The 55310-nt window shown below is 58.4% G+C and carries 58 protein-coding genes and 1 tRNA gene (1 of these 59 only partly in view); 34 read left to right on the top strand and 25 right to left on the bottom strand.

Annotated features, from left to right (window positions below; all coding sequences use genetic code 11):
* The 7 genes in view from tssF to tssA are tightly spaced (at most 48 nt apart) and all read right to left on the bottom strand, a layout consistent with a single transcriptional unit that may run on beyond the window.
* A protein-coding gene (gene tssF / locus V7747_RS10130) for a type VI secretion system baseplate subunit TssF (protein ID WP_335615918.1) crosses the window boundary here: on the bottom strand, positions 1–985 show its 5' portion. 806 nt of this gene lie to the left of the window's left edge; 985 of the gene's 1791 nt are visible here — the first part of the coding sequence; its start codon is at positions 983–985; the stop codon falls past the left edge of the window.
* Positions 986–1012: 27 nt separating this feature from the next.
* On the bottom strand, positions 1013–1405 hold the full coding sequence (locus V7747_RS10125) for a hypothetical protein (RefSeq protein WP_335615917.1): 393 nt from the start codon (positions 1403–1405) through the stop codon (positions 1013–1015).
* 33 nt (positions 1406–1438) lie between these two features.
* Positions 1439–1960, bottom strand: coding sequence for a PAAR domain-containing protein (locus V7747_RS10120; protein WP_335615916.1), 522 nt, complete (start codon positions 1958–1960; stop codon positions 1439–1441).
* A gap of 48 nt (positions 1961–2008) precedes the next feature.
* Positions 2009–2416 carry a type VI secretion system baseplate subunit TssE gene (gene tssE / locus V7747_RS10115; RefSeq protein ID WP_335615915.1) on the bottom strand — a complete coding sequence of 136 codons (408 nt, stop codon included), beginning with the start codon at positions 2414–2416 and terminating at the stop codon, positions 2009–2011.
* A 6-nt stretch (positions 2417–2422) separates the two neighbouring features.
* Complete coding sequence (gene tssC / locus V7747_RS10110) at positions 2423–3898, bottom strand: type VI secretion system contractile sheath large subunit (protein WP_335615914.1); 1476 nt, start codon at positions 3896–3898, stop codon at positions 2423–2425.
* A 23-nt stretch (positions 3899–3921) separates the two neighbouring features.
* On the bottom strand, positions 3922–4428 hold the full coding sequence (tssB, locus tag V7747_RS10105; RefSeq protein WP_335615913.1) for a type VI secretion system contractile sheath small subunit: 507 nt from the start codon (positions 4426–4428) through the stop codon (positions 3922–3924).
* A gap of 18 nt (positions 4429–4446) precedes the next feature.
* Entirely contained in the window at positions 4447–6000 is a 1554-nt protein-coding gene (gene tssA / locus V7747_RS10100) for a type VI secretion system protein TssA (protein WP_335615912.1), read from the bottom strand.
* 629 nt (positions 6001–6629) lie between these two features.
* Here tssA and V7747_RS10095 point away from each other — a divergent pair.
* The 3 genes from V7747_RS10095 (at position 6630) to V7747_RS10085 (ending at position 8290) form a co-directional block, all read left to right on the top strand.
* Positions 6630–7211 (top strand): DJ-1/PfpI family protein, encoded by a 582-nt coding sequence (locus tag V7747_RS10095; RefSeq protein ID WP_335615911.1) that lies wholly within the window; start codon positions 6630–6632, stop codon positions 7209–7211.
* Positions 7212–7258: 47 nt separating this feature from the next.
* A complete protein-coding gene (locus tag V7747_RS10090) occupies positions 7259–7564 on the top strand; it encodes a ribbon-helix-helix domain-containing protein (protein WP_092283306.1) in 306 nt (101 codons plus the stop codon).
* A gap of 93 nt (positions 7565–7657) precedes the next feature.
* Positions 7658–8290 (top strand): LysE family transporter, encoded by a 633-nt coding sequence (locus V7747_RS10085; RefSeq protein ID WP_335615910.1) that lies wholly within the window; start codon positions 7658–7660, stop codon positions 8288–8290.
* A 1-nt stretch (position 8291) separates the two neighbouring features.
* Here the strand turns inward: V7747_RS10085 and V7747_RS10080 are convergent, their stop codons facing one another.
* Entirely contained in the window at positions 8292–9164 is an 873-nt protein-coding gene (locus tag V7747_RS10080; RefSeq protein WP_335615909.1) for a helix-turn-helix transcriptional regulator, read from the bottom strand.
* Positions 9165–9365: 201 nt separating this feature from the next.
* Between V7747_RS10080 and V7747_RS10075 the strand changes: the two genes are divergently transcribed.
* The 4 genes from V7747_RS10075 (at position 9366) to V7747_RS10060 (ending at position 11157) form a co-directional block, all read left to right on the top strand.
* Complete coding sequence (locus V7747_RS10075; RefSeq protein WP_335615908.1) at positions 9366–10262, top strand: DMT family transporter; 897 nt, start codon at positions 9366–9368, stop codon at positions 10260–10262.
* A gap of 31 nt (positions 10263–10293) precedes the next feature.
* On the top strand, positions 10294–10548 hold the full coding sequence (locus V7747_RS10070; protein WP_335615907.1) for a hypothetical protein: 255 nt from the start codon (positions 10294–10296) through the stop codon (positions 10546–10548).
* A gap of 69 nt (positions 10549–10617) precedes the next feature.
* Entirely contained in the window at positions 10618–10851 is a 234-nt protein-coding gene (locus V7747_RS10065) for a DUF2789 domain-containing protein (protein ID WP_092283316.1), read from the top strand.
* A gap of 114 nt (positions 10852–10965) precedes the next feature.
* Entirely contained in the window at positions 10966–11157 is a 192-nt protein-coding gene (locus V7747_RS10060) for a CsbD family protein (protein WP_335615906.1), read from the top strand.
* A gap of 222 nt (positions 11158–11379) precedes the next feature.
* Here V7747_RS10060 and acnB read toward each other — a convergent pair whose 3' ends face one another.
* Positions 11380–13974 (bottom strand): bifunctional aconitate hydratase 2/2-methylisocitrate dehydratase, encoded by a 2595-nt coding sequence (gene acnB, locus V7747_RS10055; RefSeq protein ID WP_335616072.1) that lies wholly within the window; start codon positions 13972–13974, stop codon positions 11380–11382.
* Between the two features lie 388 nt (positions 13975–14362).
* Here acnB and V7747_RS10050 point away from each other — a divergent pair, with 388 nt between their 5' ends.
* Positions 14363–14815: a DUF1289 domain-containing protein gene (locus tag V7747_RS10050; protein ID WP_335615905.1), complete on the top strand. Its 453-nt coding sequence runs from the start codon at positions 14363–14365 to the stop codon at positions 14813–14815.
* 12 nt (positions 14816–14827) lie between these two features.
* Here the strand turns inward: V7747_RS10050 and V7747_RS10045 are convergent, their stop codons facing one another.
* Positions 14828–15688, bottom strand: coding sequence for a universal stress protein (locus tag V7747_RS10045; protein WP_335615904.1), 861 nt, complete (start codon positions 15686–15688; stop codon positions 14828–14830).
* Between the two features lie 158 nt (positions 15689–15846).
* Here V7747_RS10045 and V7747_RS10040 point away from each other — a divergent pair, with 158 nt between their 5' ends.
* The 3 genes from V7747_RS10040 to V7747_RS10030 all read left to right on the top strand — a co-directional run bounded on the left by V7747_RS10040 (position 15847) and on the right by V7747_RS10030 (position 19015).
* A complete protein-coding gene (locus V7747_RS10040) occupies positions 15847–16446 on the top strand; it encodes a tRNA-(ms[2]io[6]A)-hydroxylase (RefSeq protein WP_335615903.1) in 600 nt (199 codons plus the stop codon).
* Between the two features lie 69 nt (positions 16447–16515).
* Complete coding sequence (locus V7747_RS10035) at positions 16516–17391, top strand: substrate-binding periplasmic protein (RefSeq protein ID WP_335615902.1); 876 nt, start codon at positions 16516–16518, stop codon at positions 17389–17391.
* A 145-nt stretch (positions 17392–17536) separates the two neighbouring features.
* A complete protein-coding gene (locus V7747_RS10030) occupies positions 17537–19015 on the top strand; it encodes an aminotransferase-like domain-containing protein (protein ID WP_335615901.1) in 1479 nt (492 codons plus the stop codon).
* Between the two features lie 85 nt (positions 19016–19100).
* Here V7747_RS10030 and V7747_RS10025 read toward each other — a convergent pair whose 3' ends face one another.
* A complete protein-coding gene (locus V7747_RS10025; protein WP_335615900.1) occupies positions 19101–20048 on the bottom strand; it encodes a LysR family transcriptional regulator in 948 nt (315 codons plus the stop codon).
* A 166-nt stretch (positions 20049–20214) separates the two neighbouring features.
* Between V7747_RS10025 and V7747_RS10020 the strand changes: the two genes are divergently transcribed.
* Positions 20215–21423, top strand: coding sequence for an acyl-CoA dehydrogenase family protein (locus tag V7747_RS10020; protein ID WP_335615899.1), 1209 nt, complete (start codon positions 20215–20217; stop codon positions 21421–21423).
* 176 nt (positions 21424–21599) lie between these two features.
* Here the strand turns inward: V7747_RS10020 and infA are convergent, their stop codons facing one another.
* From infA to aat, 3 genes are all read right to left on the bottom strand, one after another.
* On the bottom strand, positions 21600–21818 hold the full coding sequence (infA, locus tag V7747_RS10015) for a translation initiation factor IF-1 (RefSeq protein WP_080050557.1): 219 nt from the start codon (positions 21816–21818) through the stop codon (positions 21600–21602).
* A gap of 152 nt (positions 21819–21970) precedes the next feature.
* Positions 21971–22681, bottom strand: coding sequence for an arginyltransferase (locus V7747_RS10010; RefSeq protein WP_335615898.1), 711 nt, complete (start codon positions 22679–22681; stop codon positions 21971–21973).
* A gap of 89 nt (positions 22682–22770) precedes the next feature.
* Complete coding sequence (aat, locus tag V7747_RS10005; protein ID WP_335615897.1) at positions 22771–23460, bottom strand: leucyl/phenylalanyl-tRNA--protein transferase; 690 nt, start codon at positions 23458–23460, stop codon at positions 22771–22773.
* 203 nt (positions 23461–23663) lie between these two features.
* Between aat and V7747_RS10000 the strand changes: the two genes are divergently transcribed.
* The 7 genes from V7747_RS10000 to V7747_RS09970 all read left to right on the top strand — a co-directional run bounded on the left by V7747_RS10000 (position 23664) and on the right by V7747_RS09970 (position 31870).
* Positions 23664–26069 (top strand): DNA translocase FtsK, encoded by a 2406-nt coding sequence (locus V7747_RS10000; RefSeq protein ID WP_335615896.1) that lies wholly within the window; start codon positions 23664–23666, stop codon positions 26067–26069.
* 18 nt (positions 26070–26087) lie between these two features.
* Positions 26088–26732 (top strand): outer membrane lipoprotein chaperone LolA, encoded by a 645-nt coding sequence (lolA, locus tag V7747_RS09995; RefSeq protein ID WP_335615895.1) that lies wholly within the window; start codon positions 26088–26090, stop codon positions 26730–26732.
* Positions 26733–26781: 49 nt separating this feature from the next.
* Positions 26782–28071 carry a replication-associated recombination protein A gene (locus tag V7747_RS09990; protein ID WP_335615894.1) on the top strand — a complete coding sequence of 430 codons (1290 nt, stop codon included), beginning with the start codon at positions 26782–26784 and terminating at the stop codon, positions 28069–28071.
* The gene (gene crcB / locus V7747_RS09985) at positions 28064–28435 is read left to right on the top strand and encodes a fluoride efflux transporter CrcB (RefSeq protein ID WP_092283343.1); all 372 of its coding nucleotides are present in this window, start codon (positions 28064–28066) and stop codon (positions 28433–28435) included. Before V7747_RS09990 ends, crcB begins: the two co-directional genes overlap by 8 nt.
* Positions 28436–28480: 45 nt before the next feature.
* Positions 28481–29764 (top strand): serine--tRNA ligase, encoded by a 1284-nt coding sequence (gene serS / locus V7747_RS09980; RefSeq protein WP_335615893.1) that lies wholly within the window; start codon positions 28481–28483, stop codon positions 29762–29764.
* A 92-nt stretch (positions 29765–29856) separates the two neighbouring features.
* A complete protein-coding gene (cysG, locus tag V7747_RS09975) occupies positions 29857–31269 on the top strand; it encodes a siroheme synthase CysG (RefSeq protein WP_335615892.1) in 1413 nt (470 codons plus the stop codon).
* Between the two features lie 115 nt (positions 31270–31384).
* Entirely contained in the window at positions 31385–31870 is a 486-nt protein-coding gene (locus tag V7747_RS09970) for a thioesterase family protein (RefSeq protein ID WP_335615891.1), read from the top strand.
* A gap of 10 nt (positions 31871–31880) precedes the next feature.
* On the opposite strand, the gene V7747_RS09965 is transcribed toward V7747_RS09970, so the two are convergent.
* A complete protein-coding gene (locus V7747_RS09965) occupies positions 31881–32561 on the bottom strand; it encodes a VOC family protein (protein ID WP_335615890.1) in 681 nt (226 codons plus the stop codon).
* 81 nt (positions 32562–32642) lie between these two features.
* Positions 32643–33242 carry a TetR/AcrR family transcriptional regulator gene (locus V7747_RS09960; RefSeq protein ID WP_335615889.1) on the bottom strand — a complete coding sequence of 200 codons (600 nt, stop codon included), beginning with the start codon at positions 33240–33242 and terminating at the stop codon, positions 32643–32645.
* 101 nt (positions 33243–33343) lie between these two features.
* On the opposite strand from V7747_RS09960, the gene V7747_RS09955 reads away from it, so the two are divergent.
* Positions 33344–33781 (top strand): hotdog fold domain-containing protein, encoded by a 438-nt coding sequence (locus V7747_RS09955; protein ID WP_335615888.1) that lies wholly within the window; start codon positions 33344–33346, stop codon positions 33779–33781.
* A 21-nt stretch (positions 33782–33802) separates the two neighbouring features.
* Here the strand turns inward: V7747_RS09955 and V7747_RS09950 are convergent, their stop codons facing one another.
* Both V7747_RS09950 and V7747_RS09945 read right to left on the bottom strand, forming a co-directional pair.
* Positions 33803–35611 carry an arylsulfatase gene (locus V7747_RS09950; protein WP_335615887.1) on the bottom strand — a complete coding sequence of 603 codons (1809 nt, stop codon included), beginning with the start codon at positions 35609–35611 and terminating at the stop codon, positions 33803–33805.
* 162 nt (positions 35612–35773) lie between these two features.
* A complete protein-coding gene (locus tag V7747_RS09945; protein ID WP_335615886.1) occupies positions 35774–36568 on the bottom strand; it encodes an SDR family NAD(P)-dependent oxidoreductase in 795 nt (264 codons plus the stop codon).
* 200 nt (positions 36569–36768) lie between these two features.
* On the opposite strand from V7747_RS09945, the gene V7747_RS09940 reads away from it, so the two are divergent.
* The 12 genes from V7747_RS09940 to V7747_RS09885 all read left to right on the top strand — a co-directional run bounded on the left by V7747_RS09940 (position 36769) and on the right by V7747_RS09885 (position 48804).
* Positions 36769–38112: an esterase/lipase family protein gene (locus tag V7747_RS09940; protein ID WP_335615885.1), complete on the top strand. Its 1344-nt coding sequence runs from the start codon at positions 36769–36771 to the stop codon at positions 38110–38112.
* A 91-nt stretch (positions 38113–38203) separates the two neighbouring features.
* Positions 38204–38914, top strand: coding sequence for a type 1 glutamine amidotransferase (locus V7747_RS09935; protein ID WP_335615884.1), 711 nt, complete (start codon positions 38204–38206; stop codon positions 38912–38914).
* Entirely contained in the window at positions 38911–39465 is a 555-nt protein-coding gene (locus V7747_RS09930) for a lipocalin family protein (RefSeq protein ID WP_335615883.1), read from the top strand. Before V7747_RS09935 ends, V7747_RS09930 begins: the two co-directional genes overlap by 4 nt.
* Before the next feature lie 119 nt (positions 39466–39584).
* Positions 39585–40763, top strand: a complete 1179-nt coding sequence (locus tag V7747_RS09925) for a GGDEF domain-containing protein (protein ID WP_335615882.1) — start codon at positions 39585–39587, stop codon at positions 40761–40763.
* Positions 40764–40803: 40 nt separating this feature from the next.
* On the top strand, positions 40804–41475 hold the full coding sequence (locus V7747_RS09920) for a glutathione S-transferase (protein ID WP_335615881.1): 672 nt from the start codon (positions 40804–40806) through the stop codon (positions 41473–41475).
* Between the two features lie 156 nt (positions 41476–41631).
* Positions 41632–42180: a hypothetical protein gene (locus V7747_RS09915; protein ID WP_335615880.1), complete on the top strand. Its 549-nt coding sequence runs from the start codon at positions 41632–41634 to the stop codon at positions 42178–42180.
* Positions 42180–42485: a winged helix-turn-helix domain-containing protein gene (locus tag V7747_RS09910; RefSeq protein WP_335615879.1), complete on the top strand. Its 306-nt coding sequence runs from the start codon at positions 42180–42182 to the stop codon at positions 42483–42485. Before V7747_RS09915 ends, V7747_RS09910 begins: the two co-directional genes overlap by 1 nt.
* Positions 42486–42533: 48 nt before the next feature.
* On the top strand, positions 42534–43430 hold the full coding sequence (locus tag V7747_RS09905; RefSeq protein WP_335615878.1) for a MotA/TolQ/ExbB proton channel family protein: 897 nt from the start codon (positions 42534–42536) through the stop codon (positions 43428–43430).
* Position 43431: 1 nt separating this feature from the next.
* Positions 43432–43866, top strand: a complete 435-nt coding sequence (gene exbD, locus V7747_RS09900; protein WP_335615877.1) for a TonB system transport protein ExbD — start codon at positions 43432–43434, stop codon at positions 43864–43866.
* Positions 43866–44591: a TonB C-terminal domain-containing protein gene (locus V7747_RS09895; RefSeq protein ID WP_335615876.1), complete on the top strand. Its 726-nt coding sequence runs from the start codon at positions 43866–43868 to the stop codon at positions 44589–44591. The genes exbD and V7747_RS09895 overlap by 1 nt, the downstream gene beginning before the upstream one ends.
* 13 nt (positions 44592–44604) lie before the next feature.
* Complete coding sequence (locus V7747_RS09890) at positions 44605–47214, top strand: ankyrin repeat domain-containing protein (RefSeq protein ID WP_335615875.1); 2610 nt, start codon at positions 44605–44607, stop codon at positions 47212–47214.
* Between the two features lie 90 nt (positions 47215–47304).
* Positions 47305–48804: a phospholipase D family protein gene (locus tag V7747_RS09885; protein ID WP_335615874.1), complete on the top strand. Its 1500-nt coding sequence runs from the start codon at positions 47305–47307 to the stop codon at positions 48802–48804.
* 16 nt (positions 48805–48820) lie between these two features.
* Here V7747_RS09885 and V7747_RS09880 read toward each other — a convergent pair whose 3' ends face one another.
* Positions 48821–49189, bottom strand: coding sequence for a DUF6746 family protein (locus V7747_RS09880; protein ID WP_335615873.1), 369 nt, complete (start codon positions 49187–49189; stop codon positions 48821–48823).
* 124 nt (positions 49190–49313) lie between these two features.
* Entirely contained in the window at positions 49314–50759 is a 1446-nt protein-coding gene (cls, locus tag V7747_RS09875; protein ID WP_335615872.1) for a cardiolipin synthase, read from the bottom strand.
* Positions 50760–50862: 103 nt separating this feature from the next.
* Here cls and V7747_RS09870 point away from each other — a divergent pair, with 103 nt between their 5' ends.
* On the top strand, positions 50863–52815 hold the full coding sequence (locus V7747_RS09870; protein WP_335615871.1) for a CASTOR/POLLUX-related putative ion channel: 1953 nt from the start codon (positions 50863–50865) through the stop codon (positions 52813–52815).
* Positions 52816–52824: 9 nt separating this feature from the next.
* Here V7747_RS09870 and V7747_RS09865 read toward each other — a convergent pair whose 3' ends face one another.
* The 5 genes from V7747_RS09865 to V7747_RS09845 all read right to left on the bottom strand — a co-directional run bounded on the left by V7747_RS09865 (position 52825) and on the right by V7747_RS09845 (position 54969).
* Complete coding sequence (locus tag V7747_RS09865; RefSeq protein WP_335615870.1) at positions 52825–53163, bottom strand: TusE/DsrC/DsvC family sulfur relay protein; 339 nt, start codon at positions 53161–53163, stop codon at positions 52825–52827.
* On the bottom strand, positions 53160–53459 hold the full coding sequence (gene tusB / locus V7747_RS09860) for a sulfurtransferase complex subunit TusB (RefSeq protein ID WP_335615869.1): 300 nt from the start codon (positions 53457–53459) through the stop codon (positions 53160–53162). The genes V7747_RS09865 and tusB overlap by 4 nt, the downstream gene beginning before the upstream one ends.
* A 25-nt stretch (positions 53460–53484) precedes the next feature.
* Positions 53485–53850: a sulfurtransferase complex subunit TusC gene (gene tusC, locus V7747_RS09855; RefSeq protein WP_335615868.1), complete on the bottom strand. Its 366-nt coding sequence runs from the start codon at positions 53848–53850 to the stop codon at positions 53485–53487.
* The gene (gene tusD, locus V7747_RS09850; protein WP_335615867.1) at positions 53840–54229 is read right to left on the bottom strand and encodes a sulfurtransferase complex subunit TusD; all 390 of its coding nucleotides are present in this window, start codon (positions 54227–54229) and stop codon (positions 53840–53842) included. Before tusD ends, tusC begins: the two co-directional genes overlap by 11 nt.
* A gap of 74 nt (positions 54230–54303) precedes the next feature.
* Positions 54304–54969 (bottom strand): Bax inhibitor-1/YccA family protein, encoded by a 666-nt coding sequence (locus V7747_RS09845; protein ID WP_335616071.1) that lies wholly within the window; start codon positions 54967–54969, stop codon positions 54304–54306.
* Positions 54970–55194: 225 nt separating this feature from the next.
* Here V7747_RS09845 and V7747_RS09840 point away from each other — a divergent pair.
* A tRNA-Ser gene (locus V7747_RS09840) sits at positions 55195–55285 on the top strand.
* Positions 55286–55310: the final 25 nt, after the last annotated feature.

Genomic DNA, 55310 nt, shown 5'->3' with positions numbered 1-55310 from the left:
GGTCTTGCCGACCATCCAGGCGGATCGGCACCGCATCGTGCTTGAACAGGTTGACCACCGGGGTGCAGTACAGGCGTACATTGTCCTTGGTCGGGCTAATGCGCTGGCTACCAACCTGACGAATGTCGAAACGCAGGGCAAAGCCGCGGGCGCGTTTCAACAGGTCGGTTGCCAAAGGCTGAAAATGGTCGATGCCTTGCACATCGACGAACAGGAATTTCTCCTGGAAAGCGTAGTACTCCTGCAGGTAGCGATAACCGCGGAAGGTGTTGTTCGGATAAGGAATCAGCGCCTGCGCTTCATCAAATCCAGCGGGCAGAACCTGATTGGCGGCCAGCTGCTTGCGGCCCAGCGGTGAGCCGTAGTCATCTAACAGCGCTTTGCCGTTATGGTCGAGCAATACCAGTTCTACACTGTCGAGGTGGCAGAGCAGGTGCAGGTAGAGCATCTGGCTGATGTAGCCCTCACCGGCCAGGTGCAGGCGCAAACGATCCAGGCGCAGATCACCCAGATTGCCCTCCGCGGTCATCATCAATTTGAGTTCCAGCAGCGCGCCGCCACCCTTGACGGAATAGTCCAGGCTGCTGATATCCAGCGGCATTACCTCGGTATCAAAGGCGGTGCGAAACTGACAGGTCACACCCTTGACCGGTTTGGACTCCACTGGTGTATCGCGCGGCACCTTCTGCACTGGCGAGGGGCGTTTCAGCGGGTCAAATTGCAGCATGCTGAACGCCGGGAGTGGCCGCATGTAGTTGGGCCACAGCAGGTGCATCAGCGAGTGGGTCAACTCCGGCAGCTCGTCATCCAGCTTCTGGCGCAGACGCCCAGTCAGAAAGGCAAAACCTTCCAGCAAGCGCTCGACATCCGGATCGCGCCCGCTTTGTCCGAGAAAAGGCGCCAGCGCCGGATTACGTTCTGCAAAGCGTTTGCCCTGCTGACGCAATGCGGTGAGTTCGCTCTGGTAGTAATGGTTAAATGACATGCAGTGGGCTCATCCTTGGGCGTGCTGTCACGGACACAAACTGCTGTCTCTAATTGTCCATGTCGTAGCGTTTTTGCTTGTATGTGTGCTTGGCGAGTTTTTCAACTGAGCGATAAGAAGCTGTTTGTCGAGTGAGATGGTTTGCTCATGAGCTTTGATATCCAATCGATAAGTATTCGGAATGCTACTTTCTAGCCCCTCACTAAAGCTTATGTATGAAAGGATTTCGACAGCTTCACCTGCAGCTATCTCCTGATTTGGAGTGAAAGCTTTCTTCGCATTTGAATAATCAACTGCGGTTACTCGGATAGCGTGCGAACAGACGTTTTCTAAGTTTGCAGTAAAAAAGTTTTTGGGCTGCGTGCTACAACCTGTCAGCGCCGCAGCTAGTCCTAGAATTAAAGTTTTTTGCTTAGTCATCGAATTGTATCCGTGCTAACCAGATTAGACCTTTTACGTCTTGCTCTGAGGCGACAGACCTAGCCCAGAGTTTTCTGTCTGGCCTTTTTCTAACTCTTTAAAGTCGGGGATAGAGAGAGGCGTCAGTACGCGGTTGCCACCGCGCTTGAGCATTATTTGGTAGTCCAGTTCGCTCTGCGATGTAGGTTCTTCCGGTGAAATTAACGCTGCGCCAGCTACAGCTGCGCCTGCAACTGTTTGATAGGAATGGCCTCCTAAGCCGCTACTTGCAGCTCCGCCGCTGGTGCCAATCAGCACAGTGCTTGAACCTGCAGTAATCGAGTTTCCATGGTTCCCAATGCTCCCTAATACGGCAGCAGGCTTGCCGTTAATCAACACACTAGGCATAACGCCGCCCACCAGACTGCTACCACAGGCGGTGCTGTCACCCATGCGGGCGGCAGGTACGCCGTCGATCAGTACATCGGCCGAGCCGGTTACGACGGGATTGGTGCCATGGCCCTTTTTGGGGCAAGCGCTGGGGTCGCCAAGGCGTGCGGCGGGTTTACCTGACATCTGAAACTCCTTGTCGGTGCCGCGCAGCCTGCGCGGCACTCTCTGTTGTTAGCTGACGGAGGCCTGGCCACGGCCATCAAGGCGCACTGCAAAGCTGACCGCCTGACGCATGCCATCCAGAGTCAGCACGCCTTCGATGGCGAAGGACAGGTTCAGCGGGTCATGGTCACGCGGTAGGGTCAGCACCTTGACCTGGCCGAGCCTGGGCTCGTAGACCTCGATAAAGCGTTCAATCGCTGCGCGGGCCTTCTGCAACGAGTCATGCAATGACAGCCGCATGTCGTTGAGGTCGGGCAGTCCGTAATCCGGCAGCGCTTGCACGCTACCGGCACGGGTGCTGAGCATCTTGCTCAGATGCGCGGCCACTGAGTCGCTGATGGCGGCATCGTTGGGGATGCCGTCACGCAGGGCAGCGCTGCCATCCAGGCGCTCGAACAAGCTGCCGTAAGCCATCACCGGCGCTTACTCCTTGTCCAGTTTGCCGACCAGCGACAGGGTGAAGTCGGCGCCCATGTACTTGAAGTGCGGCCGCACGCTCAGACCCACGCGGTACCAGCCCGGCTCGCCCGGTACATCGCTGACGACGACCTGCGCTGCGCGCAGCGGACGGCGACCACGCACCTCGGCACTGGGGTTGTCCTGGTCGGCCACGTACTGGCGAATCCACTTGTTCAGTTCCAGCTCCAGGTCGGTACGCTCTTTCCACGCGCCAATCTGTTCGCGCTGCAGCACTTTCAGGTAGTGCGCCAGCCGGTTGACGATGAACAGGTAGGGCAGCTGGGTGCCGAGACGGAAGTTGAGTTCGGCCAGCTTGCCTTCTTCGCTGTTGCCGAAGAACTTGCCTTTCTGTGTGGAGTTGGCCGAGAAGAAGGCGGCGTTGTCGCTCCCTTTGCGCATGGTCAGCGCGATAAAGCCTTCGTCTGCCAGCTCGTATTCGCGGCGATCCGAGACCAATACTTCGGTCGGAATCTTGGTTTCGATTTCGCCCATGCTTTCAAAGTGGTGCAGCGGCAGGTCTTCGACCGCACCGCCACTCTGCGGGCCGATGATGTTCGGGCACCAGCGGAACTTGGCAAAGCTGTCGGCCAGGCGGGTGGCGAAGGCGAAGGCGGTGTTACCCCACAGGTAGTGCTCGTGGCTTTCGGCAACGCCTTCTTTGTAAACGAAGCTGCGTACCGGATTTTCGACCGGATCGTACGGGTTGCGCAGCAAGAAGCGTGGCAGGGTCAGGCCGACGTAGCGGGCGTCTTCCTGCTCGCGGAAACTTTGCCATTTGGCAAACTGCGGGCCTTCAAAGTGGTCTTTCAGATCCTTGATGTCGGGCAACCCGGTGAAGCTTTCCAGACCAAAGAACTGCGGGCCGGCAGAGGCAATAAAAGGCGCATGGGCCATGCTGGCAACACTGGAAATGTGCTGCAGGGACTTGATGTCCGGTGCGCTGGGGTTGAAATAATAGTTGGCGATCAGGGCGCCGACCGGCTGACCACCAAACTGGCCGTATTCGGCGGTATAAACGTGTTTGTAGAGGCCGGACTGGACAAGTTCAGGGCTGTCTTCAAAGTCTTCCAGCAGGTCTTCCTTGGAGGCGTTGATGATCTCCAGCTTGATGTTCTCGCGGAAATCGGTGCGGTCCACCAGCAGCTGCAGGCCGCGCCAGGAGGACTCCAGCGCCTGGAATTTCTCGTGATGCAGAATCGCATCCATCTGACGGCTGAGCTTGGCGTCGATCTCGGCGATCATGCGATCAACCAGCGCTTTCTTGACCGGTTCCTGTTCGTTGTGCGGTTTCAGCAGTTCGGCGATGAAGGCCGATACGCCACGCTTGGCGATGTCGTAGGCCTCATCGCCCGGTGTGAGACGAGTTTCGGCGATGATGCGGTCGAGAATACCGGTGTCGGTATTATTCTGGATTTGCTGTGCGGAAGATTGGCTGCTCATGGCGGCGTCCTTGTCGGTTGCGATCAGGTTTCAGGTTGGGTCTGGTCGGTCAGGCCGAGCTCGGCGAGCATACGATCACGTGAATCGTCGTCATTGAGCACGCTCTCAATCGCCTTGCGGAATGCCGGGGCGTTGCCCAGTGGGCCCTTGAGCGCAACCAACGCATCGCGCAGCTCCATCAGCTTCTGCAGTTCGGGTACCTGTTGCACGATGCTGGTGGGGTTGAAGTCTTTCATCGAGTTGATGTGCAGATTGACCGCCATATCTTCACTGGTGGGTTCGTCCTGCAACTGGTTGGGCACCGCGAAGGTGAGGTTCAGCTCCTGTTTGGCGAGCACTTCGTCGAAGCTGCGCTTGTCGATGGCAATGGGTTTGCGTTCTTCAATGGTGCGATCGTCTTCACGCTGGGTGAAATCGCCGAGCACCATCAACTTGAGTGGAAGCTCGATTTCTTCGTGGGCGTCATTGCCGTCGGGGGTGAAGGTGACGTTGACGCGTTCCTTGGGGGCGACTGAGCCGTCTTTGGCCATGCTGTTTCTCCTTAGTGTTTAGGCCCCGAGGGCCTGATCCAGTACCACACCCAGATCGAGGTGGCACAGGCGGTGGTAGATCTCGTCCTTGCGTTCGCGCGTGGTCTGATTCTGCGGCAGCAAATCGCAGCAACTGTGCAGCAGCCGCAACACATCAAGGTTGAGATCCGGTTCCCATTTATCCAAACCCTGAGCCTGAAGCTGTTGATGCAGTGACTCGAGCTGCGCCTTGGCCAACTCGTATTGGCGCGCCTGAAAACACAGGCGAGCCTGGGCCAAGCGCCAGTAGAAAGCGCTACGTTCACTGCGTGCCTGTTTGATCTGCTCGCCCAGCTCCTGCACGGCGGCTTTGAGGCCTAGGTTGCGCAGGGTACTGATGGCGTTTTCCAGTCCCTTGTCCCAGTCAGTCAGTGCGTGTTCAGCGCTGTGCTCAAAGGTAATGCTGGAAGCTTGTGCGGTTGTGCCATGCACCATTACGCGGCTGTTGATCCAGCTCTGCGTGCTGCTGTCGGCGAAGGGGCTGTCGTCAAAGAAGCGGAGTTTCTCAAGGCCCGGCAGGCGCGTGAGTTGCCAGGCAAGTTGGCGCTCTATTTCTTCTGCAGCCTCACTGGCGCCCAATGCGTCGCAGCATTGCCACGCCAGATAATGGCCGTCGAGCCAGAAGGGCGCCCGAGCGATGCTCGCCTCGGCCTCGGTCAACAGCGCTGCATGCTGGCCCTGGCTAAGGCGCTCTCGGTAGGCCGCGATGCGATCGGTGGGCAGGTTTCTCAACCCCGTCTTGTGGTTGGCATCGTGGCTGGGCAGGGCGTCTATCGGCAGCCAAAGCAGGGTGCGCGACAGGCGCAGTGCGCGCAGGTCACAGTGGTTTTCAGAGAGCCACCAGTGACAAAGCGGTCTTGCCTGGTCCTGCAGTGCGCGCAGCGCCTTGTGCGCGTCCTTGGCGTTGGCGATGCTGGCGGGCGGCGGAGTGCTTGCGCTCTTGGTGGCGGTGGTCGCGTTCTGTGTGGTGTCGCTCGCCGCAGATGAGACAGCGGGCGTTGTGGTGGTTGTCTGTTGTGCTGCATTGACCTTGCGGCACAGCGGTTGCAAATCGGGCGCCTGATCCTTCAGCTGCGCCGCCAGAGCGTTGTGCAGGTGCTGCAGTGCGCTGATCAGGGTTTCTGTTTCACTGTTCAAGCGCTGATCGGCCGCACTCTCAAGACGAGAGAGCAGCCAGTTGAGTGCGGCAATGCGGGTACGCTCTTTGCGCGGGTGCAGTTCAGGCCAGTGACGGTCACACAGATCGCCGAGCATTTGCAGGCCGCTGCACAGGCCGGCCGTACCCTTGGTTTCCAGCAGGCTCCAGCACAGCCAGGTTGCTACGCGCAGATCCTTGGACTGACTGGTGAGAATTGCCACGCTGCCCTCGTGCACGGTTTCCCAATCGGGTTGTTCGTTGCCATGCAGCGAGCCAGCCTTGGCGAGCTCGCGCTCCAGGCCTTCGTACTCGCTGTTGTAGCGCACATCCTCACCGCCAAAGCTGGCTTCACTGATGGGGGTGCTGGCAATGGCATTGATAATCTGCAGCTGCATATGGTTGGTTATCACTGTCCGTTGTGTTGTCTGTCTTCGGGCGTATTGCTCGGCGGCAATGTGCAGGAATAAAGCTTTGAACTGCGCAACTTTCTGCGCATATAAAAGTGCGCAGAAAGTTGCGCTACTCTAAATTTATGTTTCACGGTGGCAGTTGATTGTTCAATCTATTGTGCAAGAAACTGCGCATTGCTGGCTGGAAAGGTGGCTATCCTATGCGCGGTAGCTAACACCTTCAAGTGCATAAAGTGTGAACTGGTTTGGCTTGTTGCGAATTGAATTTAAAGTGTGATCTGGTTGTTTTTTTAATATTAAATTCTTTAAATAACAAATAGTTATGTTTGTTTGGTAAAAATTTTTCTTGGTTTTATATTGGCGCCAAAATATTGGTTTATTTTGTTGTGTGGCTGTTCACATTTGGGTTTTATAAAGTTGTTCTCTTAGGGTTGTGAGTTGTTGAAAAGTGCTTTAGCGGTTTTGCTGTTCAGAGAGATCTGTCTCTTTATATGAATGCGCTATGAGTAATCAGGCTGTGTAAAAGGTTCGCTGCGTAATGTAGTAACCCGCTGTTACCAGGCACAGGTCTTTTGGGCGCATGATGTGATTTCACTCACTGCATGGGACTGATCATGAGCAATAAAAAATTGTTGTTGTTGGCAGGCGACTTTGTCGAAGATTACGAGATCATGGTGCCGTTCCAGGCACTGAGCATGCTGGGTTACGAGGTGCACGCGGTGTGCCCCGACAAACAGGCCGGCGATAGCGTAAAAACGGCGATTCACGATTTTGAAGGAGACCAGACCTATACCGAGAAGCCTGGCCACCATTTTGCCCTGACCTACAATTTTGCCGATGTTGACCCCGAGGATTATGTGGGGCTAATCGTGCCGGGTGGGCGTTCGCCAGAGTATTTGCGCCTGAACGAGCGGGTGATCGAGATAGTGCAGGCCTTTGCCACGGCGAAAAAACCCATCGCGGCCGTGTGTCATGGCGCGCAATTGCTGGCTGCCGCGGGTGTGCTTGAGGGACGCGAGTGCAGCGCTTATCCTGCCTGTGGTCCTGATGTGCGTTTGGCGGGCGGTCGTTACATTGATATTGCCGCAGATCAGGCCCATGTTGAGGGTAATCTGGTGACGGCGCCGGCCTGGCCTGCGCACCCGCTCTGGCTGGCTGCCTTCGTCAAATTGCTGGGCGCACGAATCGAGTTGTAAGCTGCTTGGGGTCGCTTTTGACGAGCGACCCCGCTTTGGAGACTGTTATGTGTGAACTCTATGTGAAGGCGGACCCTATTCTGTATGAGTCGCGCTCACGCTCGTTACGCATCCGCGGTGTGGTCACCACGTTGCGGTTGGAGAACCAGTTCTGGCAGATACTGCAGGAGATTGCAGAGGTCGATGGTATGACCACCAATCAACTGATCACCAAGCTGTATGACGAAATCATGGAGTTGCGCGGCGAAGTGGTGAATTTCGCCTCCTTTCTGCGCGTCAGCTGCACGCGCTATCTGGCGCAGCGTGAGGCACAAGTGGTGCCGCTGGCGCTGGTCGGGCGGGCAACGGGCTGAAAAGCTATTTAGCCTGTTAGAATGCTGTTCCAAACACGTCGCCCAAGGGCGGCGTGTTTGCATTCCTGTTTGCTTATTATCTGGAGTAACCCCATGGCGATCGAAACCTGGCTGGCTTTTTTTGTTGCGTGTTGGGTGATCAGCCTTTCGCCTGGTGCGGGGGCCATTGCGTCCATGTCTAGCGGTCTGAACTACGGCTTCGCGCGCGGCTACTGGACGGCGTTTGGGTTGCAGCTGGGGCTACTGCTGCAGATTGCCGTGGTGGCGGCTGGGGTAGGGGCGCTGCTGGCCACCTCTTCGCTGGCGTTTAACCTGATCAAGTGGTTTGGCGTGGCCTATCTGCTTTATCTTGCCTGGCGGCAATGGCATGCGCAGCCGGTGGCCATGGAGGAAGAAGTATTGCTGCGCCCGCTGGGCCAGCCGCTGGTGCTGGTGTTTCGCGGCTTCCTGGTGAATGTTAGCAACCCCAAGGCCGTGGTTTTCATGCTGGCGGTGCTGCCGCAATTTCTCGACCTGGCACAGCCCATGCTGCAGCAGTACGCGGTGATGGCGGTAACCATGATTGCGGTTGATCTGATCGTGATGGCGGGCTACACCGGGCTCGCTGCCAAGGTGTTAAGGCTGCTGCGGTCGCCACAGCAGCAAAGGATCATGAACCGGGCGTTCGCCGGCCTGTTTGCTGGGGCTGCCAGTTTGTTGATGTTGGTACGCCGCGCAGGCGCTTGAGTTAGTGACCGGCGCGCAGCGCTGACGGACTGCAGCCATGCACCTGTCGGAAACGGTTGCTGAAGTGGCTGGGCGAGCTGAAACCACACTGCAGGGCGATGCTGGTTAGCGGCAAGGGGCTGTTGCGCAGTAATTGCATCGCACGTGCCAATCGACGGTTCATCACATACTGGTGAGGGGCTACGCCCTTGCTGTGTTTGAACATGCGCGCAAAATGATACTCACTGAGACTCACTTGGCCAGCCAGATCCTGCAGCAGCAGCGGCTGGTCCAGATGCTCATCTATGTAGTCGGTTACCCGCTTCAGTTGATAGGGGGAGAGGCCGCCACGCACCGCTGGCGCTTGCCACTGCAGGTGAACATAGTGTTTCAGCAGGTGGTTCAAGATCAGCGTGGTGGCGCTGCTTATGGCTAGCCGATCGGCCGGATCCTGCCAGTTGTGGTTGAGCAGAAAATGACGGTACAGCAGGGCAATCTGTGGGTCGTCGGCGAACAATCGCTCATCCAGGGTCAGCTGTGCGGGGCTTCGGTCCCACGTTTGTTCGGCCTGTTGACGCAGGTGCTGATCGGTAAAATACAGATGCATGAAGCTCAGTGGGCCGCGGATATGCCAGGTAGAGGCATAGTCTTTGGGCATCAGGCAGAGCTTGTCGGGTGCTCCGCCGTTGCGCCAGCCATCAGGTGTGCGAAAGTACGACTGAAAACCATCGGCTAGATAGACGCTGAGTGTGTGATGGTTGGCGTTGCCTAGTGCGATCAGGTCGTCATCGTTGTACCAGCGCGCCAAACCAAGGCCGTTGCTCAGTTGAGCGCTGCCTTGCAGCTGGGCCTTGTGCTGCTGGAGATTGGAAAACACCTGATACGACTGAGACATGCGGACTCCTGGCCACTGCTGCAAGGTGGCGTTAATCCGTGATGTTAGCGACAGGTGCTCTGCACGCCAAGTGCAAGCTGCCTGGAAGCGCTCAGGCGCACAACAAAACCGCAAGAATCTGCAAGTGAGGGTGCGCAGGATGCAAGCGCAGAGGGAGTCTGGCACTGGATAATAGATAACACCCACCGCTGCGAGCCAATCATGAATGCCGTGTTGTATATCACCACCGTACTGATCTGGGGTACCACCTGGATCGCCATCTCCATGCAGTCTGGCTCAGTGCCCGTGCTGGTTTCCGTGTTCTACCGGTTCGCGTTGGCGGCCGGGCTGTTGCTTGTGGTTTTGATGCTGTTCGGTCGCTTGCGCCGGCTGGGTCTGCGCGACCACGGTTTTTGTGTGCTGCAAGGCATGTGTGTGTTTGGTTTCAATTTTTGCTGCTTCTATACCGCCAATGCGTATATCAACAGTGGTCTGGAGTCGGTGCTGTTTTCGTTGGCCACGGTATTCAATGCGCTTAACGGCGTAGTGTTCTTTCGTCAGCGTTTGACTCGCCGATTGCTGCTGGCCAACCTGCTGGGATTCATTGGCATTCTCAGTCTTTTCTGGCATGACCTGATGGGAGCCGGGATGAACGCAGATGTGTTGCTGGGGATTGGCTTGAGCCTGCTGGGGACCTACGGTTTTTCGCTGGGCAACATGATCAGTGTGCGCCACCAGGCGCGCGGGCTGGACCTGCTGTCTACCAACGCCTACGCCATGGGCTATGGCGCTTTGGTGATGCTGGTACTAGCACTGGTCAGTGGCGCCTCTTTTAGTATTCTCTGGACGCCAGCCTACATTGGTTCGTTGTTGTACTTGGCGCTGTTTGGCTCGGTCATTGGTTTTGCTGCCTACTTTGCTTTGATCGGTCGCATTGGCGCGGGGCCTGCGGCTTACGCTACGGTCATGTTCCCGCTCATCGCGTTGGGAATGTCGACGCTATTTGAAGAGTATCAATGGACTGGCAGCGCGGTGCTCGGCCTGGTGCTCATTTTGCTGGGCAATGCTGTTATGTTCTACCGGCCGCGCCGGGCCGTGGAGCAGGCGCAGGCAGTCTGAACAAACAGGTCTGGAAAACAGGGAGTGGGGCATGGACTACTTTATTATTGCCGTAGCGGTGCTCGCTGGGGTGGTTTTTCACTGGTGGCTATTTGTGCGCATTCGCCGCTGGGGCGAGCGTGATCTGGCGCTATCCATGGCCGGGGAAGATCCGCTAAAGCGCGCCTATATGCTTGAGAAACTGGCCGAAGCAAAAAGCCGCAAGGTGCCCAAGGCGGAGTTGGAAGGCTGGCTGCACAGCGCGGCCAATGCCTGGGCTGAGCCTGAGCCCGCAGAGAAAGATTGAACTGATCGGTGTGCAGAGACTCTCTTTTACTATGCGAACGTTGTTGTTTGATAGCCAAGGAGAGTCATCATGGAGTTGCCGAACAAAGATTTGACCACGCTCTTCGATCAACTGGGCCTGGATTCGGACCCGGCGAGTATGGATGCCTTTTTTGCCAGCCATGCGTTGGCGCACGACACCAAGCTGAGTGATGCCGATTTCTGGACGCCGTCTCAAGCTGCCTTTCTGCGTGACGAGATTCGTGAAGACGCAGAATGGGCGCCAGTGGTGGACGAGTTGAACGCACGCTTGCATGAGCAGTAAATCAGCGAGCAATACCGACCATTTTTAATGAACTGGCTGGCTTGCCCACAAGGCGAGGTGGCGAGTGATTTCCAACCGTAGTAAGTCCACAGACTTAACAGCAGAGGAATGACCATGACCAGTACCACAGACAAAATCAAAGGCAAATACGACGAAACCGTAGGTAAGACCAAACGCGAGATAGGTCGCGCCACGGATGATGAAGAGCTGCAGGGTGAAGGTGAGCTGCAGAACATCAAGGGCAAGGGCGAAAGCCTGAAAGGCGATGTGAAGGACAAGCTCAAAGATCTGGTTGATAAGAGCTGACCCTGGCGCCACGCGAGGTTAAAGCGCCTAGTTGAACAAAGCCGTCTGCCTTGGCAGGCGGTTTTTTTATGTCTGTTGGCTGAGCGTACAGAGCGTTTGTAGATAACACGCCGTGCTAAGCCACATAAAAAAATCCGATGCCAGCGATGGCATCGGATTTTTCAAGGTTGCTGCGGTTCACTGACGTGCCCCGCGTGACAGCACCTTACTTCGTGTCTGCTATCAGACCTGGGCGACCGGAATGGACGCTGCGGCTTTCTGATAGGACTCGATCTCGTTGAAGTTCATGTAGCGATAGACATCGCTCGCCATGCTGTCGATCTGCGCGGCGTATTCCATGTATTCCTCAACGGTCGGCAGCTTGCCCAGGATGGACGCAACCGATGCCAGCTCGGCAGACGCCAGGAAGACGTCAGCGCCATCGCCCAGACGGTTCGGGAAGTTCCGTGTGGAGGTGGAAACAACAGTCGACTTGGCAGCCACACGTGCCTGGTTACCCATGCACAGCGAGCAGCCCGGCATTTCCATGCGCGCGCCAGCCTTGCCGTAGATACCGTAGTAGCCTTCTTCGGTCAGCTGGTACTGATCCATCTTGGTTGGCGGAGCCAGCCACAGACGGGTCGGCAGGGCGCCCTTGTTCTTCTCGAGCAGCTTGCCGGCAGCGCGGAAGTGGCCGATGTTGGTCATGCAGGAGCCGATGAAGACTTCATCGATCTTCTGACCAGCAACGTCGGACAGCAGGCGCGCGTCATCAGGATCGTTCGGTGCACATAGAACCGGTTCCTTCACGTCAGCCAGATCGATTTCGATCACGGTGGCGTACTCGGCATCGGCATCCGCCTGCATCAGCTTGGGATCGGCCAGCCAGGCTTCCATGGCTTGGGCGCGACGCTCCAGAGTACGTGGGTCCTGGTAGCCGTTGGCAATCATCCAGCGCAGCAGAACGATGTTGGACTTCAGGTACTCGGCAACCGACTCTTCGCTCAGCTTGATGGTACAGCCGGCAGCAGAACGCTCGGCAGAGGCGTCAGACAGTTCGAACGCTTGCTCGGCAGTCAGATGCTCCAGACCTTCGATCTCGAGGATGCGGCCAGAGAAGATGTTCTTCTTGCCTTTCTTCTCGACGGTCAGGTGGCCCTGCTGAATCGCGTAGTAGGGGATCGCATGCACCAGATCACGCAGGGTGATGCCAGGCTGCATCTTGCCTTTGAAGCGCACCAGAACGGATTCGGGCATGTCCAGCGGCATGACGCCAGTGGCCGCAGCGAAGGCAACCAGGCCAGAACCGGCCGGGAAGGAGATGCCCATCGGGAAGCGGGTGTGCGAATCACCACCGGTGCCGACGGTGTCGGGCAGCAGCATGCGGTTCAACCAGCTGTGGATGATGCCGTCACCCGGACGCAGCGCAACGCCACCACGGTTGTGGATGAAGTCGGGCAGGGTGTGGTGAGTGGTCACGTCGATTGGCTTGGGGTAAGCCGCAGTGTGACAGAAAGACTGCATAACCAGATCGGCGGAGAAGCCCAGGCAAGCCAAGTCTTTCAGCTCGTCGCGGGTCATCGGGCCAGTGGTGTCCTGAGAACCCACGGTGGTCATCTTCGGTTCGCAATAGGTGCCGGGGCGGATGCCTTCGACGCCGCAGGCCTTGCCGACCATCTTCTGCGCCAGGGTATAACCCTTGGTGCTTTCAGCGGGCGGTACCGGCTTGCGGAACAGGTCAGAAGGCGACATGCCCAGTTCGGCACGGGCTTTCTCGGTCAGACCGCGACCGATGATCAGCGGAATGCGGCCGCCGGCGCGCACTTCGTCGAGCAGCACCTGGGTCTTCAATTCGAAGGTAGTGATGACTTCGTCGGTACCGTGCTTGCAGACTTTGCCTTCGTACGGATAAACGTCGATCACGTCGCCGGTGTTCATTTCGGAAACGTCAAACTCGATCGGCAGGGCGCCGGCATCTTCCATGGTGTTGTAGAAGATAGGAGCGATCTTGTTACCGAAGCAGAAGCCGCCAGCGCGCTTGTTGGGTACGTACGGGATGTCGTCACCGAAGAACCACAGCACGGAGTTGGTAGCAGACTTACGTGAAGAACCGGTACCCACAACGTCACCAACGTAGGCAACAGGGAAGCCATTGGCCTTGAGCTCTTCGATCTGCTTCAGCGGACCAGTCACGCCTTGCTCGACGGGTTCGATGCCTTCACGGGCCATTTTCAGCATGGCCAGGGCGTGCAACGGAATGTCGGGGCGTGACCAGGCATCCGGTGCGGGAGACAGGTCGTCGGTGTTGGTTTCGCCAGTCACCTTGAACACGCTCAGGCTGATCTTGTCGGCCAGTGTCGGACGATTGGTGAACCACTCGCCAGCAGCCCAAGACTGCATAACGGCTTCGGCATTGGCATTGCCTTTCTTGGCGCGGTCGGCAACGTCGTGGAAGGCATCAAACATCAGCAGTGTGTGCTTGAGTTCCTTGGCGGCAGCGGCGGAGAGCTCGGCATCGTCCAACAACTCAACCAGGGTGGCAATGTTGTAGCCGCCCTGCATGGTGCCCAGCAGCTCAACGGCGCGCAGCTTGGTCAGCAGTGGGGAAGTGGCTTCACCCTTGGCGATGGCAGACAGGAAGCCGGCCTTGACGTAAGCGGCTTCGTCAACGCCCGGCGGGACGCGGTTGGTGAGCAGATCAAGCAGGAACTCTTCTTCGCCAGCCGGCGGGTTCTTTAGCAGATCTACCAAACCGGCAGTTTGTTCGGCGTTCAGCGGCTGAGGCACGATGCCCTGGGCTGCGCGCTCTTCAACGTGTTTGCGATAGGCTTCAAGCACAGTTATTACCCTCATCAGTCTGTTCCGTCCGTGACGGAACGGTCATCCTTTCGGACCCCGGGAAGCACTGAATAAACATCTTGGGTAAAGGGGGCTATTCAGTGCTTCCCTGTGTGCCGACAATAAAGACTGGTTCAGACGCAGGCCCGTACGGTGGGGGCAACCTGGGTAACTGGGTTGGCAGATACGAGACGGGTTGCGGGCTAACGCCTGAGACACAGCCCTAACGGCGGGCTGATTCTACAGTAAGCCGGATGCAAAGTTAAGTTATCCCTGTACTGTCTGGTTAATGAGGCAATGGGTGCGCAGGCGCACTGGGTAAATCCCGGGCGGCTGGTTTAACATGGACGTGTTAGCCCAATCGTCTTGCCCGTCGCCGAGAGTTCGCATGAAAAAATTGCCCGATTACACCTGCACTACGCCCTGCGTTGGCCTGTGCTCTACCGTTTATGGTGATGTGGTGTGTCGCGGCTGCAAGCGTTTCAGCCATGAGATTATCAACTGGAATCGCTATGATGCGTCAGCCAAGGCAGCTGTATGGCAACGGTTGGAACAGTTGCTGGAACAGGTCGTAGCAGCGCGAATTGAAGTTGTCTCGGTACTTGCCTTGCATGCGGCCCTGGAGCGGCTTCAGGTTAAAGTCTCGATGCAGTCCTCGTTGGCGTTAAAGGTATTGCGACTGATACCGCGACTGGAAGAGGGCGGATTGGCGGCCAGCGGTTTGCGTCTGCGTAGCCACTGTGCCGAGCTCACCTTGAAGCAACTGCGTGATGAGCTCGACAGCGCCTACTTCGAGTTGTCCTGTGCTTACCACGAGCGCCGGGTGGGCGCTGCGGGTTAGAGCATTTGCAGGTTATTTTTCCAGCAGCTCTTCCAGGTGCGCCAGGGTGTCATCGGGCTTGAGGACCAGTACGTCGGTATTGAGCTGATCCAGGACCACCTCAGCCGTATTGCCAATCAAGGCGCCGGCGATGCCCTTGCGGCCAATCGTACCTATGACCGTAACACTGGCGCCTATCTTGTTGGCAACAAAGGGAATCAGTGTGTCTGCCGGACCTTCATCTATGTGCAGGTGCTGTGTGTCGATGGCGTACTTCCCGGTGTATTCATCCGAGGCCTCCTGATAGCTCGCAGCGATGCTTTCACGCAGCTGAAAGGTCGGGTCGGCAGAAGACAGCATCGGAGCCGGGTGCGCGCTGATCATATGCAGCTGGCCATCTACCATCTCGGCGATGTCGGCAGCGTGGCTGACAATGGTGTCATGCAGCACGTGGTGCTGATCGTCATGACTACCCAGGTCAATGGCGGCCAGCACGTTGCCCTTGATCCAGCTGTCGCTATTTTTCACCATCAGCACCGGCGCCGGGCAGTAACGCAGCAGCTTCCAGTCCTCGGGCGTCAGCAGCGCCTTGCGTAGTGCGCTGTCGGGCAGGTGCTGTTTGATCACCAGGCCGCAGCCTTCGCGTACCACCGCCCGATTGACGGTGTCGGTCATGTTGTTGTACCAGCTTTGACTGAAACCGCAGGCTATGCCGCTGGTTTTCAACTGATCTGCCAGACCCTGCAACAATGGGGTGTGATCCTGGCGATTTTCGCACACCAGCAAATGCAGTTCCGACTCGATGAAGCCAGCGATGAGCGAGGCACGTTTGAGTGCAACTTGCTCGTTTTGTGTGGGATCAATGACCACGAGAATGCGTTTTACTGCTTGCATGGCGTTCTCCTTGTTCAGCCTGCGGTAGTAACTCTTTATCTGTGTTCAATGTAGCCTTTTTTTGCCGCGCCGACATTGATTCAGGTCTATACACGCGACTGATAAGCCGGCGTAAACAGGTATACTGTGGCGCTTTACCGCTGCCTGAACGAATTGCCATGCTGCCAGATGAACTCATCGCCTTTTTGCCCTGCGCCACCCCCGATGCCTGGGTGGCGCAAGCAGTCGCGCACCCTGAAGAACTGCTGATCGACCATGCCAACTGTGAAAAGAAGGCAGCCTCGACTGCACTCAACCTGATGTTCCGTTACATCGACAAGCCTGACCTGTTACAGAAGATGTCGCGCTTGGCACGCGAGGAGTTGCGTCACTTCGAACAGGTGACTGCGCTCATGCAGCGCCGGGGAGTTACCTATCGCGGCCTGTCTGCCAGCCAGTACGCACAGCGCTTGCGTCAGCACGTGCGTACCGTAGAGCCGGGGCGATTGGTTGACACCCTGATCGTGGGCGCCTTTATCGAGGCGCGCTCCTGCGAACGCTTTGCCAAGCTGGCACCGCATCTGGATGCAGAGCTTGGCGATTTCTATCGCTCGCTGTTGAAGTCAGAGGCGCGGCACTATCAGGATTATCTTAAGCTGGCGCGCACGCACGCTGAGGGTGACATTGAAGACCGTATCGCGTTGTTCCGTGAGCTGGAGCAGCAAGCGATATTGGCTGACGATGCAGAGTTTCGTTTTCACAGCGGGGTAGCGGCCTGATAGGCTGCTAGCTCGACGCCAGGGTGCTGTCTCTGGTACGACCGCCTTTGATTATCCGGGAGTGATTTGATGCATCAGCGCCAACAGCTTGACCTCCGCGCAGCCCCTGTTACTCGCTTGCTACAGCATTTTTTGGCGGCCAGTTTACTGTGTGGGGCCGCCGGCGTGTTCGCGGCCGACAATGTCTGTGAGCGCGTGGTAGTAACGGGCAACCCGGATTATCCACCGCTAATCTGGGCGCCGGAGCAGGGAGATCAGGCGCTTACCGGGGTGGCAGTAGAGATGCTGCAAACGGCTCTGGCCGAGAGCAATATCGAGGTAGAGGTGCTGAACCTGGGGTCACGCCTCAAGGCGTTGGAAGCGGTAGAGCGTGGTCAGGTTGACATCATGGCTGGCCTGTTCATGTCTCGCGAGCGCCTGTCCAGCGTCGATTACGTCTATCCGGCCATTATGGACGTGCCCAGTGTGTTCTTTGTGCGCCGTGGCGCGGCTTTTCCCTATATCGGTTGGCAGGACCTGCGTGGCAAGCGCGGCGCAGCGCAGGAGGGCAGTCGTTTTGGCCTGTCGTTCGATACCTATGCGCAGGACAATTTGGAGCTGCAGCGAGAAAGCACCGGCGAGGCCGCCCTGCGCAAGCTTTTGGCCGGCAAGCTGGATTACGTCGTGCTGGAGCGTTACCAGGGCCTCGCATTGGCGCAGCAGATGCGCGTAGATGATCAGCTTGACACGCTTGAAGGGTCCTTCATCAACGCACCGCTGTACGTCGCCATTTCGCACAACTCGGTGTGCAACTCACCTGACTTGCGTGCCGCGCTGGCTTTGGGCATGCAGGAACTGACACAGCGAGGTGAGAGCCGTCGCCTGCTCGACAAGTATCGCGCCATTTGGGCGGCGCCTTTCATGCCCGCTGCGGAACCAGCGGCAGAAGTGCCGTTGGAAGAGTGAATCGCAGGCTAAACAGTCTTGCTGCTGCTAATCTGTACTGGTCATCTGTATTGCATCTGTCACTGTTGTGGTGCTGATTTTCTCGGTTAGTCTGTAATAGCACCCTTTGCAGGTGCAGGCTATTTATGCCGGGAGGGCAAGTGCAATGACCAGTCTGCTGTATCAGAAAATCGCCAGTCAGTTGGCCGAGGATATCCAAAGCGGCGTGTACCAGCCGGGTGAGCGGGTGCCTTCGGTGCGAAAGCTGAGTACACAGAAGGGTGTGAGTCACGCCACCGTGCTTCAAGCCTATGCCACGCTGGAAGACCAAGGGCTAATACACGCGCGCCCACAGTCCGGTTACTACGTGCACCAGACGCCCGCATTGACCGCGCCCACGCCGCCAATTGCGCGGGTTGAGGCGCCCTACGCGGTAACCCGCAGTAGCATCATTACCGAAATTCTGCTCCAGGCCCGTCGCGAGGGTGTGATGCCTCTGGGCGCCGCGGTGCCGTCCAGCGAGTTTCTGCCGTTGCGCGCGCTGCACCAGCAGATGAGCAAGGTAACCCGCTTTCACAGCCAGAAAGCCTTCAGTTACACCTTTAGTCCGGGTTACGAGCCACTGCGGCGCCAGGTCGCCATTCGTATGCGTGATGCCGGTGCGGTGATCGATCCGGCCAACGTGGTGATCACCAATGGTTGTGTGGAAGCGCTGCAGTTATCCCTGCGGGCGGTTACCAAGCCGGGCGATCTGATCGCCACCGAATCACCCAGTTATTACGGTCTGGTGCAATTGTGCGAGCTGCTTGACCTCAAGGTAGTAGAGATTCCGTCTGATCCGGATACCGGTCTTAGCCTGGAAACCCTGCAGTCGGCGCTGGAGCGGTGGCCAGTCAAGGCGCTGGTGCTGACTGCGCGGGCGGGCAACCCCATGGGCGCGACCATGCCGGAGCATCGCCAGCGCAAGCTGGTTGGGATGATGGCGCAGCGTAATCTGCCAATCATTGAAGACGATATCTACGGCGAGCTGATGTTTGATCATGGCCAGTCCAAGGCGCTCAAGGCCTTCGATTGCTCGGACACGGTCATTTACTGCTCGAGTTTCTCGAAAACCATCTCACCCGGCGTGCGTACCGGCTGGCTGATCACCAAGCGATATCAGGAAACGATCGAAAAGCTGCAGACCTTCACTACACTGTCGGCCTGCAGTGTCAGTCAGATGGCTGTGTCTGCGTACCTTGAAAACGGCGGCTATGACCGCCATCTGCGGCATATTCGCCAGGAATACTGCAAGAACCTCAGTCTGTTTCAGTTGGCGGTGCAGGAGTTTTTTCCCGAAGGTACGAGGATTACTCGCCCCAAGGGCGGGTTTATCCTCTGGATCAGTCTGCCCGGTGGCGTAAATACCCTTACGCTGTTTAACCGCGCGCTGATGCACAACATCAGTATTTGCCCCGGCGTAGTGTTTAGCAATTCTGACCAGTTCAACCATTGTCTGCGGCTCAATTGCGGTATTCCCTGGAATCGCGCTACCGAGCAGGCGGTGATGACGTTGGGTGTGTTGGCCAAGCAGCTGTTGCAGGAAACCTTGCCGCCAGCGGAACAGAAAGAGAAGGAAGTCAGCGAAGGGCGCAAGGCATCCTGATATTTATCAGTAGCTTAGAGGTATTTTTTGGAGTTTAAAGTTAAAAGGCAGCCTAAGGTTAGGCTGCCTTTTTTCTGCTGCGGGGTCAGTGCTGCGCGGCAGCTGCGGCTTCGCGTGCCTTCAGATACTGCCTTTTGAGCTGTTGTGACAGCTCGATAATCTGCTCGCGCATCCAGCGGTTGGCCGGGTCCTGATCGGTGCTTTCATGCCAGAACAGGTGGGTCTCGATGGCTGGCACGTCGTCGATTGGCAGTACGGTCCAATGCAGGTCGTGCCGCTCTGCGAAGCGCTCGTGCACGGTCATGACCATGTCAGTCGACTCCAGCACCAAGGGGGCCATCTGGTAATGCTGCGAGCGCATGACCACGCGGCGCTGAATACCCATTTTACCCAGCGCCAGATCCACGTGACCAAGCCCATTGCGGCGACTGGAGATGTGAATGTGCGACTGAGCCAAGTAGTCATCCAGAGTGATCTTTTCTTTCTTGGCCAGCGGGTGACCCTTGCGCATGACGCAGACGTGGCGATCTTCAAATAGCTTGACGTGGCGCACCTGGGTGTCGGTATTGAGCGGTGCATCAATGGCAAAATCCAGACGACCGGCCGCCAGTTCCTTGGTGGTTTCCCGGCGCTTGATCAAGAAGCTGTCTATATTGATGTTCGGCGCCATGCGGCGAATACGGCCAGCCAGGTGCGGCAGAATCACCGCCTCGGTGAGGTCGGTCATGCTGATGCGGTAGGTTTTGGTGGCCTGTTCCGGCACAAAGCTGCGGCTTTCTTGCACGGACACGCGCAACAACTGCAGGGCGCTGCGTACCGGGGTGATGATGTTCTGCGCCATTGGTGTCGGCACCATACCTTGGGCGGTACGCACAAACAGCGGGTCGTTGAAGGTTTCACGCAAGCGGGCGAGAGCGTTGCTCACGGCGGGTTGGGTGATGCCGACGATTTGCCCGGCGCGGGTAAGATTGGCTTCTGTATAGATTGCGTCAAACACAATGAACAGATTCAGATCGACCTTACTGAGGTTCATCGCAACTTCCTTACTTAAATGGCTCATGACGAGACAAACAGGTCTGCGGATCGGCCAAGTATATATTGCTTATGAATGTTAATACACGACAAAAATAGGTTAGATAAATCGAGCGAGGTCATCTAGCATTTTCCTCGTCGATACCCAACAACCAAAGGCAACCACTATGGATTTCGGATATTCCCCCAAGGTTAAAGATCTGCGAGAGCGTATAGACGCTTTCATGCAGGAGCACGTTTTTCCCGCCGAGCACATTTTTCATCAGCAGGTGAATGAAGGAGATCGCTGGCAGCCTACGGCTATCGTCGAAGAACTCAAAGTCAAGGCGCGTGCCGCCGGCCTGTGGAACCTGTTCCTGCCTGAGTCCGAGCTGGGCGCTGGTTTGACTAACCTCGAATACGCACCGCTTGCGGAGCTGATGGGGCGTTCCGGCCTGGCTTCCGAGGCATTCAACTGCAGTGCGCCGGATACCGGCAATATGGAAACCATCGTCCGCTATGGCAACGAAGAGCAGAAAGAGCGCTGGGTCAAGCCGCTGCTGGCTGGCGAGATTCGTTCCTGCTTTGGTATGACCGAGCCGGGCGTTGCTTCTTCCGACGCTACCAACATGCAGGCGAATGCGCGCCGTGAAGGTGATGAGTGGGTCATCAACGGCCGCAAGTGGTGGACCTCCGGTGCCTGCGATCCGCGTTGCAAGGTTATGATCTTCATGGGTCTGACTAATCCCGATGCGCCGCGTCACCAGCAGCACTCGATGATTCTGGTGCCGATGGATGCGCCTGGTTTGAAGGTTATCCGTCCGCTGCCGGTGTTCGGTTATGACGATGCGCCACACGGCCACGCTGAAGTTGTGCTGGAGAACGTACGCGTTCCCTACGAAAACGTCTTGTTGGGTGAAGGTCGCGGCTTTGAAATTGCTCAAGGTCGCCTTGGGCCAGGCCGTATTCACCACTGCATGCGTTCGATTGGTGCCGCCGAGCGCGCACTGGAGCTGATGTGCAAGCGTTCCGTTGAGCGTGAAGCCTTTGGCAAGCGCCTGGCGCAGCTGGGCGGCAATATCGATCTGATTGCCGAGTCACGTATCGAGATCAACCAAGCTCGCCTGCTGACCCTGAACGCGGCTTACATGATGGACACGGTGGGTAACAAGGTCGCCAAGAGTGAAATCGCCCAGATCAAGGTGGTTGCACCCAACGTGGCGCTGCGCGTGATCGATCGTGCGATTCAGATGCACGGCGGTGCTGGTGTTTCCGAGGATACGCCGCTGGCGCACATGTATGCCATGCAGCGCACTCTGCGTCTGGCTGACGGCCCGGACGAAGTCCACCGTGCTGCCATCGGCAAGCACGAGCTGGGTAAGTACATGGCGCGATAATATCAGCCCGCCGGCCTAAAAAAACCCGCTCCTGGTGAGCGGGTTTTTTGTGTCTGAGTGCCCTGTAGTTACAGTCTTTACAGACGCAGCAACGCCCACCCGAGAGCATCTTCGGATGAGGCGTGGGAGTTGACGTTGCTGAAGCCTGGCGGGGGAGTGCCGGGCCTGGCGACCTGTTAGCGGGCGCGGTAGGTGATGCGACCTTTGGTCAGGTCGTAGGGCGTCAGTTCAACGCGAACCTTGTCACCGGTGAGGATGCGGATGTAGTTTTTACGCATCTTGCCTGAAATGTGGGCAGTCACGACGTGGCCGTTTTCCAGTTCAACGCGGAACATGGTGTTCGGCAGGGTGTCGATGATGGTGCCTTCCATTTCAATACTGTCTTCTTTTGCCATTAAGCAATGACCTCTTGGGTTTGTTCACAGACGGGCGTATTTATATCAATACCCGCAAAAAAGGTGAGCAATTGTGCCTGAAAAAGAGCCCAAGCGCCAAGTTTGACGGACTTTTTTTACAAAAGGTGTGCTGCAGGTTGATTGCTGCCTGCCTAGGTGAGGCGGACCCAGCGCTGATTCACCAGCATTTCTATCGGGCGATACTCGGTCTTGTAGTTCATCTTGCGACAATCCTTGATCCAGTAACCCAGATAGACCGCGTCTAGCTCCAGCTCACGGGTGTGCTCGATCTGCCAGAGAATGGCGTAACGGCCGAGGCTGCGCTTGTGCTGGTCGGGGTCAAAGAAGGTGTAGACCGCCGAGGTACCACGTTGCATCTTGTCGGTGACGGCGACGGCAAGCAAGGTTCCCGCCGTGTCGCGGAAGGTGAAGAAACGACAGAAGTGCCAGTCCTTGACCAGAAACGATGTGAATTGCTCGCGGCTGGGTGGATACATATCGCCGTCGGCATGCCGGGCGATGATGTAACGCCGGTACAGGTCGTAGACTTCGTCATTGGGCAACGGGTCCGTTTCTTCCACCAGGAGATCGCGGTTCTTTTTCAGAATGCGTTTTTGCTGTGAGGAGGGGGTGAACACATCCACCGGGATGCGTGCCGGAATACAGGCGCTGCATTCGCGACAATGCGGCCGGTACAAGTGGTCGCCGCTGCGCCGAAAGCCCATTTCCGATAACTGGCTGTAGGTTTCCAGATCGAGTGGTTGCTGAGGATCAAGAAACAGCGTGGTAGCCTGCTCACGCGGCAGATAGCTGCAGGGGTGCGGGTGGGTTGCGTAAAACTTGAGTTGGGACAGGTCGGTCATGGTCTGATTCCCGGCGGCGTGTTGCCAGTATAGAGCTGGACGAGATCCCGTTCAAAGGGCGCTAGTCAAAATGCGCGGCGGGGTTCTGCTCAGTCAGCGCGCCAGCACGAGTCCTGCTCCGGTGGGCACAGTTGCTGCAGTCGTTGCAGAAAATCGCCGCGTGGCATGCTTCTGGCGCCCAGGCTGAAGAGGTGGTCGGTGGGCATCTGGCAGTCAATCAGTGCAAAGCCGCAGTTCTCCAGGTGCTGAGCCAGCGCGATGAAGGCCAGCTTGGACGCATTGGTGCGTATGCTGAACATGGATTCACCGAAGAAAACGCGCCCCAATGCCAGGCCGTAGAGGCCTCCCACTAGTTGTTTGTCGTCCCAGACCTCAATGGAGTGGGCGTGACCAAGCTCGTGTAGTTGCGTGTAGGCCGCTTGCATGGCTGGGGTGATCCAGGTGCCCTCGGCGTCGCGCCTGGGGGCGGCGCAGGCACTCATGACGGCAGAAAAGTCCTGGTCGCGAGTGACGGTAAAGGGCGTTTGACGCATGAATTTTTGCATGCTGCGCGATATGTGCAGCTCTGCTGGCGCCAGCACGGTGCGCGGGTCGGGGCACCACCAGAGTAAGGGTTGACCGGCCGAGTACCAGGGAAAGATGCCGTTTCGGTAGGCGTTCAACAGGCGCGCGGGGGAAAGATCACCGCCGGCGGCCAGCAAGCCATTGGGCGATTGCATCGCGCGGTTGCCAGGCGGGAACGCGATACTGTCGGCGGTTAGCCAGGTAAGTTGACCCATAGCGGCCTCAGCGGGTTTGATCGTTCAAATGGTTTATCAATATTGCCTTATAAGTTATTGTCCTTCATACAGAAAGACAACCCGATAACTGGAACCCGCAGCACTGATTGCGGTCATGGTTAACGCTATTGTGCTCTGCAATTGTGAAATGCACTGGCAGAGGCCGTACAATAATCGCCTTAATAACGATGGAAGCTCCCGTTTTGAAGGATACCGCAGCCCCGAAGAATCCACTTGCCTGGCGAGAGCAGCTCTCGTTGCGCCTTCGTGAAGGCGCGTTGCTGGCGATGATCGCCCTGTGCCTGTACCTGTGCATGGCGTTGTTCACCTATAGCGCAGGCGATCCCGGGTGGACCCGAAGTGCTGGGCCGGTGACGGTGCAAAATGCTGGCGGCCGGATGGGCGCCTGGATTGCTGATGTGCTGCTGCTCACCCTGGGCTACCTGGCGTTTCTGTTTCCGCTGATTGTCGGGGTCAAGGTATGGCAGATGTTCCAACGCCGCCATCTACCTTTTGTCTGGAATGGGTGGCTGTTTTCATGGCGTCTGATCGGGTTTGTGCTGACGCTTCTAGCCGGTACTGCGCTGGCAGCGCTGCACGGTACGCCGCCAGCGTCCTTTCCTGAAGGGGCAGGGGCCGGAGGGGTGCTTGGTCAACTGCTTAGCGATCTGGCCAAGCCGGTGCTTAACCTGCAGGGCAGCACTTTGCTGTTTCTTACCCTGTTTCTGTTCGGTATTACGGTATTTACCAATCTGTCGTGGTTCAAGGTCATGGACCTGACCGGTCGAATCACCCTAGACCTGTTTGATCTGCTCAAGCGCGCCTGGACTGGCTGGCGCTCGCGTCGCGCCGATGATCGCGTGCGGGACGATGCCCCCGCGCCTCGCGCCAAAGCGCCGGCCGCGCGCCAGGAGCCCGCCTTTAGCGCCGAGGAGCAGCGCCGCGCTGATGCCTCACGCGCACAACGTCAGGAAGCGCAGGCCAAGTACACCGCAGCGCGCGAAAGTCGTGTGCCGCCGGAAATCGTGCCGCTGGATACCAAGCCGCCTGAACCCAGCGTGCGCCTGCAGAAAGAAAAGCAATCGAAGCTGTTTGCCGACACGGTCGAACCGGGGTCGCTGCCGCCGATTTCCCTACTGGATCCGGCCAGCAAGAAAACCAAAGGCTTCTCCGCCGAGTCCTTGGAAGGCATGTCGCGTCTGCTGGAAATCAAGCTGAAGGACTTTGGCGTGGAGGCCGAGGTCGAGAAGGTACAGCCGGGCCCGGTGATCACCCGGTTCGAAATTCAGCCTGCCGCGGGTGTGAAGGTCAGCAAGATCACCAACCTGGCCAAGGATCTGGCACGGTCGCTGGCGGTGATCAGCGTGCGGGTGGTTGAGGTGATCCCCGGCAAGACCACGGTCGGTATCGAGATTCCCAATGAAGATCGCGAGATCGTGCGCCTGTCCGAGGTGCTTGAAACCCGTGAGTTCGATGATGCCCAGTCGCCGGTTACCCTGGCGCTGGGGCACGACATTGGTGGTCATCCGGTGATGGCAGACCTGGCCAAGATGCCGCACTTGCTGGTCGCCGGCACCACCGGCTCGGGTAAGTCGGTGGGGGTGAACGCGATGCTGCTCAGCATTCTGTTCAAATCCACGCCAGATGAAGTCCGTCTGATCATGGTCGACCCCAAGATGCTGGAACTGTCGATCTATGAAGGCATTCCACACCTGTTGGCGCCCGTGGTAACCGACATGAAAGAGGCGGCCAACGCTCTGCGCTGGTGTGTGGCGGAAATGGAGCGGCGCTACAAGATGATGGCGGCGCTCGGCGTGCGCAACCTGGCCGGTTACAACCGCAAGGTCAAGGACGCCGAAAAGGCCGGCGAGCCGCTGCGTGATCCGCTTTACCGCCGCGAGAGCATGGAAGACGAGGCGCCGGAACTTGAGGCGCTGCCGGTGATCGTAGTGGTAATCGATGAATTTGCCGACATGATGATGATCGTCGGCAAGAAGGTCGAGGAGCTGATCGCGCGGATCGCCCAGAAGGCGCGGGCTGCCGGTATCCACCTGATTCTGGCTACCCAGCGCCCCTCGGTGGACGTGATCACCGGTCTGATCAAGGCCAACATTCCTACTCGTATGGCGTTCCAGGTATCCAGTAAGATCGACTCGCGTACGATCCTCGATCAGGGCGGTGCCGAACAGCTGCTGGGCCACGGTGACATGCTGTACATGCCGCCGGGTACCAGCTTGCCGGTACGGGTGCACGGCGCCTTCGTTTCGGATGACGAGGTGCACAGGTTGGTGGAGGAGTGGAAGAAACGCGGTGCCCCGAATTATATTCAAGACATCCTCGATGGCGCCGATGACGGCGCTGGCAGCGGTGGCTTTGAAGGCGGCGGCATGGGCGGTGACGATAGCGAAGAAGACGCGCTGTACGATGAAGCTGTGCGCTTTGTCACCGAGAGTCGTCGGGCGTCCATCTCTGCGGTGCAGCGCAAGCTCAAGATCGGTTATAACCGCGCGGCCCGCATGATTGAATCCATGGAGATGGCTGGCGTGGTGACCTCAATGAATACAAACGGCTCGCGTGAGGTCATTGCACCTCCGCCGGTTCGCGATTAACTGGAGACAATACCCATTATGTTGAAACCCCTGCTGCGTGGCCCGGTTCTGCTGTTGTGCGCCTGGTTGCTGGCTCTGCCTGCACTGGCGGACGATGCGGAACAGAAGAGCGCGGCCAAGCGTTTGAACGAGCTGTTGTCAGCTGCCAACACCATGTCGGCAACGTTCTCGCAAATGACGCTAAGCTCCAATGGCTCCAGCCTGCAGGAAACGACCGGCCAGGTGACCCTGCAGCGTCCGGGTATGTTTCGCTGGCATACCGACGCACCGCTGGAACAGGTATTGATTTCCAACGGTGAGAAAATCTGGTTGTTCGACCCGGATCTGGAGCAGGTGACCATTCAGAAACTGGATCAACGCCTGACTCACACACCGGCGCTGCTGTTGTCTGGGGACGTGAGTACCCTGGCAGAAAACTTCAGCATCAGTTGGAAAGAGGGCAGTGCGGTCGACGACTTTGTGTTGTCACCCAAGGCCAGCGACAGCATGTTCGAAACGCTGCGACTGTCATTCCGTGGCGGCGTGATCAACGACATGCAACTCAACGATCCGATTGGTCAGCGCACCAATATTCTGTTTCAGGGTGTGCAGTTGAACCAGCCGGTTGATGCCGGTCAGTTCAACTTCACCGTGCCTGACTGGGTCGACGTTATCAGTGAGTAACGGCGGCCTGTTCGCACCTCCTGCGCCGCAGCAGCCGCTCGCGGCGCGCATGCGGCCAAAGAATCTTGATGAGTACGCTGGACAGGCTCATATTCTGGGCGCTGGGCGGCCTTTGCGCGTTGCTCTGGAGCAGGGCGCTTTGCATTCGATGATCTTCTGGGGGCCGCCGGGGGTGGGTAAAACCACCCTGGCGCGGCTGATTGCTACCCTGGCCGACGCGCACTTTGAAACCCTCTCTGCAGTGCTTGCCGGGGTCAAGGATATCCGCAATGCGGTCGACTTGGCGCGCCAGCAGTTCAGTCTCAACGGTCGTCAAACCATTTTGTTTGTTGATGAGGTGCACCGATTCAACAAGGCACAGCAGGATGCCTTTCTGCCCTACGTCGAGGACGGCACGCTGCTGTTCATCGGTGCGACTACCGAGAACCCTTCGTTTGAACTCAACAACGCTTTGCTCTCGCGTGCCCGTGTCTACGTGCTCAAATCGCTGGATGACGAAGCTCTTGACGGTCTGTTGGATCGCGCGCTGAGCGACACCGAGCGTGGGCTGGGTCATCACCAGCTGAGTCTTGAGCCACAGGCGCGGCGTATCCTGCTCGACGCTGCCGATGGTGATGCGCGGCGCTTGCTCAACCTGCTGGAAATCGCCGCCGACCTAGCGGAAGAGGGCGGCACTATCGAGGCGGAGCTGGTCAGTGACCTGCTGAACGACAGCCGCCGCCGCTTCGACAAAGGCGGCGAGGCCTTCTACGACCAGATTTCGGCGCTGCACAAATCGGTACGCGGCTCCAACCCGGATGCCTCGCTGTACTGGTTCGCACGCATGATCGATGGCGGCTGCGATCCGCTGTACATTGCCCGGCGCGTGGTGCGCATGGCCAGTGAAGACATCGGCAACGCAGATCCTCGTGCACTCACGCTGGCGTTGAATGCCTGGGATGTGCAGGAGCGCCTGGGCAGCCCCGAAGGTGAGCTGGCGGTGGCGCAGGCCATCAGCTATCTAGCCTGTGCGCCGAAAAGCAACGCTGTGTACAATGCCTTCAATGCGGCCATGCGTGATGTGGCCAGCCAGCCGTCGCACGAGGTGCCACTGCACTTGCGCAACGCGCCGACCAAGCTGATGAAGGAGTTGGGCTACAGCGAAGGCTATCGCTACGCGCATACCGAGCCCGAGGCCTACGCCGCTGGCGAAGACTATTTCCCCGAGGCGCTGGAGCCACGCGAATACTATCAGCCGGTGCCCCGAGGGCTGGAGCTGAAAATTGGCCAGAAGATGCAGCACCTGCGGCAACTCGACAATGCCAGCGTGAAGAAGCGAAGGAAACCAGCGGATGATTAACACGGTAGTGGCGGTAGCCGTTGGCGGTGCCTTGGGGGCGCTGGCGCGCCATGGCGTAGCGCAGTGGTCCTTGCAGCACTGGCCCAAAGCGTTTCCACTGCCGACGCTGATTGTTAATCTGCTGGGTTGCCTGTTGATCGGTATACTTTACGGGCTCTGGTTGCAGCGCCCGGAGTTGTCGCCGCTGTTGCGACAAACCCTGATGGTTGGTTTTCTGGGCGCTTTTACGACCTTCTCGACCTTTTCGCTGGACTCGCTGCGATTGCTGGAGAACGGCGAGGGCGTGTTGGCCATAACCTATATTCTGCTCAGTGTGTGCATCGGTTTGCTTGCCACCTGGGCCGGTCTGTCATTGACGCGCTGAGCGTTGCGCAGACTGCCACCTGACTACTGTTGAAGATGATTATTCATGCTTGATCCGAAACTGGTTCGTACCCAAACCCAACTGATCGCCGAGCGTCTGGCGACCCGCGGTTACATCCTTGATGTCGCGCAGCTTGAATCACTGGAATCACGCCGCAAGGAAGTACAGACGCGCACCGAAACCCTGCAGGCCGAGCGCAATAGTCGCTCCAAGTCGATCGGGCAGGCCAAGGCGCGGGGTGAGGACATTCAGCCACTGTTGGCGGATGTGGATCGCATGGGTAGCGAACTGAGTGACGCCAAGCAGGAGCTGGACAGCATCCAGACCGAATTGGACGCACTCATGGCCGGCATGCCCAACCTGCCGGACGCCGATGTGCCGGTGGGCAAGGACGAAGACGACAACCTTGAAGTGCGTCGCTGGGGTACGCCCCGCGAATTTGATTTTGAGGTCAAGGATCACGTCGCCCTGGGTGAGCAGCATGGTTATCTCGACTTTGAGACCGCCGCCAAACTGTCCGGCGCACGCTTTGCGTTGATGCGCGGTCCCATCGCGCGCCTGCACCGTGCCTTGGCGCAGTTCATGCTCGACCTGCATATCAACGAGCACGGCTACGAAGAGGTTTATACGCCTTATCTGGTGCAGGCAGATGCCTTGCAGGGCACCGGGCAATTGCCCAAGTTCGAGGAAGACCTGTTCAAGATCGTACGCGGTGAAGACCAGCGTGATCTGTACCTGATTCCGACGGCCGAGGTCTCGCTGACCAATATCGTCAGCCAGAGCATCCTGGCGGCAGAACAACTACCGATCAAGTTTACTGCGCACACACCTTGCTTCCGCAGCGAAGCCGGGTCGGCCGGACGCGATACCCGTGGCATGATCCGTCAGCATCAGTTCGACAAAGTTGAAATGGTGCAGGTCGTGCGTCCTGAAGAATCCGCGGCGGCGCTGGAAGCGCTGACCGGTCACGCCGAGGACGTGCTGCAACGTCTGGAGCTGCCGTACCGCACCTTGGCGCTGTGTACTGGCGATATGGGCTTCAGTGCGACCAAGACCTACGATCTTGAGGTCTGGGTACCCAGCCAGGGCAAGTACCGCGAGATATCCTCTTGTTCCAACTGTGGCGATTTCCAGGCGCGTCGTATGCAGGCGCGCTGGCGTAACCCGGAAACCGGCAAGCCGGAGCTGGTGCATACGCTGAATGGCTCTGGCCTGGCGGTTGGTCGCACCCTGGTGGCGATTCTGGAAAACTATCAGCAAGCCGATGGCAGCATCGAGATTCCGACGGCGCTGCGCGGGTATATGGGCGGCATTGAGCGCATCGCTTAAGGTCTGTTACCAGTGGGGGCGCTTGCCACAGGCGCCCCTTTAGATAGAACGCCAGCAGGGCGCCGCGGGCGGTCTGCCTACGAGGTTGCTGCATGGAATACCTACCCCTTTTTCATAATCTGCAAGCGCGCTGCGTGCTCCTGGTGGGCGGTGGCGAGATTGCCTTGCGCAAGGCGCGTCTGCTGAGTGAAGCGGGTGCCGCACTGCGGGTTGTTGCACCGCATATTGAGTCGCCGTTGGCGCAACTGGTAGAAGAGGGCAACGGTAGCTGTCAGCTGCGCGGTTATCAGGCCAGTGATCTGGAGGGCGCGGTACTGGTAATTGCGGCCACCGACGATGAAGCGCTCAATGCCCAGGTGTCGGCCGATGCGCAGGCGCGCAATATACCGGTCAATGCGGTGGATGCGCCGCATCTTTGCACTGTCATCTTCCCGGCCATCGTGGATCGTTCGCCGCTGGTTATTGCGGTCTCCAGCGGTAGTCACGCACCGGTATTGGCGCGGCTCACGCGGGCGCGCATTGAAACCCTGTTTCCTGCTGCTTACGGCCGCTTGGCACAACTGGCCAAGCGATTCCGCCAGCAGGTGAAAGACACCTTTCCTTCAATCAACCAACGCCGTGTGTTCTGGGAGAACATCTTCCAGGGCGATGTGGCCGAGCGCGTATTCTCCGGACGTGATGAGGAGGCCGCCAAGCTGCTGGAGCAGCAGCTGAGCCAGCAGGCGGGTAAACGCTATCAGGGTGAGGTGTATCTGGTGGGGGCCGGTCCGGGTGACCCTGACCTGCTGACCTTTCGTGCCCTGCGGCTGATGCAGCAGGCCGACGTGGTGCTGCATGATCGCTTGGTAGCACCGGCGATTATCGACCTCTGCCGTCGCGACGCAGACCGCATCTATGTGGGCAAGGCGCGCGCTAACCATGCCGTGCCCCAGGAAGAAATCAACCAGTTGCTGGTGCGCCTGGCCAAGGAAGGTAAGCGCGTGCTGCGCTTGAAGGGCGGCGATCCCTTCATTTTTGGCCGCGGGGGCGAAGAAATCGAAGAGCTGGCGGCCAACGGTGTGCCTTTCCAAGTAGTGCCGGGCATTACCGCCGCCAACGGCTGTTCGGCGTACGCGGGCATTCCGTTGACGCACCGTGACCACGCACAATCGGTGCGTTTTGTGACCGGGCACCTCAAGGATGGCTCGACCAATCTCGCTTGGGCCGATCTGGTCGCGCCCGGGCAGACGCTGGTGTTCTATATGGGGCTGGTGGGGCTGCCTGAAATCTGCGCCGGGCTGATTCAACATGGCCGTGCAGCGAGCACGCCGGTAGCGCTGGTGCAGCAAGGCACGACCAGTAACCAGAAGGTGCTGATCGGCACGTTGGCAAGCATGCCTGCGCTGGTCGCCGAGACTGAAGTTACCCCGCCGACACTGGTGATCGTGGGAGAGGTGGTTAGTCTGCACGACAAACTCAAGTGGTTCTCACCCTCAACCGATGTTGTCTCACAGGGTGTGCTCTGACTCAGCGATAGGACTATACGGCCAAACTTCGTACCGCAAGGCCTTCAGGCTGGCGCTGTGGCGGCAAATAGGGCACCGTTTGCTTTCACCCAGATGCTAATGAGACAAAATAACAATGGCTTCACTTGCGCCCCAGGCTACCGACAACGAACTGCCGGCTGAGCTGACCCAGGCGGTAGAAGGCTTTTTCAACCGCATCCCCTTCAATCGGCTGCTGGGCATCGAAATCGATACCCTGCGCAGCGATTGCGTGGCCATGAGCCTGCCCATGCGCCCTGAACTGATCGGCAATTTTACCCAAGGCATCCTGCATGGCGGTGCGATTTCATCCCTGCTGGATGTCTGCGGCGGTGCCATGGCCTTGATCGGCGCCTTTGAGCGCCACGCGCACCTGAGCGTGCAGGAACGCATGATTCGACTCGCCAAGCTGGGTACCATCGATCTGCGCGTCGACTATCTACGCCCTGGGCGCGGCGAGCATTTCGTTTGCACCTCGGTACTGCTGCGCTCGGGCAACAAGGTCGGCGTGGTGCGTTCCGAGCTGCATGCCAACGACGGTACGCTGATCGCGGTTGGTACCGGCACCTATCTCTGTGGCTGAGGCCACTAAACTACACCGCTTTTCCGGTGACTGAGGCTCGCTCCGACAGCTCAATCCAGGTGCCATCGGGATCGCGGATAAAGGCAATGCGCGCGGTGCTGCCCAGCGTTGCTGGTTCGCGGCCGGAGGTCGCGCCGGCCGCGATGGCACTGGCGTAGGTAGCGTCGCAATCAAATACCTGCAGGGTAATGTAACGCAGACCGGTGACGGCCAAGGGCGCTTCCAGATCGGTTGAAACGGCACCTGCAACCAGCAGCAGCCGGGTATCTCCGCAGGAAAGCAGGCCTGGCTCTTCCGATTTCAGGCCCAGCACCTGAGAATAGAACTGCGCGCTGCGGGCAACGTCCTGCACCTTCAGCTGCACCGCCAACCCCTGAATGCCGCGATACCCCGGCGGAATCAGACGAACCGGGTTGCCATCGGGGTCATGCAGCAACTGCGGCGCCTGAACCTTGCTACTGGCCACCAGCAGCTCCTCGATGGGGCCCTGTGAGCCCTTGGGCAGTGGATCGCGGGCATTATTCAGCTTGAGTACGGCGCCATCGGCATTATGCCGATGCTGCAGCACGCCGCCACCAAGCTTGAGGCTGTGATCAAACGCCAGTCCGACCTGTTGCTGCCAGAACTGCAGCTGTGCCTCTGACTGGTTGCTGAAGACGCCGACGTCGTAGAAGGGTTTGGCCAGTTGCATGTAAGGCTCCGTTAGCAGAAAACACCACCTTAACGGGCAAGACGCCCGGCTGACAGTGTCAGCCGAACGCGGAATGATGGGTTATTGCGGTGATTGATCAGGTAGCGCGCGCACCGCGATCCAGGCGGATTCTGCAAGTACCTCGCGGTAATCAGTCAAATGCTTGCTAAGTCGCCCTGCGAGCCAGTTACGCGCCATGTCGTGCGCGGGGCCGACGATGATGGAGGCGAAACAGTCTAGCGGCAGGTCGCGGAAACAGCCTTGATCCCGGTAGGACTGCAAGCGCGTCTGCAGGCGCGCGTAATGCTCGCGATTAGTGGTTTTCAGCTGCTCACCCATTTCGCCTGCCTCGACTCGACCTCTGCTGTGCAGGATAAAGCGAGCCCAGTCGGGGTTTTCGACTACCCAATCAATGTAACTGCTGACCAGAGCGCCGATGCACTCTGATGCACCGGTGGCAGCGGCAAGTTGGGCGTCCAGGCGCTCGGCATAGCGGCGCAGGCCCTCAATGTAGAGCGAAGCCAGAATGCGGTCCTTGTTGCCAAAATGGTGGTACAGGCTGCCGATGCTGGCACCCGATCGCTCACGAATCATCTCGATGGTAGTGGCGTCGGCACCAACGTCGGTGATACAGGCGAGGGCGGCGGTGAGAATGCTGTCTTTGCGGCTGGGTTTGGGCATACTGGCTCAAATTAGAATAATATTCTAGAAAATGATTCTGGTCTGGATATACTAGCGGGGTGATCACGCTTACAGCAAATCCGTTTAACGAGGATTCACCCATGAGTCAGATGCTACAGATGTACACCCAGGTTGGCCCTGAGCAATTCAGTGCCCTGATTGGCCAGACGGCGCCGTATTTCGCCAGTATTGCACCACGCTTTATCGCGTTGCGCCCCGGCTACGCCGAAGTGACCTTCGCCAAGCGCCGTGAGGTGCTTAACCACTTGGGCACGGTGCATGCCATTGCCCTGTGCAACGCGGCAGAACTGGCTGCCGGCACCATGACCGATGTGTCCATCCCTTCAGACTGCCGCTGGATCCCCAAGGGCATGACTGTCGAATACCTGGCCAAGGCTGAGGGTGATGTGGTGGCCATTGCCGACGGTAGTAACCTTGATTGGCAGAGTACCGGCGACCTCATTGTGCCGGTCACTGCTTATGTCGACGAAAAAGCGGTTTTCCGCGCCGCGATAACCATGTACGTCAGCCGCGCCTGAGCGCGGGTGTTGCCAGAGCATTCAGCTCTGGCGACGTCTGATTACCAACCGCACCAGCAGACCAAGAATGACCAGGATGATCAGCGCGATGGCCACCAGGGCGCTGCGATGTTCGGCAATAAAGTTCTCTCGGCCGTTGATCTTTACTTGCTCCCAGGCGCGATAATCGTCCGGCACTTCAACCACGTTGTAGCGCGCCACATAGTCTTCATACGCCGCGTACAGCTGCGCAGCTTTTTCCGGCATATTGGCGGCCAGATTGTGGCGTTCCAGCGGATCGGTGCGAGTATTGAATAGCTGCATGCCCTGGCGCGCGGGGACCGCGCGGGTTTTCGAGGTGACCAGTTTGTAATCGCCCTGCCAGACGGCGATGCCGCCGGCCAGTTCATACACGGTAATGTGATCGGGGTCATGAATGCGGTCAGCCTCGCCGTGCAGGAGCGGCAGCATGCTGGTACCCATGATTTCGTGCACCTGGCGGCCGCGGTACTCACTGGTCGGGGAGGGTACGCCGGCTACGTCCAGTAGCGTGGGGGTGATGTCAGTAACGTAGCCAAAGCTGTTACTGCGCGAACCTGCCTTGATCTGCCCTGGTTGGCTGATGATAAAAGGGACGCGCATGCCGCCGCTGAACGGTGAGCCCTTGTAGGAGTAGAAGGGGGTATTGGAGGCATAAGCCCAGCCGGGGCCGTACTCGCTGTAGCTGCCTCTCGCTCCCAAGGCTTCCTGCTCGGTGTTGTAGCGCAGGCGGTAAAACAGCGGCGCCACCTCGCGCAGCACCGTAGACTCGCCGCCATTGTCGCTCATGAAGATGATCAGCGTGTTGTCGTATTGACCGCTGTCCTTCAGGTACTGGATAACCTTGCCGATGCTTTGATCCATCGCCTCGGCCATACCGGCGAACACGGCCATCTGGCGCGAGCGGTAGGCTTTTTCTTCGTCGCTGAGGCTGTCCCAGTTGATATAGGGCGTGGTGTAGAAAGTACCCCAGTCGTCGGTAACCGCCTGTTCACCGGTGTCAGCAATGAGCCCGGCTTTCAGTTGTCGAGCGTAGCGCTGCTGGCGAATGACATCCCAACCGGCGTCGTAGGTCTCGCGATACCGGTCAATATATTCTTCCGGCACCTGATGGGGCGCGTGAACGGCCTGAAAGGCCAGGTAGCCGAAGAACGGACGGCCTTCATCCTGACCCTCGCGGATATAGCTGATCAGTTTATCGGCGTAGGTGAACGAGGAATAGAAGTCGTCCGGCAGGCTCACCTGCTTGCCGTCTTCGATCCAGGTGGCGCTGCCGCCGGGCAGGTAGTGTTTCTCCTCCCAGTTGTCGGCACCGCTTTCCATCAGCGCGAAGGAGTGCTTGAAGCCACGGGCCATTGGCTGGCTTTCGGCGCGCATGCCGAGGTGCCATTTGCCGGCCATGTAGGTGTTGTAACCGGCGTCCTGCAGCAGCGTCGGCAGGGTGACTACGCTGTCGTTCAGCCAGGTTTCATAGCCGGGCTTGCCTTTCTGGTTGTCGGCCATGATCTCCTTCATGTTGCCCATGCCGACCAGATGGTTGGTGACGCCGGTCATCAGCATGCTGCGGGTGGGCGAGCAGGTGGCAGCCACATGAAAGTTGGTGAACTGCATGCCACTGGCGGCCAACTGATCAATGTTGGGAGTACTGATCTCGCCGCCGTAGGCGCCGGGATCGCTGAAGCCCATGTCATCAGCCACGATCAGCAGAATATTGGGCTGCGGCGCAGCCAGCGCCGGTAATGCCAGCATCGTCAGGCCGGTGAGTAGTGAGCGAAGTGGTCGCCGTGTGATGGCTGGTAGAAGGGAGGGCATGGGGTGATCCTTGCTTTTATGGGCCTGGGCCTGTTGTCTTGCAAGGAGTATAGGAGCCCCGTTGGCGGGATTGAGCGGCCAACCCCGCCAAGCCTTTGTCTTTGCAGGCCAACAGCACGAGTCTGTGACGGGGTTCTGGCGCCGGTTTGTCCGGCGGCGGCCTCAGCCGATGCTGTCGACAATGCCGCCCTCAACCCGCAGTGCCGCACCGGTGGTGGCGGAGGCTTGAGGTGAGCAGGCGTACACCACCATGTTGGCGACTTCTTCGGGATCGGCAATGCGCTGGATGATGGAAGAGGGGCGCTTGGCCTTGACGAAGGCGTCGCCGGCTTCCTGCAATGAGATGCCCTGTTTCTTCGTCATGGGCTCCAGCATCGCGGCTACCCCTTCGGACAGGGTTGGGCCGGGCAGTACCGCATTGACCGTCACCCCGGTACCCGCCAAGCGCTTGGCCAGGCCGCGCGCGACCGAGAGGTTGGCTGACTTGGTAAAACCATAGTGGATCATGTCGGCCGGGATGTTCAGACCGGATTCCGATGAGATGAAAACCACGCGCCCCCAGCCTTGCTCGACCATGGCTGGCACATAAGCGCGAGAAACGCGTACGCCGGACAGCACGTTGACGTCGAAGAATTCCTGCCATTGCTCGTCGCTGGTCTCGAAAAAGTCCTGCTGCGCGTAGATACCCAGATTATTTACCAGAATGTCGGCCTTGGGTTCGGCGGCTTGCAATTGGGCCAGCCCTTCGGCGTTGCTCAAGTCGGCGGCGACGCCTCGCACGCGGGCGTCGGGCAGTGCTTCGCGGATCTGTTTCAGCGCGGCATCGACGCCAGCCTGCTTGCGGCCATTGATGATGACGGTGGCGCCTGAGGCGGCCAACCCCTGGGCGATAGCGAGACCGATACCGCCGGTAGAGCCTGTGACAAGGGCGGTTTTACCGCTTAGATCAATCAGCATGTCGTTTCCTCTGTGTGTGGGCAACCAGGTGCCTACCTTAGTCGTTGCTGCGCCGCGCCCGCAAATGGGGTCTGGCGCCGCTCCGGGTTTGGTGATTCGTTGGCAAGCAGCTATGTTTTTATGACAGGTTTGGCAGGATGCCGTTCACAGCCAGCAGTCGTGATTCATGCCCGCATTTCCTTTCAGGTACGGAGACGACGATGCTGGTCATCATTCATGGTTGGAGTGACAACTACAGTTCCTTTCGAGCGCTGGCAAAGCGCCTTGCTTCCCCGTTACCCGACGGTATCGGGGCGGATGTGGCGGAAATTCATCTGGGTGACTACATCTCGCTGGATGACCAGGTCACCTTTGCTGATCTGGTCGAGGCAATGGACCGTGCCTGGACGGACGCCGACCTGCCGCGCGCGCCGCGCAGTGTCGATGCGGTCGTGCACAGCACCGGTGGCCTGGTCATCCGCGACTGGATGAGCCGCTTTGCCGCAGACAGCGTGCCCATTCACCGCCTCTTGATGCTCGCGCCCGCCAACTTTGGTTCACCCCTGGCACACACGGGGCGCTCGGTGATCGGTCGGGCAGTGAAGGGCTGGAAGGGCACACGGCTGTTTGAAACCGGCGCGCAGATTCTCAAGGGGCTGGAGTTGGCCAGCAGTTACAGCTGGCAACTGGCTGAGCGGGACCTCTTTGTGGCCGACAGCGTATTCGCGCCGTCGCGTGTGCTCTGTACCGTGCTGGTGGGTAATACCGGTTACAGTGGCATCTCTGCGGTGGCGAACAAGCCGGGTACCGACGGCACAGTGCGGGTATCCACGGCCAATCTGGCTGCAGCCCGCATGTTGATCGATTTCAGTCATGAACCCGGCAAGGCGCCACGCATCGATTATCAGGAGGTGGATGACAGCGCCCTGGCGTTTACCGTAGTCGATGGTGAAGATCATGGCAGCATCACCGCCAAGGGACGCGGTACCAATGAATCCATCACCTGGAGTCTGATCTGCGGGGCGCTCATGGTGCCGCAGAGCGGTTTCGAGGCCTGGAGACAGCGGTTGAAAAGTCACTGCGAGCAGATCAGCGCGGTGGCGGCCCAGCGTGCGGGTGACCATTATCAACGCTACCAGAACACTGTCTTCCGGGTGCTCGACAACCATGGTGAGCCGGTTACCGATTATATTATCGAGTTCTACATCAACGACGACCGCACCACCCGCGAGCGCCGTCTCACCAAGGTAATCCAGGAAGAAGTGATCAAGGGCGTGCACGTGTTCTCCGGGGCCAAGACCTACCGCAGTCTGTTAATAAACTGCGATCGGCTTTACGAGCTGTTGCCGCGCGCGGAGGATCGGCTGCGTATCAGCATTACCGCTTACCCGGAGGTCAGTAGTGGCAAGGTCGGTTACCGTACGTATACGGACGATGACATCGGCGCCTTGTCGCTCAGCCTGCAGCAGGTGCGCGATATGTTCCGGCCGCACCGCACCTTGTTGATTACCTTATGCCTGAAGCGTTACCAGCAGGAAGACGTGTTCCGCTTCAAGCCGGTATAGCGGGAACCTTTGCCACAAGGCATTACTCAGAAAACCAGATGCGGCCGCCCAGGGTCGCGGGATATCCAGAGTCACCAGAGGTTGGTATCAGATGCGCGCTCACTATCTGCAACACGCTCCCTTTGAAGGGTTGGGAAAGATTGAACACTGGCTGGAGCGCAATAGCTATGAAATCAGCGCAACGCACCTGTATCGTGATGAACCCTTGCCCGACGCACAGACGCTGCAGCAGATTGATCTGTTGATCATCATGGGCGGCCCAATGAGTGTAAACGATGAAACGCAGCTGCCATGGCTCGCTGCAGAGAAGGCCTTTATCCGCCAGGCGCTCAACGCAGACAGACGCATACTTGGTATCTGTCTGGGGGCACAATTGATTGCCAGTGCTCTGGGTAACTCGGTGCACGCCAACGTCCAGCAGGAAATCGGCTGGTTCCCGGTACAGGGCAATACCCATCACAACGGCGCCGCCTTTCATTTTCCGCAGGAGATCAGCGTGCTGCACTGGCACGGTGAAACCTTTGATCTGCCGCATGGCGCTGTGCCGCTGGCGTCGAGTGCAGCTTGCACTAATCAGGCGTTTCAGTTGGGGCGTTCGGTAATCGGGCTGCAATTTCACCTTGAAGCCACCCGTGAGCTGCTTGCTGACTTCATTCAGGCCGATGGTCAGAACCTGCAGCGCGCCGAGTTTGTGCAGCCCGCCGAGCAGATACAAAGCGTGAGTGAGCCCGTGCTGACCGCGACCACCGAATTACTCGATCACTTGCTGGACTACCTTACTCGCCAGGAGAATGTTGTATGAACCACCTCCAATCCAGCTCAATCGTGCTGACCACGGCCTTGCTCGGTGCCTGTGTTGAGCTCCCCGAGAAAGTGGAGCCCGTGCAGGGGTTTGATGCGCAACGGTATTTGGGAACCTGGTATGAGGTGGCGCGACTGGATCACTCCTTTGAGCGCGGCTTGTCCAATGTGACCGCCCACTACGGCCTGCGGGATGACGGTGGTATCAAGGTCATCAATCGTGGCTGCAACCAGGAGAAGGGCGAGTGGGACGAGGCCGAAGGCAAGGCCTACTTCGTTGGAGATAAGGATGAAGGCTTTCTCAAGGTCTCGTTCTTCGGCCCCTTCTATGGCACCTATGCCGTCTTTGAGCTAGATCAACAGGACTACCAGTACTCCTTTGTATCAGGCCCTGATACTGACTATCTATGGCTGCTGTCCAGAACCCCCGAGGTCAGCGAAAGTGTACGTGCAGACTTCCTGCAACAGGCGGCAGACCGGGGTTTCGCGACCGAGGAGTTGATCTGGGTGGAGCAGGGCAAGGCGTCTTGTCAGGCTAGCCAGAAAAGCTGAGCGTGATGATGCGCCCGTGTTGGCATCAACTAGGCGCGTTTTGACATCATCTGACGTGGAGTTCGTCGGCGGTTACCGCTAGTCTTTAGCGTATACAAAAGCTCGACTAAAGGCGCTCCATGCTCGATATCACCACTCTGATGGCAGTGCTGGCGCTGACGACGGTAACTTCGGTGTTTGGCTTGCTGGTGGCCAGTGTGCTTAATCGCCAGGTGGTTGCCATTCGCTACTGGGCGCTGGGCCTGGGCATCATCGTGTGCGGCGTGGCCTTGCAAAGCGTGCGGGCATACCTCCCGTTGTGGATCAGCGCGGTGGTGATCACCCAAGGTTACTTCGTGCTGTTGTGGGGCACGCGCTGCTACCGGTTAAACCGTTCCTCGCGCGGTTTCGTGCCGACGATGGTGATCATTACCCTGCTGCAGGGGACTTTATTTTTCATACTCCAGGAATCACTGCGCTTCAGCATCATTGCGCACAGCGCGATAGTGGTGCTGGTCGCGGTGTTGATGATTCTGGAACTCTGGCGCATGCGGCTCCCGCAGCGTGCGCTGGTTTGGGTCTGGAGCGCCATCTGGTGCATGCACGGCTTACTGTATCTGCGGCGCTTTCTGCTCTATCTATTTGATCCGGCCTACATCACCGCAAGCTCGTTTGAAGCGGCTGAAAAGGTCGAAGCGCTCAACTACCTTGAAGGGATAGTCTTTCTGTACGGTTTTTCGCTGCTATGTGTGATTTTAGCCACGCGCAGCCTGCAAGAAGAGCTCAAGCTGCAAGCCACCCGTGACCCCCTGACGAACCTGCTTAACCGCAGAGCCTTTGAAGAGGCTGCCTTGCGCCAGCTTGCTATCAGTCGCCGAGCAGGTGAGGGCGTCGCCTTGCTGTTGATGGATCTGGACAAGTTCAAGGTCATCAACGATGCCCACGGACACAGTACCGGTGATGAGGTGCTGATCGCCTTTGCCGGGCATCTGTCAGCGCAGTTGCGGGCGCAGGACCTGCTCTGCCGTTTTGGCGGCGAGGAGTTCGTGCTGCTGGTCCCAGGCGCAGATCAGGCCAGCGCAGAGGCCTTGGCCGAGCGCATTCGATCGCTTTGGCGTAAGGAGTGCTTCCAGACACCCCAAGGGGAGCTGGTTACTACCGTATCCATCGGTTATGTCTGCGTGAACGATGGCGCCGAGCAGGGGCTCTACCGTTTGATCGACCTGGCCGACCAAGCGCTCTATGAGGCCAAACAGCAAGGACGTAATTGCGTGCGCAGCTGGCAGGTAGAGCGGTTGCTGTCAGTGGCGGGCGTTTGAGGCGTCGTCTAATTTCATCTCATTTGAAGGTTGTATACATATGATTGTTGTCCACCATCTGAACAACTCGCGCTCTCAGCGCATACTCTGGTTGCTGGAAGAGTTGGGCCTGGAGTATGAGGTCAAACGCTACGAGCGCGATCCCAAGACCATGCTGGCGCCGCCAGAGCTCAAGGCGGTACATCCGCTGGGAAAATCTCCAGTGATCACCGAAGGTGAGCTGACCCTAGCCGAGTCGGGTGCGATCATCGAATACCTGGTCGATACCCATGGGAAAGGGCGTCTGGCACCGGCGCACGGTAGTCCGGAGAGGCTGCGCTTTAACTATTGGCTGCACTACGCGGAAGGCTCAGCGATGACGCCGCTGCTGCTCAAACTGGTGTTCAACCGGGTTGAATCTGCGCCCATGCCGTTCTTTGTAAAACCCATTGCCAAAGGTATCGCGCGCAAGGTGAAGGGCACGCTTGTTGAACCGCAGATCATTCAACATCTGAACTATCTGAACGACGAGCTGGCTGCCACTGGCTGGTTCGCCGGTAGCGATTTCAGTGCTGCCGATGTGCAAATGAGCTTCCCGCTGGAGGCCGCTGCGGCCCGCGGCGGTTTGGACGACAAGTGGCCAAACCTGATGGCGTTTTTAAAGCGGATTCATGCCCGCCCGGCCTATCAACGCGCACTAGAGCGCGGTGGTGAGTACGACATTATTGGCTGAGACACGCTGATTTGGGCCCAAAAGGCGGTGCATGCCGCCTCTTGGGCATGGCTCGTTACGCATCAGTTCTGTCAAATAAATAATTCAAGACACATCTTGTTTTTGCCTACTCTGTCCAATAGAGTGCTTTGCAGATAACAAAAACAGAGATAGTGCATGTCACCATCCCCCGAAGAAGCTGCAGCGGCGCTGCGCGCGATCAATCACGTGCAGGCCAGGGCGGCTGGCTTTCAAGACTACCGCGCAGAGTCACGGCAATTGATGCTATGGGGCGTGGTCAATCTGCTTGGCTGTGTGTTCACGGCGTTGTTCCCCCCATTCCCGTTGTTGATCTGGTTGGCCCTTGTCATCGTCGGACTGCTCGTGGGCGTGCGTCTCGCCCGCATCGCCGAGGAGGTCATGCCGGGAATTGTCTGGCGTTACCTGTTGGTGGTCGGCTCCGTGCTGGTGTTTGTTTTTCTGTTGCATATAGTCATGTGGCCACTGACCCCGCGCCAAGGCAGCATGGTTGCGCCACTTTTTGTTGGCACCCTGTATGTCATTCGCGGTGCTCAATCGCGACCCCGTTACATGATCATTGGCGCCAGCCTGGTGGTGTTCTGCTTTTGCTGTTTCCTGTTCGCCACTAACCATTACTGGTGGTGGCTGGCGCTCGCCTGGGGCGGCACTTTCATCTTGTCCAGCCTGTGGTTGAGGCGTACCTGATGCAAACGCCAGACGACCTCATCCACCAACCTGTGCGGCTGAAGATCATGGCCGCACTGAATACCCTGTCAAACAATCAATGGCTCGAGTTCGTTTCGCTGCGGGCCATTGTGGATACCACCGATGGGAATCTCGGTGCGCATCTGGGCACGCTTGAAGGCGCTGATTATGTGCGCATCAAGAAGGATTTTGTTGGCAAGAAGCCGCGTACGCGGGTGTGCCTGAGTGCGAAGGGGCGAGAGGCCTTTGCGCATTACGTGGCGACCCTACACGCCATTCTGGCGCCACAGAATATCGATACCTGACCGCAGTACCCAACAACCTCAACATAAAAATCAACAATCGGGGGCAACATGCAGAGTCGTACGTTTTCAACCTTCGCCAATCGCTGGCATAGCCGTTTGCGGGCACTTTCACTGATGTTGCTGTTGGGCGCAGGTGGTCTCTCGGCTACCTGGGTCTGGGCTCAGGCGGATGACGCTACGGCCACGGTGGCTACGCCTGCCGCTAGTCAGGCTGCGCCAGCAGAAGTGCCCACAATTGCTCAGGAAATTGCCGCGCAACAGGCGCTGCCGGTCGAGGTCTTTGGTGTACGCGAGATGTTTGAGCAGGCCGATGCACTGGTCAAGAGTGTGATGCTTCTGTTGGTGTTCTGCTCGCTGCTGACCTGGGCTGTGCTGTTTGAGAAGATTTTTGTCTTTGCGCGGGCGCGTCGCGGCAACCAGCGGTTTCTCAAGGCCTTTCGTGCCGGTCAGCTGGATGTGATGAACGATACCGCCGACAAGAGTGCGATGGGGCGCATGTGGCAGGTAGGGCAGGCCGAGCTGAAGCATTATCGCAGCATGCCGGCGCAACCGGCGGAGACTGACCGCGTCAACCGTTTGCTGCAACGCATGGCGCTGACCGCCGGCATCGTGCAGGAGCGCGACCTTGCGCGTATGGGCAGCATGATGGGTGTTCTCGCCACCATTGGCGCCACGGCGCCTTTTATCGGACTCTTCGGCACGGTCTGGGGCATTCTCAACAGCTTTGCCAGTATTGCCACGCTCAAGTCAGCCAGCCTGGCGGTAGTTGCCCCCGGTATCGCTGAAGCCTTGCTGGCCACAGCGCTTGGCCTCTTCGCCGCTATCCCGGCCGTGATGATCTTCAACAAATTTGCCCGCGACATTAACGGCTTTGTTGGCGCCCTGGACAACTTCTCGGCCGAGATGATCGCCAGCGCTTCACGGCAACTCGACGAAGGACGCTGATATGGCAATCCAGCTCAGCTCAGGGCCGCAGGTAAAGCGGCACAACTATCAGCAGAACGCCGAAATGAACATCACACCCTTTGTGGATGTGATGTTGGTACTGCTGATCATTTTCATGGTCGCGGCGCCACTGGCAACTGTCGATGTACCGGTGGATTTGCCAAGCAATGCGGCAACCCCAAGCCCGCCACCGCAGGACCCGATCTATGTCAGCGTGCAGGCTGATGGTCAGCTGTTTGTGCAGGAGCAGGCGACCAGCTTGGCAGACCTGTCAGGGCTGATCACGGGCGTTACCGCTGGCGCCAAGGATACGCGACTGTTTTTGCGTGGCGACCAGGCGGTGGATTACGGCACCTTGATGCGCGTCATGAATACTTTGCAGAAGGCTGGTTACACCCGCATCAGTCTGGTCGCCTCGGAAGAGCTGGAGCCCTGATGAGGCACACGACAGATAGCAGCCGGTGGGCGATGCGTCTGCTGGTAGTTGGGGTTTCCTTGGGGCTGCATGCTGCGTTGTTGGGGTGGTTGTTCAGTAGCCAGTTTCGTCACGCAGCACCACCGCAGCAGCAAGTGGTTGCAGTGGAGTTGGTGGAAATTCCACCGCCACCACCGGAGCCAGAACCCGAGCCAGAGCCCGAACCCGAACCGGAGCCAGAGCCAGAGCCCGAGCCCGAGCCCGAGCCCGAGCCGCCGCCCAAGCCGCGCGTGGTGGAGCGCCCCACACCACCGCCTGCGCAGCCGCCGAAACCACGGGGGCCACCGGTACACAGCTTTGGTGCCAACCAGCAGTGGGCTGCACCACAAGCCCCTGCACCTAGTGCGCCAGCGAGCAGCCGCGGCCGTATGGCGCCCTCGGGCTACGCCGATACCGTAAAGAACCGCGTGATCGCCAACCTCAAACGCCCGGAAGGTTCGGTGTACAAGCCACCGCCGGGCTACAAGGGTGACCCGAATGATTTCAAGCGCCAGTGCTACATTCCCTACGAAATTACCGTGGATGGTAGTGGCCGCATGGTGTCTTTCGAGATAGATCGCTGCGGCGATACCGTGCTGGATCAGGCTGCAGAGCAGGCCATCCGCAGTGCCGGCCCTTTCCCTGCACCGCCGGGTGATGGCGCAGGGCAATACACCATTTATGGCACCGCCATCTTTATCAAATAGGCAGGAGACAAGTATGTCGATCAATCAACGCCTGATGCTTGCGGCAACCCTGGCCACTCTGGGCGCCTGTGCCAGCGCGCCGGTACCCGGCCCGGCCAAACCTGACCTGACCCCGAAATTGACGCCGCTGAATGCCGATACCAAGGCCAGCTTTGAATGCGCCGGCGCGTTGCCGGCCGTGCATCGCCAGATCTGTGCCAGCGATGCCCTGGCGCAGCAGGATAAGGACTTGGCCAACTATCTGCGCAAACGAACAGACCAGCTGGATGTGCCTGGCGCCCTGGTGCTCGAGGCGAACCAGCGGCAGTGGTTGCTGAGCCGCGCGGGGCAGTGCGGCCTGGGTGTGGATACCGCCACCGGTGTGGCTGCTGACAGTAACGCCATTGCTTGTTTGCAAGCGATGTACCGTCAGCGCGACGCAGAGCTCAAGGCCTGGCCGACGCCCCAACCGGCTGCGCAACGCGAACGGCATGCATGGTCTACCTATGCGGAGTTTCGCGTCGCGGAGGATCGCAGTACGGGTATGTGTAGCGCCATCGTCGATGGCCTGAATCAGTCCATGGCACGCGATGGCCGCATCAGCATGGCGGCGTTACCAGGGGCAGAACTCAAGGCGGGCAGTCATGCGCCTGTCAGCAGCGCCGAGGTGGCGGGTCAGCAGATCACGGTGGAACTGTATGACGCTGGCCTGTATGCCGGTTACCAGCAGCGTGCTCGCGGCCTGCGGATCAATGGTCAGGTGGTGATGGATGATCGCATGCTGCCGCGCTGGGTGGCGGAGCAGCCTAACTATGGTGGCCGTGCCCACGCGTCTTCATCGCAGACTGGTGACTACGCCAGTATCGATGTTTTCACCTACCGCGGGCAGACTTTGGCGCTGGTTAATGAAACCTGGGGTTTCTATTCGCCAGCGGCACGCGGTGAATCGGCTTATGCCGGCGTTTACAGCCTGCAGGGCGGGGTGACGCCACAGTGTCTGTTGCAAGCCTACCTGACACCGCCGCGTACTAATACGCTACGTGGCTTACCCGCGTATAGCGCGCTGGATAGCGAATTGACCCGTTTGGCAGGCGACCCTCTGCCGGGCTACTCGCAACAGGAGCGGCGCGATATGTATCAGCGCTGGAAGGAGCGACAGTGGACGCTGCTCAACCTGCCGTTGCTGGGCGTTGATCAGTTGCAGCGCAACGGTCGAGAAGCCGCTGTGCGGGCACGGCATGATGCCGCAATGGATCAGTTTTTTGCTTGGTCGGAGCGGAATATCGGTGCCAAGCAGCTGTATCGCAAACTGATGCCGATGTTGCAACCGGCTCACCAGGAGCTGGTTGCCATGTTTGCCGGGCAAGGCCTCAAGCCAGAGGAAGCCAGTAGCGCTGCTGACCTACTGTTCCATGAAACCTTCGCGCGCACCATGGAGAACCTGCAACCGCCGATGCAGGCTCCGGCAGCGCCTGTGGCTCCCTTTGCCAATTACTCGCCGCGTTACGCCTTTGCCCCGCAACCGGGTGCTTTGGAGCAAGGACGCCAGTTCGCCACCTTGCACAGCGTGCTGTTGAATGGGGCGCCATTGCCAGTTATCAGTGATTTTGTCGATTATGAAACCGATGTGCTGGGTAGCCAGCGTGGCAAGGGCCCGGATGGTGACACCGCGTTGATGGCGGCGGTAGAAAACCCGGATGCTGTCGCGTTTTTGCTGCAGCGTGGTTTTGCTGTGGATGAGCGCAATCAGTGGGGCAAAACCGCGTTGATGTCGGCAGCGCAGGCCGATCAGCCGCCAAGCGCCGCGCTGTTATTGAAGGCCGGCGCCAATGTGCACGCCCAGACCGAGCGCGCGCCCGGCGTGGGTGTGGGTGGGCCAGACCGACGGGAGGCCGAGTCGCCAAGACAGACAGCACTGCTGATTGCTGCTGGTGAAGCGGGCAGTCGTATGATCGATACGCTGGTGGACGCCGGCGCGGCAAGGCAGGCGTGGCGGGGCTATGATCAGCAGGTCTGTCAGCAAGTGGAGAAAAATACACGCCTGGATCAGAGTCAGCGGGCGCGTTACCTCGCTTCCGACCTGTGCAAGGCTGCCTACGCGCCGGTGCCGGTGAGCGCGCAGAAGATTGTTGATATTCGTGCCGGCGACCAAATGACCGTGCGCGATGACGGTACCGAGTACGCCATCAATCTGCTGACCCGCCCTGCGATGGTGCTGTTCGGTCGCCCGTCTGAAATTGCACCGGCAGAGATGCGAGAAGAAGTCGGCCAGATCGCTGTGAATGTTGCGATGACTGCGCAGCGCAAGGCGGGGGGGCGCATCTCCGGGCCCTTGAACCTGGTGTTTGAGAGCCTGGCGGATAACACGCCCGAGCTGGTCAAGCCGGTCGTCAGCTTCCCGGTGGAAGGTAATATCGGCAGTATCGCCGGTTACCGCCTGATGCCCAAGCAGCCAGAGCTGGTGTTGAGCATCCACTTCCAAGCCGATAAGCACAGCGTGGAAGGCGCCTGGCGAGCATTGCACAGTGCAGCCTATACTCAGGGCTTGAAGCCCTCGGGCGCAGGTTATGTGGTGATCAACAACCGTGGCGTATTCCGCATGGATTATCAGTTGGTGGTGACCGATACCTACGCAGACCAGTAATCGCCGAGGAACCAGAGCTGCCCGGCTGCGTCTGATGAGTCGGGCAAACTGCAAAGGATATGAACGATGCGAATATTGGGGCTTCTGGCCATGACGGGACTTTTGCTCGGCTGCGCGACACAGGGTTTAACCCACACAGAGCTGCCTTCCTTCTACCTGCCAGCTGACCCTGACACCCGTCTGAGCAAATACGTGGAGAGGGTAAGGCCTGCTGATAGTGAAGCCTCGGGATTTACCCTGCTGCACAAGGGCAGTGATGCCCTGGCCGCGCGCCTGAAGTTGATCGACATGGCCGACAACAGTCTGGATATTCAGTATTACATCTACAAAACCGACATTACCGGCGGCTTGCTGACCGAGCATTTGCTCAAGGCGGCTGATCGCGGTGTGCGAGTACGCCTGCTGCTGGATGATATTGGTAGCAGCCTGGAAGACATCAAGGTCTCACTGGTCGACCAACACCCCAATATTGAAGTTCGCCTCTACAATCCGCTTAGTTTGCGCAGCGAATGGTTAAAGATGTTCAGCAAGCTGGGCGAATTTGGCCGCATCAACTATCGCATGCATAACAAGCTGATCGTGGCGGATAATCGCGCCATTATCACCGGTGGTCGAAATATTGGTGACGAGTACTTTGCCCTCAGTGACGTCGACTTTCAGGATGTGGATGTGATCGGTATCGGTCCGATTGCGGAGCCGGCGTCCGACAGTTTCGATAACTTCTGGAATAGCGGCATTGCTATCCCGATTGGCGCTATGTCGGAGGAGACAAACGCCGAAGCGCTGGCCGATATGCGTGCGCGACTGGGTTCAAAGAATCGTCAGGCGGAAAAGGACCCTTATCTTAAAGCGGCGGCTCAATCGCCTTTCATTCAGGCAATGAACAGCGGCAACCTGGATTGGCATTGGGGACAGGCCAAGTGGTTCTATGATGATCCGTCCAAATCCGATCCCCATGGCAACGGCAATGAGGTCGCCTTTCTCGGGCGTAGCCTGGTGGAACCCATGAAGGCCGCGCAAAGCGAGCTCCTGCTCACTTCAGCATATTTTGTTCCGCGTGAAGGCGGTGAGAATCTATTACTCGGTATTCGCGACAAGGGTGTGAATATCTCGGTGCTGACCAATTCGCTGGCAACCACTGATGTTCTGGCTGTTCACAGTGGTTACGCCAAGTCGCGCGAGCGATTGCTGCAAGGCGGTGTGAGTATGTGGGAGCTGCGGCCCATCGCGGGCCAGCAGGAGCGCGCCAGCCCCTTCCTCGGCGAGTCTTTGGCCAGCCTGCATGCCAAGACGTTCGTGTTTGATCGTAAGGCGGTATTTGTGGGTTCGGTGAATCTGGACTCGCGCTCGGTAAAGCTGAATACCGAGGCCGGTGTCTACATCGAACAGCCTGACATTGCTCAGGAAATGGTTGATCTGTTTGAACGCTGGACGTCGGAAGATTTTGCTTACCATGTAACGCTAAACGAAGACGATGACCTGCAGTGGCAGGCAGAGGGCAGAACCTGGACGACCGAGCCAGCGGCAAGCCGCTTCCGTCGCTTCATGAGCTGGACCCTCGGTTGGTTGCCGCTGGACGGTCAGCTCTGAAACAGCCCAAGTCCACTTAGGCTGACTCTCCGAGCCAGCGTTGAGCAGCGCTCAGGTACGCGGTGGCATGCACAAGCACCGCGTTACCATCCTCATGCTCTACAGCCTGGTGGAGTGACTCCAGTGGCGCCGCCACCGGCGATGCGGTTGTGCCCAGCAGCAGTAAATCACTTTCCAGTTGATAGCTCAGCTCGTCGATCAGGCGGAAAGTGGCGCTGTCCAGCGGTGCGCTTAACAGTTGTTGCAGCGACTGATTGTGCACGCTCAGCTGCATGACTACAGCGTGCAGGGAGTGGCAGGGAGTCTTGCCGGCGGGGCTTGCGATCGTCATGGCAGGGCTCATCATGGCGACGGTAAGGCTGACGGGTAGCAGGTGTACTTTCATGTGCTCATCCATAATGATAATCAAACTCATTAAGGATTGTAATCGGCCGCGTTAGGAAAGCAACCCGCCGTACCTTTTTATTTCACTTGCGCAAGGTCGCATGTCTGCGCGCTCAGGCCCGCCGTTAGAGCAGTGGACTGAGGAAGAACACACCGCGCTCAAGCACCCGGGACGCGCGCGAGCGTTCCTGCCAGTCTGAGAGCTGCAGTTGGTGACTGTTGGCTTGGTACCCGTCCAGCAATTGGCGAATGCTGGTGCAGCCTTCCGGCGAGAATAGCGCCACGGTCAGTTCAAAATTCAGCTGCAGACTGCGAATGTCCAGATTGACGCTGCCAACCAGAGCCAGTTGCTCATCCATCAGCATGGCTTTGGTGTGCAGCAGACCGCCGCGGAACAGGTGAATCTCGCCTCCGGCCTCAAGAAAGCGCTGATAGAATGCCCGGCTGGCCCAGCCAACCAGCTTGGAGTCGTTGCGCTCGGGGATCAGTACCTTGACTCGAACACCACGTTCCGCCGCCTGGCAAAGTGCGTTGAAAATGGCCTCGGAGGGCACGAAGTAGGGGGTACTGATGGTGATACTGTCGTTAGCGCGGTAGATACTGGAAAGCACAGCCTGGCCGATCAAGTCATCACCTACACCTGGTCCAGACGGCAAGATCGACAGCCATTTGTAGCAAGCCGGCAGGCTCGGCGGTGCGGGTTCCAGTCGTCGCAGACCGGTTTCAACCTCCCAGTCCCAGGCAAACACCTTGTCCAATCCGCGTGCGGCAGGGCCGTCGAGGCGCAGCATGATGTCGACCCAGGCGCCAACGTTGGCGTCTTTCTTGAAGTAGAGTGGGTCGGCGATGTTCATCGAGCCGCTGTAGGCAATCTGCCCGTCGATCACCACCAGCTTGCGGTGCATGCGCAGGTCGATGCGTTGCGCCAGCGCTCGCAGCAAGCGCACGGGCAGGGCAGGTACTACCTCAATGCCGGCGTCAATCAGCCGCTTGCGCCAAGGCGAACGAAAGAACGGACGGCTGCCAGCATGGTCAATCAATAAAGAGACCTTTACGCCGCGCTCACTGGCCTTGATCAGTTCCTCGCTGAGCTCGTCCACGCGCCCACCGGGAAACCATATATAGGTCTCGATATGAATGCTTTGTTGAGCGGCGCGGACATCGTTGCACAGGTGGGAAAAAATAAGCTCAGGTGTATCCAGTAGGGCCATCTGTTTATAACCCAAAGCGCCGATGCCCATGCGGGTGGCCAGCAACTGATAGATACCCTGAGTCAGCGAGTTGCCACCCATTGGCGGTACCTTGGTAGCGGCAAAGTCGCTGGCGATGCTTTGCAGAAAAGGCTCAACCATGGCCTCAGCGCGTCTGGCGCGTTGCTTACCCAGATTGAGTTCGCCAAACATCAGGTAAAGCACTGCGCCGACCACCGGCAGAATATAGATAACCAGCAGCCAGGAAAGGGTCACGCTGACCGGGTTGCGCCTGGCGGCGACGCGCAGCGTGACGGCCGCAGTGAAAAGCCAGTAGAGTACCACCAGCGCCACGCCGAGGATGTTTTCTACATTTTGCATAAATGACCGGTGGGCCTGCGCTTAGGTTTCAGTGCGCTCAATCTAGCAGGATTTGTCTGCCCCGTTAAGAAACAGCACCGCACCGAGTAGAGAGGCTCACTAAATGCTGCCATTTTCCTTTGTCGACCGCCTGAGATATGTGATTGAGCGTCAGTTTGTCAAAGGCGCGCATTATCAATTGCTGGTGGTGGCGGCCTTTATTGCGCTGATTTCGCTGATTGGTGGCTGGCTGGCCTGGCCCTCGGCGCCCGCGGGGGGCTCATTGGCAGATTCGGTCTGGTGGGCATTCCTGCGCCTGACCGATCCCGGGTACTTGGGCGATGACGAGGGCACCTGGCGGCGTATCGTGTCGACCGGCCTGACGATCAGCGGCTACGTTGTATTTCTCGGTGCTCTGGTAGCCATCATGACCCGCTGGTTGATCGATATGATGGTCAAGCTGGAGCAGGGGCTGACGCCAGTGACGGTGCGTGATCACATCGTTATCCTCGGCTGGACCAACCGCACCATCCCGCTGGTGCAGGAGATCCTGGATGCCAGCGGTGGCATTCAGCGCTTATTGAAAGCACGCGAAACCAAACGTCTGCGCCTGGTCATCCTGGCGGATGAGATTAACGCTGATCGCGTGCAGGAGCTGCGCGAAATCCCGCAGATACGTCGCGCCATGAGCAATATTATTCTGCGCTCCGGCACCGCGCTACAGCCGGAGGATCTGGACCGGGTCGCTTGTCTACAGGCGGCTGTGGTGCTTATTCCTGGCCGTAACCAGTCGGGCAATGCGCTGTTGACCGGCGACGTGGAAACCATCAAGGCGCTGCTGACACTTCAGGCGCAGGCGCATCTACGCAATACACCACCGCCTTACGTGGTTGCCGAGATTGACGATATGCGCAAACTAAACGTGTTGCAGCGCGCATACTCCGGGCCGCTTGAGGTGATTGCCAGCGATGCCATGGTCAGCCGGCTCTTCGCGCAGTCGCTGGTCCATCCGGGCATGCCAGAGCTGTTCGGTGAGGTGCTGACGGTGCACGACGGCAATGAATTCTATATCCGGTCCACCGATAACTGCGTAGGTCAGAGCCTGGGCGAAATTGGTCGTCACGCGCCACAGGCGATTGTCTGTGGTTTGATGCGCCCGCATGGTGACAGTTGGCGTACCTGGCTCAATGCTCCCACCGATGAGCTGATTCGCAAGGGCGACAAGGTGGTGATGCTGGCCCGCGACTATGCTCACGCCGAACCGCAAAGTACAGCCGAACAGCCGTTGCGGCCACTGCAGCGCAGCGTTCGTCCAACCAAGGCTCCGGCTGGCGGCTTGCGTCGTTTGTTGATACTGGGCTGGAATCGCCGGGTTCCGGCACTGATTCACGAGTTGGCAGGCTACGCGGATTATCGCTTCGAAGTGCACATGGTTGCGGTAGTCGATTCTGCCCAGCGTGCCGCGCAGATCACTGAATACAGTGATCTGACGGCTCGCGTCAGCTGTGAGCACACCCAGGCCGACTATATGGTTGAAGGCGCGCTGAGAGATTTATTGGCCCAACGTTTTCACAGCGTGTTGTTGCTCTCGTCGGATCGCATGGATTCGGGCGAGGAGGCTGACGCGCGTGCCATGGTCGGGTATCTGGTGGTCGATGAACTGTTGCGCGAGCAAACGCACAAACCGCAAATTCTTTTGGAACTCAGCGATCCAGCCAACGAAGCGCTGGTGGTGCGTAAACGCGGCGAAAGTATTGTCAGTCCGATGATTCTCAGCCATCTGATGGCGCAGATAGCTCAGCGGCGTGAGCTCGGGCTGATGTTCGAGGAGTTGTTCACGACCGGGGGCGCCGAGATTGTGTTTAGGCAGACCAGCGATTACTCCATGCAGAGCGTGACAACTTTTGCTGATCTGGAGGCTGTCATTGCTTTGCAGGGTGACACGGCGCTGGGACTGTATCGCAATACGCCGGATGAAGAGGGCCGGCGGCTGCATCTCAACCCCCCGCGTGATCAGCCACTGAAGCTGCAGGAAGCTGACCAGCTGGTGGTATTGACGACGCTACCTGCAGCGTGACGGCAGCGGCTAAAGGCAATTATCGGGCTTAGGCAAGCCGGCGAGCTTGGCGGCAAACTTTGCCGGGCTGCCGGGGAAAAGGCTCAGCAGGTACAAGCTGGTGCCTTTTTCCTTGCCCAGCTGCTGGCCCACGTACTTGACCAGCGGGCGCATGGCGGGTGACAACTGATAGGTATGATAAAAGTCGCGTAGCACCAGAAGGACCTCAAGATGAGCTGCTGTCAGCGTAATCCCTTCCTGTGCGGCCAGTGCCGCGGCCGCCGCCTCCGACCAGTCTTGCAGGTCGAGCAGAAACCCTTCGCGGTCGACGGCAACGGGCTGGCCATTGACCAGAATCGTCTGGCTCACCAGCTGAGCACCTTAGTGTACTGCGTGCACAACTGCACGAAGGTCGGATAGTCAATCAGGCTGACACGTTTGGGGATGTCATCCATAGCCATGCCCCTGGCAATGACATCCGTCTCCAGCGCATAAATACGCACGCTGGCAGGCAACAGTTGGAGCGCGCTCAGCGCGGTGGTGCGGGGCAGAAGCGCGTAAATGCCATCTTCGATCAATAACAGTCCCTGCTTGGGCCCCATAGCACGCATGCTGCTGGCGAAGCGGCTGCTGTCCTGAGGGGCGTGGCGTAACACGTGCAACATGGTCAGGCTCCCGAACGACAGGCGGTCACAGGGTGACGACCTGATCGTAATGTTCCAGCAGGGTAGCGATCTCTGCGCCTTCAACCAGCTTGACTGGCAACATCAGTTGGTTGGGCTGCAGGCCACGCTCGCTGAGTGAATGTTGGCAGACAAAGAGGTCATCTACACCGAACATCGGCAAGGCCTGCAAGTTGGCCGCCAGCGATTTCTGCTGAATGACGCCCGGGTCCTGACCCTTCAGCAACTGCAGTACGCCTGCATCGAGAAACAGCATGCCGGCGGGCACGCCAAAGGCGGCAGCGGCCAGTGCCAGGTCCAGCGCTTCCCTTGCAGCGGCGGCCGTGGGCGAATGGCGGCTGATAACCAGTAGGCTTTTCAGGTCAGGTTCCAAAGGTCACCGCCCGGTCGGCCATCTGCATGGCATCGACCCACTGTCCCAGCCCGGATAATTCCCACGGCTTCCCACTGTTAGCTGCCGGACGCTCCCAGCGATAGGCCTCGGCCTCGTCCAGCACGCCACGACGCAGAGCCGCGGCGATGCAGACCACAGCATCCAGCTGGTTCTCGCGGATGAATTCGCGCCATTGCGCGGCCAGGTCGGCCTCGTCCTGTGGTTGCACGGCAAGGTTTGATGCTAGATGCACGGCATCACGGTAGAAGAATAGCCTGCTGATTTGGTGACCACCCGTGAGCACTGCCTTGGCGAAGTTCAGGGCGCTACGGGCGGCCGGATCCTGTGGCCCGGCTAGCAGGGCGATGGCAAATTTCATGCTGTTTGAATGCTCTGAAATAAAAATGGCTCGCCATTGCGGGCGAGCCATCGAGTATAACCCAGGGACTGTTATCAGTCGTCGTTGAAGGCGCCAATCAGGCTCAGCAGGCTGAGGAACAGGTTGTAAATCGAGACGAACAGGGTGATGGTCGCCATGATGTAGTTGTCTTCACCGCCGTGAATGATGGCGCTGGTCTGGTACAGGATCACCGCCGAGGAAAACAGCACAAAACCGGCAGAGATGGCCAGCTGCAGGCCGCTGATCTCTACGAAGAAGCCCGCAACCACGGCCACCAGCAGCACCACGAAGCCCGCCATGATGAAGCCGGACAGAAAGCTGAAGTCCTTGCGTGAGATGATTGCGTAGGCAGACAGGCTGAAGAACACCAGTGCGGTCATACCCAGCGCCAAGGTCACCACAGAGCCACCATTGGGCATGCTCAGATAGGCATTAAGGATGGGACCAAGGGTGTATCCCAGAAAACCGGTAAAAGCGAAGGTGCTGACCAGGCCCCAGGCTGAGTTGCGCAGCTTGGTGGTCAGAAACAGCAGACCGTAGAAGCCGACCAGGGTCACGATGATGCCGGGGTACGGCAGATTCATGCTCATGGAAACAAAGGCGACCAGGGCCGAGAAAGCCATGGTCATGGCCAGCAGCGTATAGGTATTGCGGAACAGCTTGCTGACTTCCGCTTCGCTTACACCGCTGTGTTGCAGAGTTGAGTGGCGTTCTTGCATATTCATGCACAGCTCCTGTCGTGATAAATCAAATAATCCATTCGTTACCGCCAGATAATACGGGTAATCGATGTCAAATCAAGGTAAGCCTGAGTCCTAACTATTACCATTCATGTGCAAATGTGCCCGCGCAGCGCTTTTGCGCCGAAAAGCCTGTAATAAGTTGGTCACAGGTGCTCGTACCCCATTGACTCATCAGCAATTTCCGGTAGTATTGCCCGCCGTGGAGGGATGGCAGAGCGGTTGAATGCACCGGTCTTGAAAACCGGCGTAGGTTAATAGCCTACCCAGGGTTCGAATCCCTGTCCCTCCGCCATACAAACAAAAAACCCGGCCTTGTG

The organism is Halopseudomonas sp., assembly GCF_036960865.1.
Lineage (GTDB): Bacteria > Pseudomonadota > Gammaproteobacteria > Pseudomonadales > Pseudomonadaceae > Halopseudomonas.
This window is presented reverse-complemented; position numbering and strand designations above follow the sequence as displayed.

What these genes read in the sequence shown, in the direction of transcription:
- V7747_RS10125 (WP_335615917.1), bottom strand. Translation starts at nt 1,405, where the DNA reads ATGACTAAGCAAAAAACTTTAATTCTAGGACTAGCTGCGGCGCTGACA.
- V7747_RS10120 (WP_335615916.1), bottom strand. Translation starts at nt 1,960, where the DNA reads ATGTCAGGTAAACCCGCCGCACGCCTTGGCGACCCCAGCGCTTGCCCC.
- tssC (WP_335615914.1), bottom strand. Translation starts at nt 3,898, where the DNA reads ATGAGCAGCCAATCTTCCGCACAGCAAATCCAGAATAATACCGACACC.
- tssB (WP_335615913.1), bottom strand. Translation starts at nt 4,428, where the DNA reads ATGGCCAAAGACGGCTCAGTCGCCCCCAAGGAACGCGTCAACGTCACC.
- tssA (WP_335615912.1), bottom strand. Translation starts at nt 6,000, where the DNA reads ATGCAGCTGCAGATTATCAATGCCATTGCCAGCACCCCCATCAGTGAA.
- V7747_RS10095 (WP_335615911.1), top strand. Translation starts at nt 6,630, where the DNA reads ATGAGCAATAAAAAATTGTTGTTGTTGGCAGGCGACTTTGTCGAAGAT.
- V7747_RS10090 (WP_092283306.1), top strand. Translation starts at nt 7,259, where the DNA reads ATGTGTGAACTCTATGTGAAGGCGGACCCTATTCTGTATGAGTCGCGC.
- V7747_RS10085 (WP_335615910.1), top strand. Translation starts at nt 7,658, where the DNA reads ATGGCGATCGAAACCTGGCTGGCTTTTTTTGTTGCGTGTTGGGTGATC.
- V7747_RS10080 (WP_335615909.1), bottom strand. Translation starts at nt 9,164, where the DNA reads ATGTCTCAGTCGTATCAGGTGTTTTCCAATCTCCAGCAGCACAAGGCC.
- V7747_RS10075 (WP_335615908.1), top strand. Translation starts at nt 9,366, where the DNA reads ATGAATGCCGTGTTGTATATCACCACCGTACTGATCTGGGGTACCACC.
- V7747_RS10070 (WP_335615907.1), top strand. Translation starts at nt 10,294, where the DNA reads ATGGACTACTTTATTATTGCCGTAGCGGTGCTCGCTGGGGTGGTTTTT.
- V7747_RS10065 (WP_092283316.1), top strand. Translation starts at nt 10,618, where the DNA reads ATGGAGTTGCCGAACAAAGATTTGACCACGCTCTTCGATCAACTGGGC.
- V7747_RS10060 (WP_335615906.1), top strand. Translation starts at nt 10,966, where the DNA reads ATGACCAGTACCACAGACAAAATCAAAGGCAAATACGACGAAACCGTA.
- V7747_RS10050 (WP_335615905.1), top strand. Translation starts at nt 14,363, where the DNA reads ATGAAAAAATTGCCCGATTACACCTGCACTACGCCCTGCGTTGGCCTG.
- V7747_RS10045 (WP_335615904.1), bottom strand. Translation starts at nt 15,688, where the DNA reads ATGCAAGCAGTAAAACGCATTCTCGTGGTCATTGATCCCACACAAAAC.
- V7747_RS10040 (WP_335615903.1), top strand. Translation starts at nt 15,847, where the DNA reads ATGCTGCCAGATGAACTCATCGCCTTTTTGCCCTGCGCCACCCCCGAT.
- V7747_RS10035 (WP_335615902.1), top strand. Translation starts at nt 16,516, where the DNA reads ATGCATCAGCGCCAACAGCTTGACCTCCGCGCAGCCCCTGTTACTCGC.
- V7747_RS10030 (WP_335615901.1), top strand. Translation starts at nt 17,537, where the DNA reads ATGACCAGTCTGCTGTATCAGAAAATCGCCAGTCAGTTGGCCGAGGAT.
- V7747_RS10025 (WP_335615900.1), bottom strand. Translation starts at nt 20,048, where the DNA reads ATGAACCTCAGTAAGGTCGATCTGAATCTGTTCATTGTGTTTGACGCA.
- V7747_RS10020 (WP_335615899.1), top strand. Translation starts at nt 20,215, where the DNA reads ATGGATTTCGGATATTCCCCCAAGGTTAAAGATCTGCGAGAGCGTATA.
- infA (WP_080050557.1), bottom strand. Translation starts at nt 21,818, where the DNA reads ATGGCAAAAGAAGACAGTATTGAAATGGAAGGCACCATCATCGACACC.
- V7747_RS10010 (WP_335615898.1), bottom strand. Translation starts at nt 22,681, where the DNA reads ATGACCGACCTGTCCCAACTCAAGTTTTACGCAACCCACCCGCACCCC.
- aat (WP_335615897.1), bottom strand. Translation starts at nt 23,460, where the DNA reads ATGGGTCAACTTACCTGGCTAACCGCCGACAGTATCGCGTTCCCGCCT.
- lolA (WP_335615895.1), top strand. Translation starts at nt 26,088, where the DNA reads ATGTTGAAACCCCTGCTGCGTGGCCCGGTTCTGCTGTTGTGCGCCTGG.
- V7747_RS09990 (WP_335615894.1), top strand. Translation starts at nt 26,782, where the DNA reads ATGCGGCCAAAGAATCTTGATGAGTACGCTGGACAGGCTCATATTCTG.
- crcB (WP_092283343.1), top strand. Translation starts at nt 28,064, where the DNA reads ATGATTAACACGGTAGTGGCGGTAGCCGTTGGCGGTGCCTTGGGGGCG.
- serS (WP_335615893.1), top strand. Translation starts at nt 28,481, where the DNA reads ATGCTTGATCCGAAACTGGTTCGTACCCAAACCCAACTGATCGCCGAG.
- cysG (WP_335615892.1), top strand. Translation starts at nt 29,857, where the DNA reads ATGGAATACCTACCCCTTTTTCATAATCTGCAAGCGCGCTGCGTGCTC.
- V7747_RS09970 (WP_335615891.1), top strand. Translation starts at nt 31,385, where the DNA reads ATGGCTTCACTTGCGCCCCAGGCTACCGACAACGAACTGCCGGCTGAG.
- V7747_RS09965 (WP_335615890.1), bottom strand. Translation starts at nt 32,561, where the DNA reads ATGCAACTGGCCAAACCCTTCTACGACGTCGGCGTCTTCAGCAACCAG.
- V7747_RS09960 (WP_335615889.1), bottom strand. Translation starts at nt 33,242, where the DNA reads ATGCCCAAACCCAGCCGCAAAGACAGCATTCTCACCGCCGCCCTCGCC.
- V7747_RS09955 (WP_335615888.1), top strand. Translation starts at nt 33,344, where the DNA reads ATGAGTCAGATGCTACAGATGTACACCCAGGTTGGCCCTGAGCAATTC.
- V7747_RS09950 (WP_335615887.1), bottom strand. Translation starts at nt 35,611, where the DNA reads ATGCCCTCCCTTCTACCAGCCATCACACGGCGACCACTTCGCTCACTA.
- V7747_RS09945 (WP_335615886.1), bottom strand. Translation starts at nt 36,568, where the DNA reads ATGCTGATTGATCTAAGCGGTAAAACCGCCCTTGTCACAGGCTCTACC.
- V7747_RS09940 (WP_335615885.1), top strand. Translation starts at nt 36,769, where the DNA reads ATGCTGGTCATCATTCATGGTTGGAGTGACAACTACAGTTCCTTTCGA.
- V7747_RS09935 (WP_335615884.1), top strand. Translation starts at nt 38,204, where the DNA reads ATGCGCGCTCACTATCTGCAACACGCTCCCTTTGAAGGGTTGGGAAAG.
- V7747_RS09930 (WP_335615883.1), top strand. Translation starts at nt 38,911, where the DNA reads ATGAACCACCTCCAATCCAGCTCAATCGTGCTGACCACGGCCTTGCTC.
- V7747_RS09925 (WP_335615882.1), top strand. Translation starts at nt 39,585, where the DNA reads ATGCTCGATATCACCACTCTGATGGCAGTGCTGGCGCTGACGACGGTA.
- V7747_RS09920 (WP_335615881.1), top strand. Translation starts at nt 40,804, where the DNA reads ATGATTGTTGTCCACCATCTGAACAACTCGCGCTCTCAGCGCATACTC.
- V7747_RS09915 (WP_335615880.1), top strand. Translation starts at nt 41,632, where the DNA reads ATGTCACCATCCCCCGAAGAAGCTGCAGCGGCGCTGCGCGCGATCAAT.
- V7747_RS09910 (WP_335615879.1), top strand. Translation starts at nt 42,180, where the DNA reads ATGCAAACGCCAGACGACCTCATCCACCAACCTGTGCGGCTGAAGATC.
- V7747_RS09905 (WP_335615878.1), top strand. Translation starts at nt 42,534, where the DNA reads ATGCAGAGTCGTACGTTTTCAACCTTCGCCAATCGCTGGCATAGCCGT.
- exbD (WP_335615877.1), top strand. Translation starts at nt 43,432, where the DNA reads ATGGCAATCCAGCTCAGCTCAGGGCCGCAGGTAAAGCGGCACAACTAT.
- V7747_RS09895 (WP_335615876.1), top strand. Translation starts at nt 43,866, where the DNA reads ATGAGGCACACGACAGATAGCAGCCGGTGGGCGATGCGTCTGCTGGTA.
- V7747_RS09890 (WP_335615875.1), top strand. Translation starts at nt 44,605, where the DNA reads ATGTCGATCAATCAACGCCTGATGCTTGCGGCAACCCTGGCCACTCTG.
- V7747_RS09885 (WP_335615874.1), top strand. Translation starts at nt 47,305, where the DNA reads ATGACGGGACTTTTGCTCGGCTGCGCGACACAGGGTTTAACCCACACA.
- V7747_RS09880 (WP_335615873.1), bottom strand. Translation starts at nt 49,189, where the DNA reads ATGAAAGTACACCTGCTACCCGTCAGCCTTACCGTCGCCATGATGAGC.
- cls (WP_335615872.1), bottom strand. Translation starts at nt 50,759, where the DNA reads ATGCAAAATGTAGAAAACATCCTCGGCGTGGCGCTGGTGGTACTCTAC.
- V7747_RS09870 (WP_335615871.1), top strand. Translation starts at nt 50,863, where the DNA reads ATGCTGCCATTTTCCTTTGTCGACCGCCTGAGATATGTGATTGAGCGT.
- tusB (WP_335615869.1), bottom strand. Translation starts at nt 53,459, where the DNA reads ATGTTGCACGTGTTACGCCACGCCCCTCAGGACAGCAGCCGCTTCGCC.
- tusD (WP_335615867.1), bottom strand. Translation starts at nt 54,229, where the DNA reads ATGAAATTTGCCATCGCCCTGCTAGCCGGGCCACAGGATCCGGCCGCC.
- V7747_RS09845 (WP_335616071.1), bottom strand. Translation starts at nt 54,969, where the DNA reads ATGCAAGAACGCCACTCAACTCTGCAACACAGCGGTGTAAGCGAAGCG.